This window comes from Amycolatopsis sp. NPDC006131 (assembly GCF_040614175.1).
In the GTDB taxonomy this organism is placed as follows: domain Bacteria; phylum Actinomycetota; class Actinomycetes; order Mycobacteriales; family Pseudonocardiaceae; genus Amycolatopsis_E; species Amycolatopsis_E tucumanensis.
Genome location: NZ_JBEXTX010000069.1, coordinates 1 through 44,797 on the forward strand (window position 1 = coordinate 1; position 44,797 = coordinate 44,797).

The following is a 44,797-nucleotide window of genomic DNA, read 5'->3' on the forward strand; positions in this document are numbered from 1 at the left end:
GGCAACGTGGACCGGCGCCCGCTGGCGCAGCTCCGCCGGCTGCCCGAACCCGCCCCGCTCGGCACGGACGCCAGGTACGCCCTCCGGCACCGGCTCGGGCAGTGGCTCGTAGATCGTGTCCGGGCCGCTGCCCCTCTGCCGCGGCGGCAACGCACCGGTAGAGGACACCAGCCCCACTGCGCCAGCCCCGCGGGCGGGCGCTCGCTAACGCCGCGCCTCGCGCAGCTCCGCCGGCTGCCCGAACCCGCCCCGCTCGGCACGGACGCCAGGTACGCCCTCCGGCACCGGCTCGGGCAGTGGCTCACAGACCGCGTCCGGGCCGTTGCCCTTCCGGCGCAGCGGCAGCGCCCCGGTGACGAGCACCAGCCGCACTACACCGGCCAAGCGGACCGGCGCTCACTAACGCAACGCGTCGCGCAGCTCGACCAGCTGCCCGAATCCGCCGCGACCCCCACGGGCGCCGGGCGCGCCTTCCGGCACCGGCTCGGGCAGTGGCTCGCGGACGGCGTCCGGGCCGTTGCGCCTCTGACGCGGCGGCAACGCCCCGGTGGCGAGCAGCAGCCGCACCACACCGGCCAAGCGGACCGGCGCTCGCTAACGCAACGCGTCGCGCAGCTCCGCCGGCTGCCCGGGCCCGCCCCGGTCCGCACGGGTGCCGGGCGCGCCCTCCGGCACCGGCTCAGGCAGTGGCTCACAGACCGCGTCCGGGCCGTTGCCCCTCTGCCGCGGCGGCAGCGCCCCGCTGGCGAGGTAGTCCGCGATCCGGTCGTCTACGCACGCGTTCCCGGACAGCGAACCGGCGTGGGTGGTGCCGCCCGGCTCCGCGATCAGGCTCGACTGCGGGAACCGGCGGCGCACCTCGAGGTTGCCCTCGAACGGGGTCGCCGCGTCCAGCTCCTCCCCGATCAGCAGTGCGCCCGCGACATCACGGCCGTCCACGTCGGCCGGCTTGCCCGCGGGCACCGGCCAGGTGCGGCACGGCGCGTTGTACCAGGCGTTGCCCCAGGTCTCGAACGGCGCCTTCGCGTGGGTGATCCAGTTGTCCACCTTCCAGGTGGTCCAGTTCCGCGGCCAGGGCGCGTCGGTGCACTGCACGGCGTTGTAGACGGCGAACCCGTTGTCGTCGCCGGGCGAGTTCGTCTTGTCGTAGCGGGTCTTGAGCGTCTGCCAGTCCCGCTGGTGCACCCAGCCCGCGAAGGCCTCGGCCAGTCCCGTCCAGGTCGACTGGTAGTAGCCGGCCTGCAGGAAGATGTCCGTCCACTCCGCCGGGCCGATCACGCCGCCCGCCGGCGCCTGGGTCAGCTCGCGTTGCTGGGCGTACCACAGGTCCTCGACGGCCTTGCCCGTCGTGCCCAGGTGGTAGACGTCGTCGTGGCGGGCGATCCAGTCGAAGTAGATCTTGATGTTGCGGTCGAAGGCCACGTCCTGGTCCAGGTTGGCCTGGTAGAACACCTTGCGTGGGTCGACATTGCTGTCCAGCACCATCCGCCGGACCCGCTGCGGGTACAGCGTGGCGTACACCTGGCCGAGGTAGGTGCCGTAGGAGAAGCCGTAGTAGTTGATCTGCTCGGCGCCCAGCGCCTTGCGCAGGCTGTCGAGATCCTGGGCGACGTCGGTGGTGCGCATGTGCCGCAGCAGCGGGCCGTTCTTCTCGCACGCCGCGGCGTAGTCGCGGGAGCGCTGCAGCCAGGTCCGCTCCAAGTCCGGTGTGGACGGCACATAGGCAGGGCGGTTGTACGCGAAGTGCTCCGGGTCGCAGGACAGCGCCGGCTTGCTGGTCCCGACGCCGCGCGGGTCGAAGCCGATCCAGTCGTAGGACGCACCCGCGTCCTTCGGCACGGCCCGGCCGATCGTCGACAGCGCCAGCCCGGAGCCACCGGGACCGCCGGGGTTGACGAGCATCACGCCCTGGTAGTCGGCGCTCGTGTGGCGGACGCGCGAGACGGCGAGCGAGATCTTCGCGCCGGCCGGATCCCGGTAGTCCATCGGCACCTCGAGGAAACCGCATTCGGCGCCGGCGCGAGCCAGGCCGGCCGCTCCGCACGGGCCCCAGCTGATCGGGGCGGGCGTGAACTCGGCGGGCGGTGGCGGTGCGGCGGCCGCGGGCACCGCCACCAGGCAACTCGCCAGCGCACCGGCCGCGAGGATCGCGGGCACGAGCTTGCTCACAGTGCTCCTTCTCGTCGACTGTGCGGTCAGAACCTCACGACAAGATCGTGGATCACGGCGCTTTCCGCCAGCCGACTCGCGGCGGGATCCTGGATGCCACCCGACGGGGAAGGAACTGCGGATGGACGACGCAGACGAACTGGTCCGAGCGGCGCGCTCGGGGCTGGCGGAGCTGGCCGATCCGGTGAAGGCGGCGCACATGCGCCGGTACCTGAAGTCCGAGATGGACTTCCGGGGCGTGTACAAACCAGAGCGGGCGAAGCTGGCGCGGCGCGTCTTCGCCGAACATCCGCTGCCGGACCGGGAATCGTTCGTCGCGGCGGTCCTGGCGCTGTGGCGCGAGGCCGCCTTCCGGGAGGAGCGCTACCTGGCGATCGACCTCACCGGGCACCGGGCCTACGCGCGGTTTCAGGACCACACGCTGATGCCGCTCTACGAGGAGATGATCGTCACGGGCGCGTGGTGGGACTACGTGGACGACGTCGCCATCCACCGTGTGGGGCCGATCCTGCGAGCCGACCGGGAGCGGATGACGCCGGTGCTGCGGCGCTGGGCCCACGACGAGGACAAGTGGCGGCGCCGGACGGCGGTGATCTGCCAGGTGACCGCCAAGGCGGACACCGACCGCGACCTGCTGGCATCGGCGATCGAGGCCAACCAGGACGACCGGGACTTCTTCCTGCGCAAGGGAATCGGCTGGGCGTTGCGCGACTACGCGCGCACCGAGCCGGACTGGGTGCGCGCCTTCGTCGAGGCGCATCCCGCACTGTCGCCGTTGTCAGTGCGGGAAGCGCTCAAACACCTCGGCGGTGGACGGCCCTAGGCGCGCAGCTCCGCGCCGTGGCGCGAGGCCGCTTCGGCCACGGCGGCGTCGCGCGCCTGCGTCGCCTCCTCCACGGTGAGCGTGCGGTCCGGGGCGCGGAAACGCAGCTTGTAGGCCAGCGACCGCTTGCCCTCGCCGACCTGGTCGCCGGTGTAGACGTCGAACAGCGAGGCGTCCTCGAGCAGATCGCCGCCGCCGGCCACCAGTGCCTCAGCGAGATCCGCGGCGGGCACCTTCGCGTCCACGACCAGCGCGACGTCGAGCAGCACCGGCGGGTACGGCGAGATCACCGGGGCCGGCCTGCGGTCCTGCAGCGGGATCGCGTCCAGGTCCAGTTCCATCGCCACGGTCCGCTTGGGCAGGCCGAGCGCCTCGATCACCTTGGGGTGCAGCTCACCGGCGTGCCCCACGGGCCAGTCGCCGACGAGCAGCTCGGCGCAGCGGCCGGGGTGCCACGGCGCGAGCTCGGCGTTGCGCACCCGCAGCTCGACACCGGCGGCCTGGCCGACCAGGCGCGCGGCCTGGACGGCGTCGGCCCACCCGGCCTGCTCGCCCTTGCCCCACCAGCCGGCCTGCTCGCGCTGGCCGGCGAGCACCACGGCCACGTGCTGCGGCTGGGCGGGCACCGCCGCCTCCAGCTGCGCCAGGTCCTCGTCCGTCGGGCGTCCGCCGACCCCGAGCTCCGGCATCGGCACGGGGCTCGCGCCGGGCAGGACGACCTGTCCGATGTGGAACAACGCGAGGTCCTTGAAGCCGCGGGAAGCGTTGCGCTGCAACGTCTCCAGCAGACCGGGCAGCAGGGTCGTCGCCAGGCGGTCCTTGTCCGCCTCCAGCGGGTTCCGCACCTGCACCGTCTTGCGGCGCACGTCGTCGGCAGGCAGGCCGAACGCGTCCCACACCGTCTCGCCGACGAACGGGAACGGCTGGACCTCGACGTAACCGGCCTCGGCCAGCGCCCGCGACACGGTGCGGCGGCGCCGCTGCGCAGCGCTCAGACCGGTGCCGGCCGGGGCGGTGGGCAGCACCGACGGGATGCTGTCGTAACCCTCGAGCCGCAGCACCTCCTCGACGAGGTCGGCAGGCTGCTTCAGGTCGCCACGCCAGCTCGGCGGCGTCGCGGTCACCGTCGCGACACCGTCGTCACCCGCGCCGACCGTGACCTTGCAGCCGACCTGGTTCAGCCGCCGGACGGTGACGCCACGCTCGTAGCGCACGCCGGCGATCTGGTCGGGCAGGCTGATCGGCATCGTGATGGGCGACGGCGGCTCGACGGAGCCGACGTCGGTGCGGCCGGGCTGGATGCTGCCGTCGCCGTAGGTGCGCAGCAGGCGGGAGGCCCGCTCCACCGCGGCCGCGCAGACCTGCGGGTCGGTGAACCGCTCGAACCGTTTCGCGGCCTCGGAGAACAGCTTGTGGCGCCGCGCGGTGCGGCTGATCGACGGCGGGTCCCAGTGGGCGCCCTCGATCAGCACGTCGGTGCTCTCGGTGCTGATCTCGGTGCTCGCGCCGCCCATCGTGCCCGCCAGCGACACCGGGCCGCGCTCGTCGGCGATCACGACGTCGTCGGCGTCGAGCGTGCGCTCCACGTCGTCGAGGGTGGTGAGCTTCTCCCCCGGCTTCGCGCGGCGGACGACCAGGCCCCCCTGCAGCGACGCGGTGTCCCACGCGTGCAGCGGCTGACCCAGCTCGAGCATGACGTAGTTGGTGACGTCCACGGCCAGCGAGATCGACCGGATCCCGGCGAGCAGCAGGCGGCGGCGCATCCACCACGGGGTCGGGGCTCCGGCGTCCAGGCTGGTCACCCGGCGCACCACGAACCGGTCACAGCCGGTGGGGTCCTCGATCTCGACCGGCCAGGCCTCGCCCTCGGCGGGCGGCAGGTCGAGCGCGGCCGGGTCGCCGAAGGGCACGTCGAGCGCGGCGGCCAGCTCGCGCGCCAGCCCGCGGACCGACAGGGCGTAGCCGCGGTCGGGGGTCGGCGTCAGCTCCAGGACGGTGTCGCCGAGGCCGAGCACCTCGTGGCCGGAGTCGCCGGGGCTGGCCGTCGACGGCGGGAGCACCAGGATGCCGGTGTGGTCGTCGCCGAGGCCGAGCTCGCGGGCGGAGCAGATCATGCCGTCGCTGACGCGGCCGTAGGTCTTGCGCGAGGTGATCTCGAACGGCCCGGGCAGCACCGTGCCGGGCAGCGCCACGACGACCAGATCGCCCTCGACGAAGTTGGTGGCGCCGCAGATGATGCCGCGGGTGCGGATGCCCGAGGGGCCCTCGTCGTCGGCGGGCTCGTCCTCGGAGGCCTCCTCGCCGACGTCGACCCGGCAGAACCGGATCGGCTTCTTGAAGCCGGTCAGCTCCTCGATCTCGGCGACGCGGCCGACCACCAGCGGCCCGGTGACCTGGTCCAGCGGCCGGACCTCGTCGACCTCGATGCCGATGCGGACGAAGGCCTCGGCCAGCTCCTGCGGTCCGACCTCGCCGGCATCCAGATGCTCGAGCAGCCAGCTGACGGGGACTCGCACTTAGGCCTCCGTTCCGAAGGGAAGGGTGAAGCGGACATCGCCCTCGACGATGTCGCGCATGTCGGGGATGCCGTTGCGGAACTGCAGGGTCCGCTCGATGCCCATGCCGAACGCGAAGCCGGAGTAGACGTCCGGGTCGACGCCACAGGCACGCAGCACGTTCGGGTGCACCATGCCGCAACCGCCCCACTCGACCCAGCCGGGGCCGCCCGCCTTCTCCTCGAACCAGACGTCGACCTCGGCGGAGGGCTCGGTGAAGGGGAAGAAGTGCGGGCGCAGCCGGGTCTTGGACTTCTCGCCGAACATCGCGCGGGCGAACGCGTCCAGGGTGCCCTTGAGGTGCGCCATCGTGATGCCCTTGTCCACCGCGAGGCCCTCGACCTGCGAGAACACCGGGGTGTGGGTGGCGTCCAGCTCGTCGGTGCGGTAGGTGCGGCCGGGGCAGACGACGTACACCGGCAGGTCGCGGTGCAGCAGCGTGCGGGCCTGCACCGGCGAGGTGTGCGTGCGCAGCACCAGGCCGGAGCCCGGCTCACCGGCGTAGAAGGTGTCCTGCATCTGCCGGGCGGGGTGGTCCTTGGCGAAGTTGAGGGCGTCGAAGTTGAACCACTCGGCTTCCAGCTCGGGGCCCTCGGCGACCTCCCAGCCCATGGCGACGAAGACGTCGGCGATCCGCTCGCTCACCGTGGTGAGCGGGTGCCGCGCGCCGCGCGGGATCCGGTCCCATGGCAGCGTGACGTCGACGGCCTCCTCGCGCAGGACGCGCTCGTCCCGCTCGGCCAGCAGCGTGGCCCGCCGGGCGTCGAACGCGGCCTGGATGGCCTGGCGCGCCTCGTTGACCCGCTTGCCGACCTCGGCCTTCTCCTGCTTGGACAGGGAGCCGATGGCGCGGCGGGCGAGCATCAGCGGCGAGTGGTCACCCAGGTGGGCCGGCTTCACCGCGGCCAGGGCGTCCAGGTCGCCTGCGGCCTGGAACTCGGCCTCGGCGTGCTTCACCGCCGCCCCCAGGGTCTCGGGCGAGGTTGCCTCGGCCGGGGTCAGGTCCTGCTTCTCGGTGGCTCCGGACATAACTCCTCGGTGTCCGCTGGACGGGATCCGCCGTGCGAGGTGCACACGTGACGATTACCGGTGGATTCTAGGCGATCGCGATCCGGGACCGGCGCGTCACCCGGCCGGACGACGGGCCGCCATCGCGCTGGTGTAGAGGCACACGGCGGCCGCCGTGGCCAGGTTGAGGCTTTCCGCCGCGCCGTAGAGCGGAATCCGCACCGGCAGGTCGACGGCGGCGAGGACCTCGGGCGAGAGCCCGTGGGCCTCGTTGCCGAAGACCCAAGCGGTGGGCGCGGCGGCGTCGACCGAACCCAGCTCGGTCTCGGCGTAGCCGTGGGCGGCGAGCAGGCGCAGCCCGGCCTCGCGGCAGGCGGCGAGCGCCGCGGCGGTGTCGCGCACACGCGCGAGAGGGAGGTGGAAGAGACTGCCCGCGGAGGCGCGGACGCACTTGCCGTTGTGCGGGTCGACGCTGTCGCCGGTGAGGATGACCGCGTCGGCGCCCGCCGCGTCGGCGACCCGGATGACGGTGCCCGCGTTGCCGGGGTCGGCCACGCCGTCGAGCACGGCGACCAGCGTGGCGGTGCTGCCGAGCAGCCCGTCGAGGGGACGGTCGAGCAGTGAGCAGACGGCCACGATCCCTTGCGGGGTCACGGTTTCCGACAGCCCGGCCGCGGCACGGTCGGTGATCGGCGAGACCCGCACGCCCGCTTCGCCCGCGGCGTCGACCAGGTCCGGATGAGCCTGGGCGGCGCGGTCGGTGACGAACAGCTCGTGCACCGCGCCGGGATCGCGGGCCAGTGCCGCGCCGACGGCGTTGGCGCCTTCGGCGAGGAACCGGCCGGTCTTGTCGCGCTCGGCGCGGCGCGTCAGGCGCCGCGCAGCAACGACCCGGGGGGTCCGTTCGGTGAACGGAGCCGCCCCGGGCCGGGTCAGATCGGTGTGCTCGCTCAGGCCGACTTCTTCTCGTCGCTCGGCCCGGTCGTCACGTTCTGCTTCGCCAGCTCGGCCAGCGCGGTGAACGCCGCGGGGTCGTTGACGGCGAGGTCGGCGAGGATCTTGCGGTCGACCTCGACACCAGCGGCCTTGAGGCCCTGGATGAAGCGGTTGTAGGTCACGCCGTTCTGGCGGGCGGCCGCGTTGATGCGGGTGATCCACAGCTGGCGGAAGTCACCCTTGCGGGCACGGCGGTCCCGATAGGCGTAGTTGAGCGAGTGGAGCATCTGCTCCTTCGCCTTGCGGTACAGCCGCGAGCGCTGGCCGCGGTAACCGCTGGCCAGTTCGAGAGTTGCGCGACGCTTCTTCTGGGCGTTGACCGCCCGCTTGACGCGTGCCACGGGTCCGTCCTGTCGATCTCAGGGGGCGCGGTCGGCGCCCCGGGGGGTTTACGGCGGAAGAGGAGAGGCGTCAGCGGCCGAGGAGCCGCTTGACCCGGCCGACGTCGTTCTTGGCGACCTCGCCGGTGCCCTCCAGGCGGCGGGTGACCCGGCTCGACTTCTTCTCCATCAGGTGGCGGCGGCCGGCCTTCTGGCGGCGAAGCTTGCCGCTGCCGGTGACCCGAATCCGCTTCGAGGTCCCGCTGTGCGTCTTCATCTTCGGCATTGAGTGCTCTCTTTCATGGTGCAGCACACCGGAGATCCCGGTGTGCTGCGAACTGCGTCGGTCGCGGCGCCCGTCAGGAGTCGACGGGTTCCTTGGCGGCCTTCTGCTTGGGCTTGGCGTTCTTGTGCGGCGCCAGCACCATGATCATGTTGCGGCCGTCCTGCTTCGGGGACGCCTCCACATAACCGAGCTCGGCCACGTCCTCGGAGAGCTTCTGCAGCAGCCGGAAACCCAGCTCCGGCCTCGACTGCTCACGACCGCGGAACATGATGGTCACCTTGACCTTGTTCCCCGCGGCGAGGAAGCGGGACACGTGCCCCTTCTTCGTCTCGTAGTCGTGCTGGTCGATCTTGGGGCGCAGCTTCTGCTCTTTGATGACGGTGAGCTGCTGGTTACGGCGTGACTCGCGGGCCTTCTGCGCGCTCTCGTACTTGAACTTGCCGAAGTCCATGAGCTTGCAGACCGGCGGGCGCGCCTGCGGGGCGACCTCGACGAGGTCGAGATCCGCTTCCTGGGCGAGCCTGAGCGCATCCTCGATCCGGACGATGCCGACCTGTTCGCCGTTCGGTCCGACGAGCCGGACCTCGGGAACGCGGATGCGTTCGTTGATGCGTGTCTCGGCGCTGATGTGGCCTCCTTGGTCCGAGGTGTGTTGTCTAGCCTGCTCGACCTGGTGCCCACATACCACGGGCCCCGTCCCAGGCCTGATGGCCAGGATGCGGGGCCCTGCTTTCCGATCACGTCCGACGGCTACGACGAACGTTCCGCCGCCACGGGCAACGCCCGTTGGCGGGACCGGACCCGGCTGCCTCGTGCGGCGGCTCGGGTGGGAGCGGGGCTCCACTTGCCGCCCCCGATTCCTCGGGGACTGGTCGCACGTGGAAGGGTACCAGACGTGCTTGACGATGGTTCCAACGCGCCCGACCCGGGCGATATTTCCCCGCCCGTCCGCGACCTGCAGGACATCCCCAGCGTCGAGGTCATCAGCAGGGCCGCGGTGATGCTGCTGTCCGCGGCGGCCGAGCGGCTCGGGCTCGCCGACGAGGACCCGGACACCAGCCCGCACCGCGACCTCGACGAGGCCCGCAGGCTGATCACCGCGCTCGCCGGCCTGGTCACCGCCTCGGCCGAGTACCTCGGCGTGCACGCCGCTCCCCTGCGGGACGGGCTGCAGTCGCTGCAGAAGGCGTTCCGGGAGGCCTCGGCCGTGCCGGACGCGCCGGGCGAGGGCCCGGGCGAGAAGTACACCGGCCCCGTCTACTGACGAGTCGGCCCGCAGAACGACAAGGTCCGGACAACGCCCGGCAGGGGACTCCCTGCCGGGCGTTGTCGCGTCGACCCGGAAGCATTCCGGCCGGGAATCAGTCCACCACGGCCAGCAGGTCGATCTCCACCAGCAGGCCCTTCGGCAGCCCGACGTACACGGTGGTGCGGGCCGGGTACGGCTCCGGGATGAGCTGGTTGTAGACCTCGTTGAACTCGGCGAAGTGGCCGGTGTCGGTGAGGTACGCGCGCACCATCACGACGTCCTCCCAGCCGGCGCCGGCCTCGGTGAGCACCGCCTCCAGGTTGCGGAACACCTGGCGCGTCTGCTCACCCACGGAGGCGCCGACGACCTCCCCGGTCTTCGGGTCGAACGCGACCTGCCCGGCCAGCTGGAGGATGTTGCCCTTGCGCACGGCCGGCGAGTAGTTCGCCGCGGCCTTGGGGGCGTTCTCCGTGGTGATCGCGACCTTCGCCATGTAGGAGTTCCTTCCTCATCGGGTCCACCCGTTGTGGGTGGACGCGTCCTCGGCGGCGGCCCGCAGGTCCGGCAGCAGCGCCAGCAGGCCGTCGTAGTCCAGCAGCACCTTCGGCACCGACAGGGACACCGCCGCGAGCACCGCCCCACCCGGTCCGCGCACCGGCGCGGCCACGCAGTGGATGAAGTCCTCGTGCTCGGCGTTGTCCACCGCGTACCCGCGCTCGGCGACGCGCGCGAGCTCGGCCAGGTACTCCTCGGCCGTGGTGATCGTGTTCGCGGTCAGCCGCGGGTAGTCCAGGTCGCGCGCGACCTTCTCCCGCTGGGCCTCGGGCAGCGCGGCCACCAGGACCTTGCCGACCGCCGTGCAGTGCAGCGGCGCGCGTTTGCCCACGCGGGAGTACATCCGCACGCTGTGCCTGCCCTCGTACTTGTCGACGTAGACGACCTCGCCGTCTTCGTAGGTGGCCAGGTGCACGGTGTGCCCGGTGCGGTCGTTGAGCGCGGCCAGGGCGGGCGCGGACTCGCGCCGCACGTCCCGGCCCTCCAGCGCGCGGTTGGCCAGGTCGAACAGGGCGCTGCCGAGCCGGTAGTGCCGCGCGCCCTCGCGCTGCACGAAGTGCTGCGCCTCCAGGGTGCGCAGCAGCCGCAGCACCGTCGACTTGTGCACGCCGAGCGCGTCGGCGAGCTCGTCCAGGGTGGTCGCGCCGCCGGCGAGCGCGGTCAGCAGGCTCAGCCCGCGATCAAGACTCTGGCTCACGTTCGCTCCATTGACCTGCCACGAACCGGATGCTACACCTATCGCATTCATTTTGCGCAACGTGCGTTGCACAACACGCAACGGAGTTCGAATGGCTTCCTCCGAGTGCACCCTCGACCCGGCCGCGCTGGCGGCGATCGCGGGCGAACGGCTCGACTGGCGGTTCAAATCCCTCCCCGCCGACCTGTGGGGGCTCACCCTCGCCGAGGCCGCCGCACGCCGGCCCGGCCTGTTCACCGGCGGTTTCGTCGGTCCCGTGGTGGTCCTGGAGGCGGACGCGCTGGAGCACAACCTGCGGACCATGGCGGAGTGGTGCACCCAGGTCGGCGTCCGGCTCGCGCCGCACGGCAAGACCACGATGGCGCCGCAGCTGTTCGCGCGGCAGGCGGAGCACGGCGCGTGGGGCATCACCGCGGCCAACGCGAGCCAGCTGCGGATCTACCGCGCCTTCGGCGTGTCCCGGGTCCTGCTGGCCAACCAGCTCGTCGACCCCGCCGCACTGCGCTGGCTGGGCGCGGAGCTGGACGCGCACCCGGAGTTCGAGTTCAGCTGCTGGGTGGACTCGGTCGCGTCGGTCGAGCTGATGACCGAGGCGCTGCGCGGGACAGGCCGCCAGGTCGACGTGCTGGTCGAACTGGGCGGCGACGGCGGGCGCACCGGCGCGCGCGACCTGGACACCGCGCTGTCGATCGCCGAAGCCGCGCACGCGAGCCCGGCCCTGCGACTGGCCGGCACCGGCGGCTACGAGGGCGCGCTGGCCCACGATCCGGGCCCGGAATCGCGGCGGACGGTCGACACCTACCTCGGTCGCCTGCGCGAGCTCACCGCCGCGATCGGGCGTCGCGGCCTGTTCGCCGGGCTGGACCAGGTGATCGTCACGGCAGGCGGCAGCGCCTACTTCGACCAGGTCGCCGCCGCGCTCACCGGGGACTGGGACGGCCTGCCGGTGGTGCCGGTCCTGCGCAGCGGCGCCTACCTGACCCACGACGACGGCTTCTACCGTGGCATCTCCCCGCTCGGCGAGCAGCCGCGCATCGCCGGGACCCCGCAGTTCCGCTCCGCGCTGCGCGCCTGGGCCCAGGTGACCTCGCGTCCGACCGGCGACCTCGCCCTGCTGACCCTGGGCAAGCGGGACGCCTCCTTCGACGAGGGCCTGCCCGAGCCGCAGTGGCACCGGCGTCCGGGTGAGCCACCGGCGAAGCTGACCGGCCACACCGTCACCGCGCTCAACGACCAGCACGCCTTCGTCGCGCTGCCACCGGATTCGCCGCTGCGGGTCGGCGACTGGGTCGGGCTCGGCCTGTCCCACCCGTGCACCGTGTTCGACAAGTGGCCGCTGCTGCCCGTGGTCGACGGCGACACCGTCGTGGACTTCGTCCGCACCTACTTCTAGGAGTCCACAATGGACCTCGTTCTGCGTGGCGCGCGGATCGTCGACGGCACCGGCGCTCCCCTGTTCCGGGCCGACGTCGGTGTCGAGCACGGCCGGATCGCGGACATCGGTCCCGGCCTGACGGGCACGCGGGTGATCGACGCGGACGGGCTGGTGCTCGCGCCCGGTTTTATCGACATGCACTCGCACTCCGACCTGCAGCTGCTCGCCGCGCCGGACCACCTGGCGAAGGTGTCCCAGGGCGTGACCACCGAGGTGCTCGGCCAGGACGGGCTGTCCTACGCCCCGGTCGACGACACCACGCTGGCCGCGCTGCGCGAGCAGCTCGCCGGCTGGAACGACGACCCGCCCGGGTTCGACTGGAACTGGCGCTCGGTCGGCGAGTACCTGGACCGGCTCGATCGCGGCGTCGCCGTCAACGCCGCCTACCTGGTCCCGCAGGGCACCGTCCGGATGCTCGCCGTCGGGTTCGACGACCGGCCTGCCACGGAGTCCGAACTGGACCGGATGCGCGAGCTGGTCGCGACGGGCCTGGACGAGGGCGCGATCGGCATGTCCTCGGGCCTGACCTACACCCCGGGCATGTACGCCGACGACGACGAACTGGTCGCGCTGTGCGAGGTCGTCGGCGCGCGCGGCGGCTACTACAGCCCGCACCACCGCAGCTACGGCGCGGGCGCGCTGGAGGCGTTCGCGGAGATGGTCGAGGTGTGCCGCCGCGCGAAGTGCCCGCTGCACTTGGCGCACGCCACCATGAACTTCTCGGTCAACAAGGGCCGGGCGCCGGATCTGCTGCGGCTGCTGGACGCCGCGCTCGACGACGGCGTGGACATCACCCTCGACACCTACCCGTACCTGCCCGGCGCGACGTACCTGTCCGCGTTGCTGCCGAGCTGGGCTGCCGAGGGCGGGATCGACGCGACACTGGAGCGGCTGGCCGATCCGGAGACGCGGGAGCGGATCCGCGCCGAAATCGAGGAAACCGGTTCCGACGGCGCGCACGGCGTGCCGATCGACTGGGAGTGCATCGAGATCAACGGCGTGCGCAAGGCCGAAAACGCCCACCTGGTCGGGCTTTCGGTGGCCGAGTCCGCCCGCCGCACCGGGGTGCCCGCCGCGCGGCTGTACTTCGACGTGCTGGTCTCCGAACGGCTCGGCACGTCGTGCCTGATGCACGTCGGGCACGAGGAGAACGTGCAGGCGATCATGCGCCACCGCACGCACACCGGCGGCAGCGACGGCCTGCTCGTCGGCGACCGGCCGCACCCGCGGGCCTGGGGCACCTTCCCCCGCTACCTCGCGCGGTACGTGCGGGAGCTGGGCGTGCTGGACCTCGCCGACTGCGTCGCGCACCTGACCGGGCGGGCCGCACGACGGCTGCGGCTGACCGACCGCGGGCTGGTGAAGCCGGGATACGCGGCCGATCTGGTGCTGTTCGACCCGGACACCGTGGCCGACACGGCCACCTTCGACGACCCGCGGCAGCAGGCCGCGGGCATCCCCTACGTCTTCGTCAACGGCGTCGCGGCCATCGACGACGGCAGGCCCACCGGCGCGCTCGCCGGCCGTTCACTCAGGAGGTCCGCTTGATCGACTGGCTGCAGCACTCCACCGGAGGGCTGCTCACGCTCGCGGCGGTGTCGATCGCCGTCCTGCTGGTCATGATCATCCGGTTCAAGACCGAACCGTTCATCGCCCTGATCATCGTCGGGCTGCTCACCGCGCTGGCGGCCGGGCTGCCGGTCGGCACGATCGTCGGCACCGCGCAGAAGACGTCGGACTCGTTGCTGGAAAAGGGTTTCGGCGGGATCCTGGGGCACATCGCCGCGATCATCGGTCTCGGCACGCTGCTCGGCGCGATCCTGGAGAAGTCCGGCGGGGCGCGGGTGCTGACCGGCGCGCTGCTGCGGGCCTTCGGCGAGAAGCGCGCGCCGCTGGCGATGGGCTTGGCCGGCCTGATCTTCGGCGTTCCGGTGTTCTTCGACATCGGCATCTTCGTGCTGGCGCCACTCGTGTACGTCGCCGCGCGGCAGGGCGGCCGGTCGCTGCTGCTGTACTGCCTGCCGCTGCTGGCCGGGCTGTCCATGACGCACGCGTTCATCCCGCCGCACCCTGGCCCGGTGGCCGCGGCCGGGCTGTTGCACGTCGACCTCGGCTGGATCATCCTGATGGGCGCGGTGTGCGGTCTGCCCGCGTGGTTCCTCGCCGGCGTGGTGTTCCCGTCGTGGATCGGCAAGCGGATGAACATCGAGGTTCCGGCGGAGATGATCGTCGACGAGGACGGCGAGGAGGGGCCCGGGCCGTCGCTGGGGCTGGTGTCGGCGATCATCGCGGTGCCGCTGGTGCTGATCCTGGCCGGCACGTTCGGCAGCATCTGGCTGCCGAAGAACTCCGCGGCCGCGGGGGTGGCGGCGTTCGTCGGCACGCCCGCGGTGGCGCTCACGATCGCCGTGCTGCTCGCGTCCTGGCTGCTGGGCACGCGCCGCGGGATGACCGGCAAGGAGCTGTCCGCGCTGTCGGCCGCCGCGCTGCGCCCGGTGGCGATGCTGCTGCTGGTGGTGGGCGCGGGCGCGTTCTTCGGCGCGGTGCTGTCGGCGACCGGGATCGGCAAGGCGGTGGCCGACTCGCTGCAGGCCGGTGGCCTGCCGGTGATCGCGGCCGCCTACGTGATCAGCTGCGGGCTGCGGCTCGCGCAGGGTTCGGCGACGGTCGCGATCGTGACCACCGGCGGCCTCATCGCGCCGAGCCTGGCCGATGCCGGGTACTCGCAGGCGCAGCTGGCGCTGATCGTGGTCGCGATCGCCGCCGGGTCGATCATCGCCTCGCACGTGAACGACGGCGGGTTCTGGATCGTGTCGCGGTACTTCGGGCTGACCGTCGGCGAAACGCTCAAGACCTGGACCGTCCTGGAAACCATCCTGTCCGTGTCGGGGTTCGCGATGTCCGCGATCCTGATGGCGATCGTGTAGGAGGAGTGCCGTGCCGGACATCCGCCGCCGCACGTTTCTCGGCGCCACCGGCCTGCTGGCCGTTCCGGTGACCGTCCCCTCGTCGCCGCCGCGGGTGGCTTTCGTGGGCAGTTACGCCGCAGGCCTGGACGTCGCCCTCGCCGGCGATGCGGGCCTGCGGCGCGGGTTCACCGTGCCGGGTGTGCCCGCCGCGTCGTGGTTCGCGTTGTCGGCCGACAGGAAGGTGCTGTACGCGACCAACGAGACCGAAGACGGCACGGTCACCGCGGTCGACGTGCGTGATCCGCTGAAGCCGGCGGTGCTCGGCAGCCGTTCGACGCTCGGGGCCGGTCCGACGCACCTGTCGGTGGCCGGGCTGCACCTGCTGACGGCGAACTACACGTCGGGATCGCTGGTGGTGCACCCGATCCGGCGCGACGGGACGCTCGGCGAGGCCACGGACCTGGTGCGGCACGCGGGCGCGCAGTCGCACGCGCACCAGGTCGTGCCCGATCCGTCCGGCCGGTGGGTGCTGGCCGTGGACCTGGGCACGGACTCGGTGTACGTCTACCGGCTCGACGCGGGGAGGCTGGTCGCCCACCAGCAGGTCTCGCTGCCCGCGGGGACCGGGCCGCGGCACCTCGCGTTCCACCCGGGCGGGCGCGCGTTGTACGTGGCATGCGAGCTGGACCCGGCGGTCGTGCCGGGCACGTGGGACCCGGTGCGCGGCGAGGTCCGGCTCGGCGACGCGGTGCCGGTGGGCGTGCGGGACCAGGACTACCCCGGCGAGATCGCGGTGTCCCCGGACGGCCGGTTCGCGTACGTCTCGGTGCGTGGCGCGAACACGATCGCGGCGCTGCGCACCGGTCGCGCGCTGACGCCGGTGCGGGCGGCGCCGACGGGCGGGAACTGGCCGCGCCACTTCACCTTCGACGCGTCCGCGCGCCGGCTGTACGTGTCGAACCAGCGTTCCGGGACGGTCACCTGGCTGCCCCGCGATCCGGCGACCGGACGGCTCGGCGCGGCCGAGGGCGAACTGTCGGCGCCCGAAGTCGCCACCGTGTTGTTCCGCTGAGGGAGTTACGCAGTGGTAATGGTCTAGACCTTGTGGCGAGGTGAACGTCCGATTTAGGCTCTGTTGCCAATAGCGAAACGCACATTGCGTGACACGCAACGGAGGCTGCGTTGAGAATCCGTCGTACCCTCGCCGCGCTCGCGGTCGTGGCCACCGCCGCGGCCTGCGCGCCGGCCCAGACCGGGCCTGCCGGGCCCGGTGGTGACGAGAAGACCGGAACCCTGCGGGTCTGGCTGTTCGACGAGGCGAACCGCGCGCCCAAGGAAGCGGTCGTGAAGGACGCGGTCGCGGAATTCGAAGCCGCGCACGCCGGAGTCAAGGTGGACGTCCAGTGGATCCCGGTGGAAGGCCGCGCGGACCGGTTCTCCGGCGCCTTCAACGATCCCGCCAGCGCGCCGGACGTCGCCGAGTTCGGCAACACCGACGTCGCGAGCTACGCCCAGACGGGCGCGCTCGCCGACCTCACCGAGGACATCCGCGCCTGGCCGGAAGGCGCCGGGCTGCAGGCGAGCGTCCTGGACACCGCGAAGGCGGACGGCAAGACCTACGGCATCCCCTGGTACACGGGCATCCGCGCGCTCTACTACCGCACCGACGTGTTCGCCGAGCTGGGCCTGCGGCCGCCGGCGACGCTGGCCGAGCTCACCGAGACCGCCCGCGCGATCCGCGCCGCGCGACCCGACCTGTACGGCATCTCGGTCGGCGGCAAGTACACCTACGCGCTGCTGCCGTTCGTGTGGGCCCACGGCGGCGAGGTCGCCCGGAACAGCGGCGGCGCCTGGCGCGGCGACCTCACCTCGCCCGCCACCGCGGCCGGGGTCAGCGCCTACGCGAGCCTGCTCAGCCCAGGCATCTGCCCGCCGGAGCAGTGCGCGAACTCCACCGGCACCCAGAGCGTGCAGGCGTTCGCCGGGGGCAAGGCCGCGATGACGATCGGCGGCGACTTCAACCGCAAGGCCGTGGAAGCCGGCGCGGTACGGGGCAAGTACGCGGTCGTGCCGCTGCCCGGCACGCAGCCGGGGTCGGTCGCGCCCGCGTTCGCCGGTGGCAACCTGCTCGGCGTGTTCCGCGCGACCAGCCACCGCAGCCTGGCCACCGAGTTCGCCGAACTGCTCGCCGGGGCGAAGTACCAGGCGCGGATGTACGAGGCGATGGGCAACCTGCCGACCCTGACCGCGGTGCAGAACCAGGTGGCGGCGAGCGACCCGTTCCTGGAGCCGTTCGTGGCGACGCTCAAGGCGGGCACGAAGTTCGTGCCGTCCAGCCCGGCCTGGTCGCGCATCGACGCGCAGGGCGTGCTGCCGACCGCGGTGCAGCAGATCGCGACCGGGGAGAAGAGCCCGGACGCCGCGCTCGCGGCCGCGAACGAGGCGATGAACCAGGCCTTCGGCGGCTGACGTGGCCACCCCGAACCTGCTGGCGCCCGAGGCGCCGACAGCGCCGCCCGCACCGTCCCCGCGCCGCCGCAGGCGCGGGGACGGCCCCGCCGCCGTCCGCTACCTCGCCCCCGCCGCGATCTTGCTGCTGGTGGTGCTGGCCTACCCGATCTACCAGCTCGTCGTCATCTCGTTCTACGACTACGGGCAGGCCGAGGCGGCGGGCAACGCGCCGCTGCGGTTCCTCGGGCTGGCGAACTACGTGGAACTGCTCGGCAGCGCCACGTTCTGGACCGTGCTCGCCAAGACCGTCGTGTTCGCGGCGGTGTGCGTGGTGGGCAGCCTGGTGGCGGGCACCGGGCTGGCGGTGCTGGCGAGCAAGGTCCGTGCGGTGCCCCGCACGCTGTTGTTCCTCGCCGCGCTCGGCGCGTGGGCGACACCCGCGGTGGCCGGGTCCTACATCTGGCTGTTCCTCTTCGACGCCGATTTCGGGCTGGTCAACGAGGCACTCGCGTCACTCGGCTTCGGCGGCATGGCCGGGCACTCCTGGACCTTCGGCACCACCAGCGCGTTCGGGCTGGTGGCGCTGGAGGTGATCTGGTGCTCGTTCCCGTTCGTTCTGGTGACCATGTACGCCGGGATCCGCGCGGTGCCCGCCGAAGTGGTCGAGGCGGCCACTTTGGACGGTGCGGGCGCGTGGCGGACGACGACCTCGGTGCTGCTGCCGATGGTGCGGCCGATGCTGCTGATCGCGACCGTGCAGTCGATCATCTGGGACTTCAAGGTGTTCACGCAGATCTACGTGATGACCAGCGGCGGTGGCGTCGCGGGACGGAACCTGGTGCTCAACGTCTACGCCTACCAGCAGGCCTTCGCCGGTTCGCGCTACGGCCTCGGCGCGGCGATCGGGGTGGTGATGACCGTGCTGCTGCTGTCCGTCACCGGGCTGTACGTCCGGTCCCAGCGGGCGGGGCTGGCATGACGACGCGGGTGCGGAAACCGGGCCGCACGCTCGCCGAGATCGTCACCGTGCTCGTCGCCGCCGTGGTCGCGTTCCCGCTGTACTGGATGGTGCTGACCGCGCTGAAACCACCGGGCGAGGTGCAGTCGGCCGCGCCGTGGACGTTCGCACCGTCGCTGGACTCCTTCCAGCGGGTGCTGACCGTGTCCGGGTTCGGCCGGTACTTCCTCAACAGCCTGGTGGTCGCGCTCGTCGTGGTGGCGCTGTCGCTGCTGTTCGCCTTCCTGTCGGCGGTGGCGCTGACCCGGTTCCGCTTCCGCGGCCGCACGGTGCTGCTCGTGATGCTCCTGGTCGCGCAGATGGTGCCGGTGGAGGCGCTGACGATCCCGCTGTTCTTCCTGATGCGCTCGGTGGGGCAGGTGGCGCCCGCGTTCGGGCTCAACGAGCTGGGCTCGCTGGTGCTGGTGCACCTGGCGTTCAGCCTGCCGTTCGCGATCTGGATGCTGCGCGGTTTCGTCGCCGCGGTGCCCGCCGAACTCGAGGAGGCGGCGAAGGTGGACGGGGCGAGCCGGTTCCGGTTCGTGTGGCAGATCCTGTTCCCGCTCGTGGCGCCCGGCCTCGTGGCGACGAGCGTGCTGTCGTTCATCCACGCGTGGAACGACTTCCTGTTCGCCAAGACGTTCATCATCTCCCGCTCGGAGAACCAGACGCTGCCGCAGGCGATCCTGGTGTTCTTCAAACCGGAGGAGAACGACTGGGGCGCGATCATGGCGTCCTCGACGCTGATGACCGTGCCGGTGCTGGTGTTCTTCGTGCTCGTGCAGCGCAGGCTGGTCGGCGGCATGGCCGGGGCGGTGAAGGGGTGATCCCGCTGACCGCGCTGCTCCCCCGGCCGGTGTCGGTCACCGCCGCGCCCGGGACGTGCCGGTGGCCGGCGCCGGTCGAGGTGCGGACGGCGGACCTGCCCGCGGAGGGCTACCGGCTCACGATCCGGCCGGACGGGGTGCTGATCGAGGCGCCGGACGCCGCGGGCGAGTTCTACGCGCGGCAGACGCTGCGGCAGCTGATCGGGCCGGACGCGTTCCGCGCCGTGCCGCTGCGCGGGACGGCGGAGCTGGCGTGCGGGACGGTGGTGGACCACCCGCGGTTCGCCTGGCGCGGCTGCCTGCTCGACGTGGCGCGGCACTTCCGCACCAAGGCCGAGGTGCTGCGGTTCACCGACCTGCTCGCCGCGCACAAGCTGAACGTGCTGCACCTGCACCTCACCGACGACCAGGGCTGGCGCGTGGAGATCCCGGCGTTCCCGCGACTGACCGAGGTGGGGTCGTGGCGGCGGGAGTCGATGGTCGGCCGCCACGACGGCCAGGAGCGCGACGGGCGGCCGCACGGCGGGTTCTACACCGGCGACGACCTGCGGGAGATCGTCGCCTACGCGGCAGCGCGGGCGATCACGGTGGTGCCCGAGATCGACGTGCCCGGCCACTCGCGCGCGGCGATCGCCGCGTACCCGGAGCTGGGCGGCGGGCGCGAGCTCGACGTGTGGACGTCGTGGGGCGTCAGCACCGACCTCCTGGACCCGTCGGAGTCCACTGTGGAGTTCTTCCGTGCGGTCTTCGACGAGGTGCTGGACATCTTTCCGTCCGAGGTGATCGGCGTCGGCGGGGACGAGGCGCCGGGCGCCACACCGGAGCACGGCAAGTTCACCGCGCGGATGATCGAGCACCTGCACGCGCGCGGCCGGCGGGCGCACGCCTGGGACGAGGTCCTGGACGCCGGGACCGCCTTGCCCGCCGGCACCGTGATCGGCGCGTGGCGGGACGAAACCCAGGTGGCACGGGCGATCGACGCCGGGTGCCAGGTCGTCGCGTGTCCCGAGCAGGCGGTGTACCTCGACCACCGGCAGGCCGACGGCGACGACGAACCCATCCCGGTCGGGTTCGTGCGGACCCTGGCCGACGTCCACCGCTGGGAACCGCCGTCCGGGGTGCTCGGGGCGCAGGCGCAGGTGTGGACCGAGCACCTGGACTCGGTGCGGCGGGTCGACTACGCGACGTTCCCGCGGTTGTGCGCCTTCGCCGAGGTCGTGTGGAGCCCGCCCGAACGCGATGGCGCGGAGTTCCACACGCGGCTGGCCGAGCACCACCTGCCGCGGCTGGACGCACTCGGCGTGGAGTACCGGCCCCTCGACGGGCCGCGACCGTGGCAGCGGCGGCCGGGCGTGCCGGGCCGGCCGCGATGACGGCCGGGCCGGCGCCCGCGGTCACTGCTGCGGCGCGAAGCCCTGCTGGAACTGGCCCTGTCCCTGCTGCCCCTGTGCCTGCTGAGTCTGGGGCTGCTGCTGGTACTGCTGCTGCGCGGCCTGCTGCTGCGCGCCTGCGTCCGTGCCGTCGGGCACCACGTACACGGCCGTGCCGTAGGCGGCGATCTCGCTCGCGGTCTGGGCGATCTCGTTGCAGTCGAAGCGCATGCTCAGCACCGCGTTCGCCCCGAAGGCCATCGCCTCCTGGCAGAGCCGCCCCAGCGCCTCGTACCGCGAATCGGACAGCAGCTTCGACAGGCCCTTCAGCTCGCCGCCCGCCATCGCCTTGAAGCCGGCGCCGAGGTTGGAGAACATGTTCCGGCTGCGCACCGTCAGCCCGAACACCTCGCCGTACACGCGCACGACCCGGTAGCCGGGCAAATCGTTCATAGTGGACAGCAGGATCGGGAACCGCGGCTGCTGCTGGTAAGGCTGGCTCATGCCGCGGATCGTAGCGTCCTTCACGTCACGGCCCGGTACCAAACCTCGGGCCGCCCGACCTGTCCGTATCGCGGCTCTCGTCGCGCGAGTCCGTTGTCCGCGAGGTATTCCAGGTACCGCCGCGCGGTCACCCGGGACACCCCCGTCGCGGTGGCGGCCGCGCCCGCGGACAGCCCGTCCGGTTCGTCCCGCAGCGCCGAGACCACCGCGTCCAGGGTCTGCCCGCTCATCCCCTTGGGCAGGGCCGTCGCCACCGGCGAGCGCAGCGCCGCGAACGCCCGGTCCACCTCGGACTGCCCGACCTCGCCGGTTTCCCCGAAACTTTCCCGGAACTTCGCGTACCGGTCGAGCTTGTCCCGCAGCGAGGCGAAGGTGAACGGTTTGATGAGGTACTGCACGATCCCGACCGACACGGCGGCCTTCACCACCGCCAGGTCCCGAGCCGAGGTCACCGCGATGACGTCCACCAGGTTGCCCGCGGCCCGCAACGCCCGGCACACCGCGAGGCCGTGCGTGTCGGGCAGGTAGAAGTCGAGCAGCACCAGGTCGGCGGTGTCGCGCTCGAAGAACCGCAGCGCCTCCGCGCCGGAGTGGACGACCGCGGCGACGGTGAACCCGGCGACCCGCTCCACGTAGGTCCGGTGCGCCTCGGCGGCGACCGGGTCGTCTTCGACCACGAGCACCCGGATCACCGCGGCACCTCCTGCCGCACCGGCAGCCGCACGGTGAACACCGCGCCCTCGCCGGAGGCCACGTCCACCCGTCCGCCGTTGCGCCGCACCACCTGCCCGACCAGCGCCAGGCCCAGTCCGTGACCGTCCGGTTTGGTCGTCCAGCCGCGCTCGAACACGCGCCGCCGCGCCTCGTCCGGCACGCCCCGGCCGTTGTCGGCGACCCGCAACAGCAGCTCCTCCCCCTCGATCTTCGCGGTCACCGTGACCCGCGGCCGCTCCGGCCGCTCACCCGCGGCCTCGATGGCGGCGTCGATCGCGTTGTCGATCAGGTTGCCCAGCACGGTGATCAGGTCGCGCGGCTCGATGCCGGTGTCGGTGTCCTCGATGGCGGTGTCCTCGGTCAGCACCAGTTCGGCGCCGCGCTCGCTGGCCTCGGCGGTCTTGCCGAGCAGCAGCGCGGCCAGCACCGGTTCGGACACCGCGCCGACGACCTGGTCGGTGAGCCGTTGCGCGATCTCCAGCTCCGCCGTGGCGAACTCGACCGCTTCCTGGGTGCGGCCCATCTCCACCAGGGACACCACCGTGTGCAGGCGGTTGGCCGCCTCGTGCGCCTGCGACCGCAGCGACTCGGCGAGCCCGCGCGCGGTGGTCAGCTCGCCGGTGAGCAGCTGCAGGTCGGTGTGGTCACGCAGGGTGACGACGGTGCCGTGGTCCTTCGCGCGGGCGCGGGACCGCACCGGCGCGGTGCTCACCACCAGCACCCGCACGTCGGTCAGGTGGATCTCGTCGCGCCGCGGCTCCTGGCCCCGCAGCGCTCCGACCAGGCTCGGCGGCAGCCCCAGCTCGGTGACCGGCTTGCCGGTCGGGTCCGCGCCGAGGCCGAGCAGCTCGCGGGCGGCGTCGTTGCACAGCACCACCCGCTCGTCCGCGCCGACCAGCACGAGCCCCTCGCGCACCGCGTGCAGGGTCGCCTCGTAGTAGGCGAAGATGCTGCTCAGCTCGGCCGGGGCGAGACCGCGGGTCTGCCGCCGCAGCCTGCTGCTGACCAGGTAGCTGCCCGCGATGCCCACCACCAGGGCCGCGCCGGCCACCGCGGCGAGCGTCCAGATCCGCTGCGCCAGCGCCGCCGAGATGGCGTCGACCTTGATGCCTGCCGACACCAGCGCGACCACGCGCCGCTCCGCGTCGAACACCGGCACCACCGCGCGCATCGACGGGCCGAGCGTGCCGGTGTAGGTCTCGGTGTAGACCCGGCCCTGCCGCGCGACGTCGATCGTGCCGAGGAACCGCTGCCCGATCAGCTCCGGGTTCGGGTGGGTGTAGCGGATGCCGTCCGGGTCCATGATCGTGATGAAGTCGACCCCGGTGTCGCGCCGCACCTGCTCGGCGAAGGGTTGCAGTTCGGTGCTCGGAGCGGGCAGTCTCAACGCGGAGAGCACCGTCGGCGAGTCGGCGAGGGTGCTCGAGATGGCGACCACCTTGTCCTGCGCGCGGGCCTCCACCGCGCGGGCGGCGTCGAAGTAGGCCAGCAGCGCCCCGACCGCGACCAGCACGGCCACTCCCGCCACCTGCAGCAGGAGCAGCTGCCGCGCGAGGCTCCAGCGCCTGCTCGTGATCCGCACCCCGCCATCCCAGCACACCGGCCGGGCCGGCCGCCCGGGGACGCCGGTCGCGCCGCGAACTCTATGAACACAACGGTGACCGCGGTCATACCCGTGGCCGATAGTTCCACGCGAACTGCGCCGGACTGGGCGCGTCACGTCCCCACAGGAGGCAACGTTGCCTACGGCACCACCGGCCGGCGCGAAGCCGCGCCGCGACCGGATGCACTACCTCTACCTCGCGGTCATCGCCGCGGTCGTCCTCGGTGTCGCGGTCGGGATCCTGTTCCCCGGCTTCGGCAAGAGCCTCGCCTGGCTCGGCACCGGGTTCGTGAACCTGATCAAGATGATGATCTCCCCCATCATCTTCTGCACGATCGTGCTCGGCATCGGGTCGGTCGCCAAGGCCGCGAAGGTCGGCAAGGTCGGCCTGATGGCCATCGGCTACTTCCTGGTGATGTCGACGTTCGCGCTGGCCATCGGCCTGATCGTGGGCAACCTGCTGCACCCGGGCAGCGGCCTGCACCTGGACCCGTCGTCGATCGCGAAGGCGCAGGAACAGGCCAGCAAGGGCAGCGAGGGCACCACCGACTTCGTGCTCGGCATCATCCCGACCTCGCTGGTGTCGTCGTTCACCGAGGGTTCGGTGCTGCAGACGCTGCTGGTCGCGCTGCTCGCCGGCTTCGCGCTGCAGAAGATGGGTGAGGCGGGCAAGCCGATCCTGCGCGGCATCGAGCACATCCAGAAGCTCGTGTTCCGCATCCTGTCGATGATCATGTGGGCGGCGCCGGTGGGCGCGTTCGGCGCGATCGCCGCGGTGGTGGGCGCGACCGGGTGGAACGCGCTGAAGAGCCTCGCGGTGGTGATGGTCGGGTTCTACGTCACGTGCGCGTTGTTCGTGGTGATCGTGCTCGGCGCGATCCTGTGGCTGGGCGCGCGGATCAACATCTTCAGCCTGCTGCGGTACCTCACCCGCGAGTTCATCCTGATCGTGTCGACGTCGTCGTCGGAGTCGGCGCTGCCGCGGCTGATCGCGAAGATGGAGCACCTGGGCGTGTCCAAGCCGGTCGTCGGCATCACGGTGCCGACCGGGTACTCGTTCAACCTGGACGGCACCGCGATCTACCTGACGATGGCGACGCTGTTCATCGCCACCGCGCAGGGCAGCCCGCTGTCCGTCGGCGAGCAGATCTCCCTGCTGGTGTTCATGATCATCGCGTCGAAGGGTGCGGCCGGCGTGAGCGGCGCGGGCCTGGCGACCCTGGCGGGCGGGCTGCAGTCGCACCGGCCGGATCTGGTCGGCGGCGTCGGGTTCATCCTCGGCATCGACCGGTTCATGTCCGAGGCGCGCGCGGTGACCAACTTCGCGGGCAACGCCGTGGCGACGGTCGTCATCGGGTCCTGGACCAAGGAGTTCGACCGGTCGCGGGCCCAGCGGGTGCTGTCCGGGCAGGACCCGTTCAACGAGACCACGCTGGTGGACGACCACCCCGCGGCCGAGCCGGCGCGGGAGCCCGTGAAGGCCGGCGTCTGATGCGCGCCCGGCGGCTGGTGATCGCGGTGGTCGCCGCGATCACCAGCACACTCCTGGCCGCTCCGGCCGCCACCGCGTCGGGGATCGTCGGATTTCCCGTGCCTTCCGCCGGCTGCGGCCACCCCGCACCGGTGCCGGCGGGACAGAGCGTGACCCGCACCGTCACCTCGGGCGGGCTCACGCGCAGCTATCTGCTGCACGTTCCGGCGGACTACCGGCCCGACCGGCCGGATCCGCTGGTCCTGTCCTTCCACGGGCACGGCCGCACCGCCGAGTACCAGGAGGAGCTGTCCGGCTTCTCCGGCCGGTCGGTGATCGCGGTCTACCCGCAGGGTCTGACCGGGACCGACGGGAAGAGCGCGTGGACGGGCGCGCCGTACTCGGCCGCCGCGGACGACGTGCTGTTCACCAGCGACCTGCTGAACCAGGTGCAGCGAGAGCTGTGCGTCGATCCGCGGCGCGTGTTCGCGGCGGGCAAGTCCAACGGCGGCGGGTTCACCGGGGTGCTGGCCTGCCGGCTGAGCGGGCGGATCGCGGCGTTCGCGCCGGTGTCCGGGGCGTTCTACCCGCAGGGCGGCGAGTGCCACCCGTCGCGGCCGGCGCCGGTGCTGGACTTCCACGGCACCGCGGACACGACAATTCCTTACGCTGGCGATCCGGCGCGCGGGCTGCCGTCCATTCCGGACTGGCTGGCGGGCTGGGCGTCGCGCGACGGGTGCGCCCCGGAACCCGTGGTGCGTGACCTCGGCGACGGGGTGCGGGTCGAGCGGTGGCGGTCCTGTGATGCGGACGTCGTGCACTACCGGGTCGAGGGCCTGGGCCACGACTGGCCGAGCACCGCGCCCAACCCGGATTCGGACGTCCCGTCGGTGATCGACGCGACGCCGGTGATCCTGCGGTTCTTCAGCGCGCACCCGCTGCGCTGAGGTGGTGCTGGAGTCCGCGCCGGCCACGCCGCATCATCAGGGCGTGGTTGGCGCGGAACACCGGTCGGGCCAGCGGGGAGAGGGTGCGCAGCAGCGGTTTCGTGGCGAGGACCCGCTGGGTGATCTCCAGCCGGGTGCCGCCCGGCCTGCCCAGGACGACCGCCGCGAGCGAGCCTTCGAGGTCGCCGGTCAGGTGGACGCGCAGGCGGCCGCGATCGGGATCCTGCTCGGCCCGGCGCATGCGAACGACGAGCGCGTACGGCAGCGCGGCGCGGCAGACGAGCTGAGCGGTGTCCTCGTCGACCCGGGTGACCTCCCGCACGTCCGGCCACCAGAGCGGATACCCGGCGACATCGGTGACCACCTCGAAGACGGCGCACGCGGGCGCGGAGAGCAGCCAGGTGTCCCGGAAGTGGTAGGCGTTGACCCGCATGCCATCGAGTATCCGCCAAGATCAATAGCCGGACCCGCCGTCGGCGGGGGTGGCGGTCACCTTCGCCCCGGACGGGGCGACCACGAACCAGGTGCCGTCGACGCCCTGGCCGTTGACCTGGCCGGGTGCGGTGTCGTTGGCGTAGCGGTACAGCGGCCGGCCCCCGAGCGTGAGCTGCCGCACGCCGTCCGGGCGGACGAGAACCCCGGCGAGCGCGCGGTCGATCCCGTCGGTGGTCGGCGCGGCGGCACCGGCGGCTGCCGGCGGCCACAGGGTCGCGCAGGCGCCGGCGCAGTTGCTCGCCGGTGGTGACGCGCTGTCCAGCTCGAAGCGGTAGAGCGTGCGGCCCTGGTCGTCGGCGACGACCTCCCCGAGCCCGCTGATGACGGCGACGCGCAGATCGGCGGGCGGGCGCTCCGGCGCAGCCGGGCCGCACGCGGACGCGAACACCGCCACGATCACGGCGACGAGCAGGCGGGTCATCGGGCACCTCCCGCGGTGCGAGCCCGGTGCACGGCGACCGGGTCATCCCATTGACACGAGAGGGCGTGCTCCGCAGTTCACCGGCCCGGCACGCTTGGCCGCGTGCCGGGAGCGCCGGCAGGCGGATGCGCGAGGCGCGACACCGTGCCGGACCGCGCCGCCGGGCTTTTCGGCAGCTCCGAACCGGCCCGCACCGCCTGGCGTACGGCGGTGTCCGGCGAGCCAGGAGCGGATCGCCGCCCACGACGGTCACCAGCCCGGCGCGGTGCCGGTGCGCCCGGCACCGCACTGTCCGGACGCGGCCGGGAACGCGCCGCACGGCTGGCCGGCCGCGCGGCGCGCCCGAATCAGTTCAGCAGTTCCTGCAGGAACTTGCCCGTGTAGCTGCCTTCGACCGTGGCGACGTGCTCCGGCGTGCCCTCGGCGACGACGGTGCCTCCGCCGGAGCCGCCTTCCGGGCCCAGGTCGATGACCCAGTCGGAGGTCTTGATCACGTCGAGGTTGTGCTCGATCACGATCACGCTGTTGCCCTTGTCCACCAGGCCGTTGATGACGCCGAGCAGCTTGCGGATGTCCTCGAAGTGCAGGCCGGTGGTCGGCTCGTCGAGGATGTACACCGTCTTGCCGGTCGAGCGCTTCTGCAGCTCGGACGCGAGCTTCACGCGCTGCGCCTCGCCGCCGGACAGCGTCGGCGCGGGCTGGCCCAGCCGCACGTAGCCGAGGCCGACGTCGACCAGCGTCTGCAGGTGCCGGTGGATCGCCTTGATCGGCTCGAAGAACTCGGCGGCCTCCTCGATCGGCATGTCGAGGACGTCGGAGACCGTCTTGCCCTTGTAGTGCACCTCGAGCGTCTCGCGGTTGTACCGGGCGCCCTTGCAGACCTCGCACGGCACGTACACGTCGGGCAGGAAGTTCATCTCGATCTTGATCGTGCCGTCGCCCGCGCACGCCTCGCAGCGGCCGCCCTTGACGTTGAACGAGAACCGGCCCGGCTGGTAGCCGCGCACCTTCGCCTCGGTGGTGGCCGCGAACAGCTTGCGCACGTGGTCCCACACACCCGTGTAGGTCGCCGGGTTGGACCGCGGCGTGCGGCCGATCGGCGACTGGTCGACGCGCACCAGCTTGTCCACGTGGTCCAGGCCGCGCACGCGGGTGTGCCGTCCCGGCACCTGGCGGGCGCCGTTGAGCTTGTTCGCCAGCACCGTCGCGAGGATGTCGTTGACCAGCGTCGACTTGCCCGACCCGGACACGCCGGTGACCGACACCAGGCAGCCCAGCGGGAACGACACGTCCACGCCACGCAGGTTGTGCTCACGCGCGCCGACCACGGTCAGCTGCCGCTTCTTGTTCGCCGGCCGCCGGATCGCCGGCACCGGGATGACCTCCTGCCCGGACAGGTACTGGCCGGTCAGCGACTTCTTGTTCTTGAGCAGCTTCGCGAACGGTCCGCTGTGGACGATGTGCCCGCCGTGCTCGCCCGCGCCGGGGCCGATGTCGACCACCCAGTCGCTGGCGCGGATGGTGTCCTCGTCGTGCTCGACTACGATCAGCGTGTTGCCCAGGTCGCGCAGCCTGGTCAGCGTGTCGATCAGACGGCGGTTGTCACGCTGGTGCAGGCCGATCGACGGCTCGTCCAGCACGTACAGCACGCCCACCAGCCCGGACCCGATCTGGGTGGCCAGCCGGATGCGCTGGGCCTCACCACCGGACAGCGTGGCCGACGCGCGGTCCAGCGACAGGTAGTTCAGGCCGACGTCGAGCAGGAAGCGCAGCCGCGCCTGGATCTCCTTCAGCACCGCGCCGGCGATCATCGCCTCGCGCTGCCCCAGCTTGAGGCCGTCGAGGAACTCCGAGGCCTCCTCGATGGACAGGGCGCACACCTCGGCGATCGACCGCTCGCCGCGCTCGGCGTGCTCCAGGGTGACCGCGAGGATCTCCGGCTTGAGCCTGCTGCCCTGGCACGCCGGGCACGGCACCTCGCGCATGTAGCCCTCGTACCGCTCGCGCATGTACTCGGACTCGGTCTGGTCCAGCCGCCGCTCCAGGAACGGGATGACGCCCTCGAAGCTCGCGTAGTAGCTGCGCTGGCGGCCGTAGCGGTTGCGGTAGCGGACGTGGACCTGCTCGTCGACGCCGTGCAGGACCGCCTTCTGCGCCTTCGCGGGCAGCTTGCGCCACGGCGTGTCCATGCGGAAGCCGATGGTCTCCGACAGCGACTCCAGCAGCCGCTGGAAGTACTCGGCGCTCTGCCCGCCCGACCAGGGCGCGATCGCGCCTTCGGCCAGCGACAGCTCGTCGTCGGGCACCACCAGCTCCGGGTCGACCTCCTTGCGGATGCCGATGCCGGTGCACTCCGGGCACGCGCCGTAGGGCGAGTTGAACGAGAACGAGCGCGGCTCGAGGTCCTCGATCGCCAGCGGGTGGCCGTTCGGGCAGGCGAGGTTCTCGGAGAACCCGCGGATGCGGTGCGGGTCGCCCTCCGGCAGGTCGACGAACTCCAGCTCGACCAGCCCGTCCGCCAGGCGCAGCGCGGTCTCGACCGAGTCGGTCAGCCGCTGCTTCGCCGAGGACTTGACCGTCAGCCGGTCGACCACGACGCCGATGTGGTGCTTCTCCTGCTTCTTCAGCTTCGGCGGGTCGGTGAGCTGGTACACCTGCCCGTCGATGCGCGCCCGCGAGTAGCCCTGCTGCTGGAGGTTGCTGAACAGGTCGAGGTACTCGCCCTTGCGGCCGCGCACGACCGGCGCGAGCACCTGGAACCGGGTGCCCTGCTCCATGGCCAGCACCTGGTCAACGATCTGCTGCGGGGTCTGATTGCTGATCGGCTCACCGCACTGCGGGCAGTGCGGCTTGCCCGCGCGCGCGTAGAGGAGCCGGAGGTAGTCGTAGACCTCGGTGATGGTGCCCACGGTGGAGCGCGGGTTGCGCGAGGTGGACTTCTGGTCGATCGACACCGCGGGCGACAGGCCCTCGATGAAGTCGACGTCCGGCTTGTCCATCTGCCCCAGGAACTGCCGGGCGTACGCCGACAGCGACTCCACGTACCGCCGCTGCCCCTCGGCGAAGATCGTGTCGAAGGCCAGGCTCGACTTGCCCGACCCGGACAGGCCGGTGAACACGATCAGGCTGTCCCGGGGCAGGTCGAGGTCGACGCCGCGGAGGTTGTGCTCGCGCGCACCGCGAACAACGAGGCGATCAGCCACGGATGAGGTCCCTTCCCTGGAATGTGACGGCCGGATCAGCCAGCCGCATCCATGCTAGGACGACCCACCGACAGAAACCGGAGCCGGACCGGTCGGCTCCTCGCGGACGAGGTCGTCCGGAGCCCTCCGGGGCGGCGGCGCGGTCGCGCCGCGCGGCGTGGTCAGCCAGCGGTGGGCCGGCCGTTCGACGAACTTCGTGAGCAGCCACCCGGCGCCGATCGCCGCCCCCAGCACGAGCGGCAGCCGCGCCCAGCCCGGCAGTCCCGCGAGTTGCAGCGCCTTGGCCAGGATGTAGCCCAGCTCCTGGTGCAACAGGTACACGCCGTAGGAAATTCCGGCGAACCAGCCGATGACCGGCGCCAGCGGGCGCAGGAACGTCCAGTCCGGGCCCTTCGCCGCGGCGCACACCAGGACGAGCACCAGCGCGAACCCGATGATGGAGGGCAGCCGCGACGGGTCCGTGGGCAACGCCACGTGGAACGGGTAGAGGTGCAGGTCCTGCGCGGCGACGACGGCGGCGAGCAGCAGCGCCAGGTGCGGCGTGGACAACCGGTCGCGCGACCAGAGCCACACCGCGACGCCGGCGGCGAACGCGTGCAGCCGGTGCAGCCCGAACCCGAAGACGACGGCGAACGCCCACGGTGAGGGGTTCGTGACGCCGAACACCCAGAACCGCAGGACGAGCGGGACGACGACCATCGCCCAGGCGAGCAGCTTCGCGTGCCGCGCCGCGTGCGGCGACCGGAACCAGGGGGTGCGCGACCACAGCAGCGCGGCGCCGGCGAAGACCATCAGCTGGACGGGCAGCGTCCAGTAGGAGCCGTCGAGCCAGATGAACCCCTGGTGCCAGCCCTGGATCATGGTCAGGTTGACGAGGAGGTCCCAGCCGACCGGCACGTACCAGGAACTCGCCCAGGCCACGCCGTCGGTGGTGGGGCCGAACAGCTTGTCCCACCAGTGGCTGCCGAACTCCTGGCCGTTGAACGAGGCGTCCGCCCAGCGCATCACGAAGTAGGTCAGCAGCACCGCGACCAGGTACGGCGGGACGAGCCGGGCGGCCTTCTTCCACATCCACCGCCCGCTGTCGCCGCGCCGGACGGTCTGGCACACGAAGAACGCGGAGACGACCATCAGGATCGCGGCGCCGAACTGGGCGGTGACCTTGACCGGGTAGTCGTTCAGCTCGGTGTGGGCCAGCGGGCCCTGGTGGGTGATGTGACCCAGCATCACGGCCAGGACCGCCAGGACGCGGACGGCGTCCCAGCTGATGCGGCGGGTGCTGGCGCGGGGGTTCTCGGGGAGGAAGCTCGGCACGTCTCGGGGCGTCTCGCAAGATCGGGTTCGGGGACGCTCGGAGCCTACGTTACCGATCCGAGACCAACCTGAACGGGTGGAACGCGATGTGGCGCGGCGACTACGGTTGGCGGCGTGAACGTCGTAGAGGACTACACCGGCCACGTGGAGCCGGGCGGGGACGCGGCCCGGCGCGTGCTGGACCGGCTGGCCATCACCAAGCTGTCGGTCGGCCCCATGGACAACAACGCCTACCTGCTGGTTTGTCGCAGGCAGAACGAGGCGCTGCTGATCGACGCCGCGGCGGACCCGGAGCGGATCTCGGACCTCATCGGTCACGGGCCCGACCGTCCCGCGCTGCGCACGATCGTGACCACCCACCAGCACGCCGACCACTGGCAAGCGCTGGGCGCGGTGGCGGGCGCGTACGGAGCGAACACGGCGGCTCACCCGTTGGACGCTTCGGTGCTGCCGGTCCCCCCGGACTTTCTGGTCGAGGACGGCGACACCCTCACGGTGGGTGACTGCACGCTCGAGGTGATTCACCTGAGGGGGCACACTCCGGGCTCGATCGCGTTGTTGTACCGCGACACGGACGGCAGCACGCACCTCTTCACGGGCGATTCGCTGTTCCCCGGCGGCGTCGGGAAGACGAACTCGCCGGAGGACTTCCAGTCCCTGCTGGGCGACGTGGAGACGCGGGTGTTCGGCCGGCTGCCGGACGAGACGTGGTTCTACCCGGGCCACGGGGACGACTCGACGCTCGGCGCGGAGCGGCCGAAGCTGGCGGAGTGGCGCGAGCGCGGTTGGTGATCGCCCGACCGCAATTCATCGGGCAGATGAGGGGCGCGTCCCCGTCGGCGCGCCCCTCATCCACCTGCGCCCTCCACTTGGGTACGTGTCCCCGCGGTGGGCCGCGCCCAGCCGGCAAGCGGCCGACTTCGCCCGCCCGGAACGTCCGCGCTCAACCCGGACATTCTCCTGCGCCATCCGAGTGAAGCCTCGAGATTCGAGCGCTGACCAGCGCGCAGCGTAATAGCGTGCATGCGGTAAGTGGCGACTTCGGGAGAACGCGTGAACCTGAGCAAGCACGCCGAACGCCGCGTGTATCAGGAATCGGTCCGGTTGCTGGAGTCGAGCTTCCCCCGGCTCGATTCCCTGCCACGCAGGGTCCTCGGCGCGCTACTGGCCCGCACGGTGGGAAACGCGCACCTCTTCGTCCGCGAAAACCTGCACGAACGCGCCGGGAACAGGCCCGACGCGTTCCTCATCAACGCCAACGGCATCTTTGCCCTGATCATCACTGAAGAGCGCGTGCGCGAGCAGACCGCGCGGACGGTGTTCCGCTACGCCGAAGAACGCTGCGCGGGCATTGCAGACCAACGTGGACGAGTCGTGCCGGTCAGCGCGATTCATCGCGTCATCGTCGGCCCTGGGACGGGCGCGGGGCGAACGGCCCGGGCGGCCGGGCCGCACTGGTCGCTGCCGGAGACCGACCTCGCGCGGTTGTTCCGCCGCGAAGACGCGCACCTCACCCGGCGTCAGGTGGGCGTCGTCGCACGGCAGGCGGGGGATCTCCTCTCCGGTTACGCACGCCTGGCGGTGGACCCGCCCGAGGCGCGGCCCGAGACCGCCGGTCTGCTCGATGCGGCGAGCCTCGCGGAGAACGAGGTCGAAGCGGCGCAAGCACGCCCCTTCGACAGCTGGCTGACGTTCCTGCACCCGCACCAGCACGCGATCGTGGCTCGCGACTACAACGGGCCGGCCAGAATCAGCGGTCCGGCCGGAACCGGGAAGACGGTGGTGGTGCTGCACAGGTTGCGCCGCCTCGCGCGGAACAGCACCGGGCCGCTCCTGTTCACCACGTTCGTCCGGAATCTTCCCACCGTGCACGCGGCGTCCTTCCGGCGGCTCGCGCCCGAAGTCGCCGAACGCGTCGAGTTCCTGCATCTGCACGCCTGGCTTCGACGCTTCCTCCAGTCCCGTGGACGTGCGGTCCGGGTCAGCACCCGCGGCATCAACACGGCCTTCGCCCGTGCCTGGACCGTGCACCGCGCGAGCCTGCGGGAGCTCGAACCGTCGATCGACTACTGGCGGGCAGAGGTCGATCGCGTCATCAAAGGCCGAGGGCTGACCACGTTCGAGGAATACCTCCACGCTCCCCGGCGAGGCCGGAAACTGCGGCTGGACGCGCGCCACAAGGAGCTCGTCTGGGAGCTCTACGAGACCTACCAGACCAAACTCGCCGAGCGCGACCTGCACGACTACAACGACATGATTCAGCTCGGGGACGTCGAACTCCGCCGGGAGCCCCTGGCCCAGGGCTACGCCGCGATCGCCGTCGACGAGGTGCAGGACATCACCCTGACCGGGCTCCGGCTGTTGCGACGTCTGGCCGGTGATGGACCGAACCGCTTGTTGCTCGTCGGCGACGGGCAACAGCAGGTCTACCCGGGCGGCTGGCGGCTCTCCGACGCCGGCATCCCGGTTCAAGGACGAGGTGAGGTCGTCCGGGTCAACTACCGCAACCGCAGGGGTGTGCTCGACTTCGCGCGGGGTCTGGACGCGACCAACGAGGTCGACGATCTCGACGGCGGGCCGGGAGTCGTTCTCGGCCAGGTCGAGGCGATCAACGGCGGAGGTGAGTGCCGGTCCTGGTCCGGCCCCGCCGCCGAGCTTCCCGCCGCGCTACTGGATCAGATCGCGACCATGCCGGCGCCGCTCGGGCAGACCGCCCTGATCGTGTTCCACCACCGGGACCTTGTTCGGTGCCGGAAACTCCTGCACGAGGCCGGAATCGCGACCCTGCCCCTCGAGGACTACACCGGCGCCCCCGACGACCGGCTGAAGATCGGCACCGTGCACCGCGCGAAAGGACTCGAGTTCCGCGCAGTCCTGGTGGTGCAGTTCGACGGCGGGGACAGGCCGAGCAGCGCTGCGCGAGAGGAATCCACCGAGTTGCGGAACAGGCAGCGTCTTGTGGCCGCCACGCGGGCACGGGATTTCGTGTGGTGGGGCAGCGTCTGCGAACGCACCGCCGGAACCGCCGGCTGAAACGTCAAGCCCAGCCGGCGGTCGCGCTCAGTAGAAGAACACGTCCTCCGTCAGGCCGGCGTGCAGTGTCCGGTACGAGCCGGTGTAGAAGAGCAGCGGTGCGCCGTCCCGGTAGGCCAGGTGCTCGACCTCCCCGAGGAACAGCGTGTGGTCCCCGGCGGGGTGGCGGTCCACGATCCGGCAGCCGATGAACGCCAGGCCGCCGGGGACGAAGTCGTACGCGCCCTCCGACGCGAACTCCACCGACAGGGACGGGCGCCCGCCGAAGTGGCGGGACACCTCCTCCTGCTCCGCGGACAGCACGGTCACCGCGTACCGGTCGCCCGCCTCGAGGTGCCGCGCCATCGTGCACGCGCCGAGCGACACCAGGATCAGCGGCGGGTCCAGCGACACCGACAGGAACCCGTTCGCGGTCATGCCGTGCACGTGCCCCTCGGCGGTCCGCGTCGTGATCACCGTGACCCCGGTGGCGAACCGGCCCATCGCCGTGCGGAACCGGCGCGGGTCGGTCGCCACGCCCACGGTCACGAGCCTTCGACGGGCGCGTAGTGCAGGATCTGCGCCCCGCCCGTCGCGTAGTTCGGCACGTCCCCGGCCACAGCCTGGCCCTGCTCCGAGGACATCGCCGCGGCCATCGCCTCCGCCGAGTCGAATTCGCCCTCCCAGATCGCGAAGTACGGGCTCTCCCCGCCCATCGCGGCCACGTCGAAGCTGTACCGCATGGCCCGCAGGCCGGGCAGCTGCGCCGCGAGCGGCAGGTGCGTGCTGACGTAGTACTGCTTGAAGTGCTCCGGGTCCGCCGGCGGCGGGTACAACACGGTCAGCCGGTACATGCGGAAAAACTCCCTTCCTCAGGCCTTCGCGTGGCGGGCCAGGAACTCGTTCGTGCGCTCGGCGGTGGCGAGGATGCGCCACTGCCGGTCCGGGTAGTCGAAGTTGTTGGTGAACTCGTCGGCGATCGCCTTGTCCGCGTGCATCGCGCCGAACAGGCGCAGCAGGTGCTCCGGCGGCGGGCCGATCATCAGGTTGGTCCAGTTCGCCGCGCCCAGCACGACGTCGGCGCGGCGCGCGGCCACGTCCTGGCAGAACAGCTCGTCGAACCCGTAGTCCTCCAGGATCGCGTGCCCGGTCACCCACGCGGAGTGCGACGCCGAGTTCGCGCCCTGCCCGACGACCGGGTCGACCACGGTGTGCACGTCGCCGATCGCCAGCGCGAACTTGCCGTTCGGCAGCTTCGCGTAGTCCTGCCGCACGGTCGGCGTCAGCGCGCCCTGCAGGATGTCCAGCGGGCCGGTCAGCGCGAAGCTCGCCGGGTCGACGCGTTCGAACGTCTGCGGGTGGTGCTTGGCGAGCTTGTCCAGCACGAGCCGCTCGTACGCCTTCGGGTCGGCGTCGTAGGACTGGCGGCCGAGGATCTCCAGGTCGCCGCCCGGCACGTTCTCGAACAGCAGCGCGGTGGTGAACCCGTCCTTGCCGTACATCGGGATCTCCAGCAGCTCGCCGTGCCCGGGCGAGGCGCTGATGGTGACGCCCTTCGGCTCCGAGTAGGTGATGCCCTGGTAAAGGCCGACGGACAGGATCCGCTGCGGCCCGTCATACGGGCTCAGCTCCGGGCGGCGCGGGAACAACGCGGCGAACGCACCCCGACCGGCGGCGACGACGAGCAGGTCGTGCCGGTCGGCGATCGGCTCGATGTCCTCGGCCTGCAGCGTCCGGACCTCCAGCCGCCCGCCGCGCTCCTCGAACGCCTCGGTGAGCTTGGGCAGGTAGAGGCGGTAGTCGACGGCGCTGGACCACTCGGCGAAGTCGCCGCGCCAGGACATCGGCTCGGGACCGCCGACGTAGTGGTGGTGGCAGGAGTAGCCGTACTCGTCCACCGGCCAGAAGTCGATGCCCAGCTCGCGCTCGCGCTTCAGCGTCGGCGCGTGGTGGGCGACGCTGTTGAGCAGCCGCCCGCCGGCCAGCTGGGCCGCGGTCTTGTCGGTGTAGATCGTCACCGGGACGTCGTGCTTGCGCAGCAGCAGTCCCAGCTGCAGGCCGGCGATCCCGGCGCCGATGATGCCGATGTTCGGCATGGTCGCTCCTCTCCTCACAGGTGGGTCCAGACGCTCTTGATCTCGGTGTACAGCTCGATGGCGTGCCTGCCCATCTCGCGGCCCCACCCGCTGGACTTGAACCCGCCCCACGGCGCCGCCGCGTCGACGGGGTTGGGCATGTTGATGAAGACGGTGCCGGCGCGGATGGCGTCGGCGAGCCGGTGCGCGGCGCTGACGTCGCGGGTCCACACGGACGCGGCGAGGCCGTATTCGGTGTCGTTGGCGCGGTGCACCACTTCGTCGGTGTCGTCGAACGGCAGCACCGCGAGCACCGGGCCGAAGATCTCGTCGCGGGCGACGGCCATGTCGTCGGTGACTCCGGTGAGGACGGTCGGGCGGTAGAAGTAGCCGTCGCTGCCGGTGGTTTCGCCGCCGGTGGCGATGCGGGCGCCCTCGGCGGCGGCCTTGCGCACGGCCGTGTCCACAGCGGACAGGTGGTCGGCCGAGACGAGCGGGCCCAGCTGGGTCGTGGGGTCCAGGCCGGGGCCGATGACCATCTTCTCGGCGGCCCGCGCGAGCCGGTCGCCGAACTCGTCCACCAGGGAGCTGTGCACGTAGAACCGCGTGTAGGCGGCGCACACCTGGCCGGAGTTGAGCAGCGCGCCCTGCAAGCAGCCCTGGACCGCGGCGGGCAGGTCGGCGTCGGGCAGGACGACGGCGGGCGCCTTGCCGCCCAGTTCCAGCGACACCCGCTTGAGGTTGCCCGCGCTGCCGCGGACGATCTCGCGGCCGACGTCGGTGGAGCCGGTGAACGACACCTTGTCCACGTCCGGGTGGTCCACCAGTGCGCGGCCGGCCTCCGGGCCGCCGGTGAGCACGTTGAGCACGCCGGCCGGGACACCGGCGTCGACCATCAGCCGCGCCAGGCGCAACGTGGTGAGCGGGGTCTGCTCGGCGGGCTTGACGACGACGGTGTTGCCGCAGGCGAGCGCCGGGGCGAGCTTCCAGGACGCGATCATCAGCGGGAAGTTCCACGGCGTGATGAGCGCGCACACGCCGACCGGCTCGCGGCGGGTGTACTGGAGGACGTCCGGGACGGACACCGGCGAGGTCTCGCCCTCGATCTTGGTGACCCAGCCCGCGTAGTAGCGGAAGTGCTCGGCGGCCGCGGCGACCGACACGTTCCGCGCGATGCCGATCGGCTGCCCCTGGTCGCGGGTCTCCAGCGCGGCCAGTTCGTCGGCGTGCTCGTCGATCAGGTCGCCGACGCGCCACAGGATGCGCGCGCGGGCGGCGGGGCTGAGGCGGCGCCACGGTTCGAACGCGGCGCGGGCGGCGGCGACGGCACTGTCCACATCGGCCTGTCGCGCGTCGGCGACCGTGCCGATGGGCCGCGCGGTGGCCGGGTCGACGGTCTCGAATACGCCTCCGCCCGCTGCGGCCGTCCACTCGCCGCCGATGAGCAGTTGCCCGGTCAGGTTCATGGGACCATCCTGCGCGGCGCGGCCCTGCCGGTCTTTCCCTCAGGCGAACGCTTCTTGACGATTCGCGAACGGCCGGGCGTCAGGACAGCGCCTGGGCGCGGAACTCCCGAGGGCTGAGCCCATAAGCGGCCTTGAAGGCGCGGCTGAAGTGTGCCGCGTCCGGCAGGCCCCACGCGGCGCCCACCGCGCTCACCGGGCGGGTCAGCTCCGGCCGGGACAGGTCGCGGCGGCACTGCTCCAGCCGCCGGGTGCGGATCCAGCTCGCGACACCGGTGCCCTGCTCGGCGAACAGCTTTTGCAGGTACCGGGTGGAGATGTGCAGCGCGGCGGCGACCGAATCCGGGCACAGGTCCGGATCGGACAGGTGCGTGTCGATGTAGGACTGGGCCTGCAGGACGAGCGAATCCGGCGCCGCGCCCGCTTGTTCGGTCAGCAGCGCGGCCAGCAGGTCCAGCACGGCGTCGGCCAGCGGGATCGGCGACGCGGCGCCGCCCAGCTGGCGCACCAGCCGGCGGAACAGCGGCGACAGCAGTGAACCCGGCTCGTCGTCGCCGCGGATCGGCTGCCCCAGTACCTGCCGCGCTCCCCCGGCGCCGAGGCGCAGCCGCTCGCGCGGGAACATGAACACCGCCATCGAGGTCGGCTCGCCGAAGGCCAGCGTGTAGGGCCGGTCGGTGTCGTACAACGCGAAGTCGCCTGGCCCGAGCAGCGCCTCCCGGTCGTCCTGCACGAGCAGGCAGCTGCCCCGCACCTGCAGGCCCAGCTTGTAGTAGCCGCGTTCGCTCGCGCCGATCATCGCCTTCGTGCGGCGGACGCGGTGCGGACCGGCGTCCACTCTGGACACCAAGGTCGAGCCGAGGCGGTCGATGCGCACCTCGCCGCGGAACGACGGCTCCGGCGCGGCCGCCTCCAGCGGCACGAACGCGTCGGAGATGACGTGCCGCCAGTAGTCGACGCTCTCGCCGCCGGGCGCCGCCCGCGTGCTCAGCATCTTCGTCGCTGTGTGGACCACGTTGTCCTCCGCTCTCCCGGTCAGCTTCCGTCGAGGAACGCCCGCACCCGGCGCCGGGTGGCCAGCGCGCGCCACTGCCGGTCCGGGTGGTCGAAGTTGTCGGTGAACTCGTCCGCGCGGCGCGGGTCGTCCGCCAGGCCCCGCCACAGCTCGCCGAGCCACGGCGGCGGGTCCAGCACCAGGTTCGTCCACGCCGACGCGCCCAGCAGAACCTCCTCGCGCGCCCGCGCGACCCGGCGGCAGAACACCTCGTCGTAGACGGTTTCGGCGGCGATCTCCGCGGCGACCACGGCCGCGCTGTAGGCGGCGATGTTCGCGCCCTGCCCCATCACCGGGTCGACGACGACGTGGGCGTCGCCGAGCGCGAGGGCGAACCTGTCGTCGCCCAGCGACAGGAAGTCCTCCCGCACCGCGGGCGTGACCGCGCCCTGCAGCAGGTCGCGCGGGTCGGTGAGGGCGAAGTCGCCGAGCAGGCGCTCGGCCGTCGCCGGGTGGTGCTCGTGCAGCTTCTCCACCACGGTCTTGCGGAACAGCGCCGGATCGTCCGCCGGGGACAGCTCGTTCAGCACCGCGAGGTCGCCGCCCGGCACGTTCTCGAACAGCAGCGCGGTGACCGGGCCGTGCCGGGACACCAGCGGGATCTCCAGCAGCTCGCCCTGGCCCGGCGCGACGCCGATGGTGACCGCGGCCGGTTCGGCAGGCGCGATGCCGGTGTACAGACCGGCGCACACCAGCCGGCGTGGCGCGTCATGCGGGCTGTGCTCGGGGCGGCGCGGGAACAGGCCGCTCAGCGCGCCCCGCCCGGACGCGACGACGAGCAGCTCGTGCCGCCGGGCCAGCGCGCCCAGGTCGCGCGGGCCGGCCTCGCGCACCTCGACGTGCCCACCGCGCGCGGCCAGGTCCTCGGCCAGCCGCGGCAGGTAGAGGCGGTGGTCGACGGCGCACGACGGGTGGGTGAACCGGCCGGTGAAGCGGAGGCCGCCGATCCAGTGGTGGTGCGCCCGGTATCCGAACTCCGCCGCGGGCCAGTGGTGCACGCCGAGCGCCCGCTCGCGTTCCAGCAATGGGTGGTGGTGGGCGACCGTGTTGAGCAGCGGACCGGCGGCCAGCTCGTCGAAGGGCCGGTCGGCGTACAGCGTGACCGGGACGTCGGCGGCACGCAGGGCCAGGCCGAGGTGCAGCCCGGCGATGCCCGCCCCGACGATGCCGACCGTGGTCACGACGCTGTCCTTACTCTATTATCGAGCAGAGAGTTCTATTTCTGAGAGAACAGTACGAGGGCGGCATGGCAGAAGGCAAGGTCGTCGGCGGCGCGGGGCTGCAAACACTCGAACGGGGACTGGCCGTGCTCGAGGCCGTCGCCGAGCACGCCCCGTGCACGACGGCGACGATCGCCGAGGTCACCGGCCTGCACCGGTCGATCGCCTACCGCGTCCTGTGCACGCTGGAGGCGCACGGCTACCTGCAGCGCGACGCGGCGGGCCGCTACGAGGTGGGCCTGGCCGTGCTCACCGTCGCCTCGGCCGTGCGCTCGGACCTGCAGTCGCTGGCGCACTCCGCGCTCACGCCGGTCGCCGAGGCCACCGGGACCGTCGCGTTCCTCGCCGTCCCCCACGGCGAGGAGGCGCTCACGCTGGTCACCGTCGAACCGCCGGCCGCGGCAGGCCCGGTGTCCTACCGGCCGGGTGTGCGCCACCCGATCACGCGCGGCGCGCCCGGTCTCGCCCTGCTCGCCGCGCTCCCGCCGCGCCCGAACGAACGGCCCGAGGTCACCCTGGCCCGCGAGCTGGGCCACGTGCGCACCACCGGCGAGGTGCTGGCCGGCATCGGCGCGCTCGCGGTGCCCGTCTCGCTGCGGGCCGGCCGCGTGGCGAGCGCGTGCGTGCTGTTCGTGCCCGGCCGCCTCGACGAGGAGGCCGCGCTGACCGGCCTGCACGCCGCGGCCGCCCAGCTCGCCGGCCGCTGACCTGGGCGCCTCGCAGAAGTGGTGCCGCGGGGGTAGCATCGGGCCTGCGGTTGAGCAGGTAGCCGTCTTGACGTATCCGACAGGCGCTCGCCGCGCAGTGTGGAGGCCGTGCTCATGGCTTCTCCGGAAACCCGCTCCGCCCCCGTCACGCAGGGGGCCATTCCGGTTCCCCGATCGACCCAGGCCCCGGACGCCGGCGCGTTCACGGTCGACGTGTCCCAGCCCGCGCCGCACACCCTGCTCGTCGAGGTCGGCGGCGACGTCGACCTGGCCACCGCGCCTGAACTGTCGGCGGTCATCGGGCACCGCTTGCGCGGGCCGGTGACGCTGCTCGTGCTGGACCTGTCCGAGGTCACCTTCCTCGGCACGGCCGGGCTGACGGTGCTCGTCGAGACCCAGCAGGCCGCCGCGCGCCGCGGCGCCGCCCTGCGGGTCACCGGCACCGGCGCCCGCCCGGTCGAACGCGCGCTGCGCGCGGCGGGGATGCTGCACAGCCTGCCCGCCGCCGACGAGCCCGCCGAGGACATCGTGCTGCGGCACGTCGCGGAGCAGAACGTCGGGCGGGCGCCCTGGTGACGCCGCGGGCGTGACGCCCTAGAGGACCAGGTCCGCGGGCCCGCCGACCTCCTTCGCGGTCGTCGCCGATTCCTGCTGCCCCAGCGGATCCGCGTCGCGGAGCGGGCCGAACGACAGCCCGGTCAGGTCCTCGATGCGCCGGACCGGCACCTGGAACGTGCGGTAGGCGCCGTAGGAGAACTCGGCCGCGGCCTCCAGGCCCTGCAACAGCTGTTCCTGGCTGAGCAGGTAGCCGGTGGCCGACAGGCTGCCGTCCTGCCGGACCATCGCCACCACCTTGAAGAACTGCCGCGGCAGTTGCACGCCCCGGTACTGGTCGTCGTCGGCGGCGAACACCGGGCCGGTGACGACGCTGACCCGCAGGTCCCGGTTGTCGGCGTTCTCCAGGACGTAGTCCTCCAGCCCCGCCCACGTCGTGCGGTTCTGGTTGAAGTCCTCGTGCTGCGGCGTGCAGTTGGTGAAGTGGAAGGTGTCGTCGTTGGCCGACTTCGCCGCTTCCCGCGACGGCCCCCACGCCGGGTCGAGCCGGCGCACGAGGTGCCCGCGGTCGAGCGGGTTGTCCGCGTAGACCGGCTCACCGGTCTGCTCCTCCTCCGGCACCCGCGGATCCAGCGACCACTTGTCCTTCTCCCGGCGCAACCGGACGCTCGTGGCGCCGTCGATGTTGACCGCGGTGAAGAACGCGAGCCGGCGCTGCTTGTTCAGCACCACGCTGAAGTGGTGGTAGGGCAGCACGTGCTTCGGCTCGCTCGTGGCCTGCCGGTTCACCGCGGCCAGCGGCGCCAGGTCCGGGGACAGCTCGGGCAGCGGAACCCGGTGCCCGGCCAGGAAATCCGGGTCGTAACCGGACCGGTTGCCGTAGTCCGGGTCGATGCGGATGGCCTCGGTGACGGGCGCGGCGACCACCGGCGACGGCTCGCCGAACACGCCGGCCAGCAGGGCCTGCTGCGCGGGCGGGAACGTGCGGGCGCGCAGGGCGGCCAGCAGGCGGCTGACGCGCACCCCCTCGTTGACAACGCCGCCCAGTTCGCCCTGCCGCGGCGCGGCGACGCTGGCGTGGTGCAGCGCCACGATCTCCCACTGGTCGTTGAAGACCGGCGAGCCCGACGAGCCCGGTTCGGTGTCCGTCTCGTAGTGCAGGAAACGCTCCAGCACGTCGACGATCCGGTTCTCCCGCAACGCGATCTGCTTCCGCTCGCCGTTCGGGTGCTGCACGATCGTCACGTAGTCGCCGACGATCGCCTTGCCCTCGGCCTCGACGAGCCGGTTGAACCCGAACGCGGCGAGTTCCGCGGCGGTGGCCCGGACCGCGACGAGCGCGAAGTCCAGGCCCTGGTCGGCCGCGAAGAACCGCTTCGGGTCCAGCGCGAACAGCCGCACCGGCAACGGCAGGCCGTCGGCGCCGTCCTGGTAGTCGAACTCGACGACGCTGCACGCGGCGGTCGCGGCGTCGGCGAGCACGTGGTGGTTGGTGAGCAGCAGCTCCGGCGACACCAGCGATCCGGTGCCGTAGCCGCGCAGGCGGCCGCGGTCGTCGCGGATGGAGATGCGGCCCACCGCCTTCGCCGCGCGCACCCCGCCTTCGAGGTAGCCGACACCGAGCAGGTCGTCGGTGCGGATGATCCGCTCCAGCACGGTGCCCGCGTCGCGCAGCGCGCCCTCCTCCCCCTCCGCGATCGCAACCGGGTCGACCGGGCGGACGTCCGGGCGGGACCGGCTCAGCCGGTCGATGCGGGTGGCGACCCGGCCGGGGTCGTCGGCCTTCGCGAGCCCGAACGGCTCGGCCAGGATGGCGATCTTGCGCAGGCGTTCGTCCTCGCGCTCGTGCACGCGCTTCTCGACCGCGTCGCGGTCCGGGTAGGCGGTCATGTCAGCGGTCCGTCGGGATCGCGACTTCGCCGTCTTCGCCGATGAGCCGGTCGAGGACTTCGTCGGGCATCCACACCCGGTGCGGGTAGTTGCCGCCCCAGGAGTTGAGGATCGGCACGGCGTTCAGCTCGTCGGCGCGCGAGTTGGCGAGCACCTGGTGCACCTCCGCGGCGGAGGTCGCCCAGCGGAACGCGAGGATTCCGTCGGCCACGTCCGGCTCGTAGCCGGCGCGCTCGCCCGAGTCGTCCCTGGCGAAGTCCTCCTGCCAGTCCACATGACCGGCGGCGACGAGCACTTCGGCGGCGGCGCGGACGGAGGTGCCCTCGTCGTCGCCGGGGTTGGTCTGCGGCCACTCGTCGCGTTCCTTGGCGCGGTCCCACAGCCAGCGCGCGGCATACAGGCCCTTGTTCAGCAGGGTCATGCAGCGCGACCAGCCGAAACCGACGCACGCGCCCTCGCTGCCCTGGTCGTAGAAGCGGTACCAGTCGTCGGTGTCGGGGCTGCCGCCCGGTTCCAGGCAGACGCAGTGCCCGCCCCGGATGGCGCCGAGGTCGCGGCGGTGGCCGATGAAGATCTCGCCGGACCGCTCGTCGCGTTCCGGCTCGTCGAACGCCTCGTACCAGTTGACGCCGATCACCACGGGCACGGCGCTGGGGCGGTCCACCTCCGGCAGCGCGGTGATCGGGTAGTTCTCCAGGTGGCGCCAGTCGTCCGGGATGTAGCGGCCGAGCCGCCCGTCCAGGGGATCGCTGCCGATGGGCCGGTAACGCATGATCCACTCCCGCGGGTGAGTCCGGAGGGCCTCCTCCTGGAGTCGCGGCCGGGGCGCGGAAGTTACTTGATCGGGTGTGGCCGTGGGGTGAACGATTCGTTGCCGCTGCTACGCTTCCGCGCGTGCAGGAGGACGGGCCGGTCGTGGACATCTACACCGACGGCGCGTGCAGCGGGAACCCCGGGCCGGGCGGCTGGGGCGCGGTGCTGCGCTACGGACGGCACGAGAAGGAGCTCTACGGCGGCGAGCCCGGCACGACGACGAACAACCGCATGGAGCTGATGGCGCCGATCCGCGCGCTGGAGGCGCTGACGCGGCCCTCGGTGGTGCGGGTGTACACGGACTCGAGCTACGTCCGCAACGGCGTCACGCAGTGGATGCCGCGCTGGAAGACGAACGGCTGGCAGACGGCGAGCCGCGAGCCGGTGAAGAACGCGGACCTGTGGCAACGCCTGGACGCGGCGATCGGCGCGCACGAGGTGCAGTGGCACTGGGTCAAGGGGCACGCCGGACACCCCGAGAACGAACGCGCGGACAAGCTCGCCGTGCGCGGCGCGAAGGAAGCCGCCGGGCGCGGGTGATTTCCCCCGCGAAGTGATCCCCCGGCGGAGGGGTGACTCTCCCGGCGCGGGTGATCTCCCGGCGCGGGTGATCTCCCGGCGCGGGTGATCTCCCGGCGCGGGTGATCTCCCGGCGCGGGTGATCTCCCGGCGCGGGTGATCTCCCGGCG

At 72.1% G+C, this 44,797-nt stretch carries 43 protein-coding genes; 17 read left to right on the forward strand and 26 right to left on the reverse strand.

What is annotated here, in order from left to right; all coding sequences use genetic code 11:
* Nucleotides 1-204: 204 nt before the first annotated feature.
* Genes ABZ215_RS28900 through ABZ215_RS28910 form a run of 3 tightly spaced genes read right to left on the reverse strand, consistent with a single transcriptional unit; the run spans nucleotide 205 to nucleotide 2,169 of the window.
* The gene (locus ABZ215_RS28900) at nucleotides 205-384 is read right to left on the reverse strand and encodes a hypothetical protein (RefSeq protein ID WP_354953053.1); all 180 of its coding nucleotides are present in this window, start codon (nucleotides 382-384) and stop codon (nucleotides 205-207) included.
* A gap of 15 nt (nucleotides 385-399) precedes the next feature.
* A complete protein-coding gene (locus ABZ215_RS28905; protein WP_354953055.1) occupies nucleotides 400-579 on the reverse strand; it encodes a hypothetical protein in 180 nt (59 codons plus the stop codon).
* A 15-nt stretch (nucleotides 580-594) separates the two neighbouring features.
* Nucleotides 595-2,169 (reverse strand): alpha/beta hydrolase, encoded by a 1,575-nt coding sequence (locus ABZ215_RS28910; protein ID WP_354953057.1) that lies wholly within the window; start codon nucleotides 2,167-2,169, stop codon nucleotides 595-597.
* 121 nt (nucleotides 2,170-2,290) lie between these two features.
* On the opposite strand from ABZ215_RS28910, the gene ABZ215_RS28915 reads away from it, so the two are divergent.
* Entirely contained in the window at nucleotides 2,291-2,992 is a 702-nt protein-coding gene (locus ABZ215_RS28915) for a DNA alkylation repair protein (RefSeq protein ID WP_020420419.1), read from the forward strand.
* On the opposite strand, the gene pheT is transcribed toward ABZ215_RS28915, so the two are convergent.
* The 6 genes from pheT to infC form a co-directional block, all read right to left on the reverse strand.
* Complete coding sequence (pheT, locus tag ABZ215_RS28920; protein ID WP_354710838.1) at nucleotides 2,989-5,508, reverse strand: phenylalanine--tRNA ligase subunit beta; 2,520 nt, start codon at nucleotides 5,506-5,508, stop codon at nucleotides 2,989-2,991. The genes ABZ215_RS28915 and pheT overlap by 4 nt on opposite strands.
* Nucleotides 5,509-6,576, reverse strand: a complete 1,068-nt coding sequence (gene pheS, locus ABZ215_RS28925) for a phenylalanine--tRNA ligase subunit alpha (protein WP_354710836.1) — start codon at nucleotides 6,574-6,576, stop codon at nucleotides 5,509-5,511. It abuts the gene before it with no gap.
* A gap of 96 nt (nucleotides 6,577-6,672) precedes the next feature.
* On the reverse strand, nucleotides 6,673-7,491 hold the full coding sequence (locus ABZ215_RS28930) for an RNA methyltransferase (protein WP_272883473.1): 819 nt from the start codon (nucleotides 7,489-7,491) through the stop codon (nucleotides 6,673-6,675).
* Between the two features lie 14 nt (nucleotides 7,492-7,505).
* Nucleotides 7,506-7,892, reverse strand: coding sequence for a 50S ribosomal protein L20 (gene rplT, locus ABZ215_RS28935; RefSeq protein ID WP_017981981.1), 387 nt, complete (start codon nucleotides 7,890-7,892; stop codon nucleotides 7,506-7,508).
* A 70-nt stretch (nucleotides 7,893-7,962) separates the two neighbouring features.
* Nucleotides 7,963-8,157, reverse strand: a complete 195-nt coding sequence (rpmI, locus tag ABZ215_RS28940; RefSeq protein WP_020420415.1) for a 50S ribosomal protein L35 — start codon at nucleotides 8,155-8,157, stop codon at nucleotides 7,963-7,965.
* A 73-nt stretch (nucleotides 8,158-8,230) separates the two neighbouring features.
* Complete coding sequence (gene infC / locus ABZ215_RS28945) at nucleotides 8,231-8,845, reverse strand: translation initiation factor IF-3 (protein WP_017981979.1); 615 nt, start codon at nucleotides 8,843-8,845, stop codon at nucleotides 8,231-8,233.
* 207 nt (nucleotides 8,846-9,052) lie between these two features.
* Here infC and ABZ215_RS28950 point away from each other — a divergent pair, with 207 nt between their 5' ends.
* Nucleotides 9,053-9,421, forward strand: a complete 369-nt coding sequence (locus ABZ215_RS28950) for a DUF1844 domain-containing protein (RefSeq protein ID WP_027930669.1) — start codon at nucleotides 9,053-9,055, stop codon at nucleotides 9,419-9,421.
* 97 nt (nucleotides 9,422-9,518) lie between these two features.
* Here the strand turns inward: ABZ215_RS28950 and ABZ215_RS28955 are convergent, their stop codons facing one another.
* Both ABZ215_RS28955 and ABZ215_RS28960 read right to left on the reverse strand, forming a co-directional pair.
* On the reverse strand, nucleotides 9,519-9,899 hold the full coding sequence (locus tag ABZ215_RS28955) for a Rid family detoxifying hydrolase (protein WP_020420413.1): 381 nt from the start codon (nucleotides 9,897-9,899) through the stop codon (nucleotides 9,519-9,521).
* Nucleotides 9,900-9,914: 15 nt separating this feature from the next.
* On the reverse strand, nucleotides 9,915-10,658 hold the full coding sequence (locus ABZ215_RS28960) for an IclR family transcriptional regulator (protein ID WP_354953060.1): 744 nt from the start codon (nucleotides 10,656-10,658) through the stop codon (nucleotides 9,915-9,917).
* A gap of 91 nt (nucleotides 10,659-10,749) precedes the next feature.
* Here ABZ215_RS28960 and ABZ215_RS28965 point away from each other — a divergent pair, with 91 nt between their 5' ends.
* From ABZ215_RS28965 to ABZ215_RS29000, 8 genes are all read left to right on the forward strand, one after another.
* Nucleotides 10,750-12,051: an amino acid deaminase gene (locus ABZ215_RS28965; RefSeq protein ID WP_354953062.1), complete on the forward strand. Its 1,302-nt coding sequence runs from the start codon at nucleotides 10,750-10,752 to the stop codon at nucleotides 12,049-12,051.
* Between the two features lie 9 nt (nucleotides 12,052-12,060).
* Nucleotides 12,061-13,641, forward strand: a complete 1,581-nt coding sequence (locus ABZ215_RS28970; protein ID WP_354953064.1) for a D-aminoacylase — start codon at nucleotides 12,061-12,063, stop codon at nucleotides 13,639-13,641.
* A complete protein-coding gene (locus ABZ215_RS28975; protein ID WP_354953066.1) occupies nucleotides 13,638-15,020 on the forward strand; it encodes a gluconate:H+ symporter in 1,383 nt (460 codons plus the stop codon). The genes ABZ215_RS28970 and ABZ215_RS28975 overlap by 4 nt, the downstream gene beginning before the upstream one ends.
* A gap of 10 nt (nucleotides 15,021-15,030) precedes the next feature.
* The gene (locus ABZ215_RS28980; protein ID WP_354953068.1) at nucleotides 15,031-16,074 is read left to right on the forward strand and encodes a lactonase family protein; all 1,044 of its coding nucleotides are present in this window, start codon (nucleotides 15,031-15,033) and stop codon (nucleotides 16,072-16,074) included.
* 110 nt (nucleotides 16,075-16,184) lie between these two features.
* Nucleotides 16,185-17,471 carry an extracellular solute-binding protein gene (locus ABZ215_RS28985; protein WP_354953070.1) on the forward strand — a complete coding sequence of 429 codons (1,287 nt, stop codon included), beginning with the start codon at nucleotides 16,185-16,187 and terminating at the stop codon, nucleotides 17,469-17,471.
* Between the two features lies 1 nt (nucleotide 17,472).
* Nucleotides 17,473-18,432 (forward strand): sugar ABC transporter permease, encoded by a 960-nt coding sequence (locus ABZ215_RS28990; protein ID WP_020420406.1) that lies wholly within the window; start codon nucleotides 17,473-17,475, stop codon nucleotides 18,430-18,432.
* Nucleotides 18,429-19,277: a carbohydrate ABC transporter permease gene (locus tag ABZ215_RS28995; RefSeq protein WP_354953072.1), complete on the forward strand. Its 849-nt coding sequence runs from the start codon at nucleotides 18,429-18,431 to the stop codon at nucleotides 19,275-19,277. Before ABZ215_RS28990 ends, ABZ215_RS28995 begins: the two co-directional genes overlap by 4 nt.
* A complete protein-coding gene (locus ABZ215_RS29000) occupies nucleotides 19,274-20,650 on the forward strand; it encodes a beta-N-acetylhexosaminidase (RefSeq protein ID WP_354953074.1) in 1,377 nt (458 codons plus the stop codon). Before ABZ215_RS28995 ends, ABZ215_RS29000 begins: the two co-directional genes overlap by 4 nt.
* Before the next feature lie 21 nt (nucleotides 20,651-20,671).
* Here the strand turns inward: ABZ215_RS29000 and ABZ215_RS29005 are convergent, their stop codons facing one another.
* Genes ABZ215_RS29005 through ABZ215_RS29015 form a run of 3 tightly spaced genes read right to left on the reverse strand, consistent with a single transcriptional unit; the run spans nucleotide 20,672 to nucleotide 23,447 of the window.
* On the reverse strand, nucleotides 20,672-21,151 hold the full coding sequence (locus ABZ215_RS29005; RefSeq protein ID WP_354953076.1) for a YbjQ family protein: 480 nt from the start codon (nucleotides 21,149-21,151) through the stop codon (nucleotides 20,672-20,674).
* 20 nt (nucleotides 21,152-21,171) lie between these two features.
* A complete protein-coding gene (locus ABZ215_RS29010; protein ID WP_020420402.1) occupies nucleotides 21,172-21,843 on the reverse strand; it encodes a response regulator in 672 nt (223 codons plus the stop codon).
* Nucleotides 21,840-23,447: a sensor histidine kinase gene (locus ABZ215_RS29015; protein ID WP_354953078.1), complete on the reverse strand. Its 1,608-nt coding sequence runs from the start codon at nucleotides 23,445-23,447 to the stop codon at nucleotides 21,840-21,842. The genes ABZ215_RS29010 and ABZ215_RS29015 overlap by 4 nt, the downstream gene beginning before the upstream one ends.
* Before the next feature lie 202 nt (nucleotides 23,448-23,649).
* Between ABZ215_RS29015 and ABZ215_RS29020 the strand changes: the two genes are divergently transcribed.
* Entirely contained in the window at nucleotides 23,650-24,960 is a 1,311-nt protein-coding gene (locus tag ABZ215_RS29020; protein WP_020420400.1) for a C4-dicarboxylate transporter DctA, read from the forward strand.
* Entirely contained in the window at nucleotides 24,960-25,886 is a 927-nt protein-coding gene (locus ABZ215_RS29025; RefSeq protein ID WP_354953080.1) for a ferulic acid esterase, read from the forward strand. Before ABZ215_RS29020 ends, ABZ215_RS29025 begins: the two co-directional genes overlap by 1 nt.
* Here ABZ215_RS29025 and ABZ215_RS29030 read toward each other — a convergent pair.
* The 4 genes from ABZ215_RS29030 to ABZ215_RS29045 form a co-directional block, all read right to left on the reverse strand.
* The gene (locus ABZ215_RS29030; protein ID WP_354953082.1) at nucleotides 25,864-26,319 is read right to left on the reverse strand and encodes an SRPBCC family protein; all 456 of its coding nucleotides are present in this window, start codon (nucleotides 26,317-26,319) and stop codon (nucleotides 25,864-25,866) included. The two genes, ABZ215_RS29025 and ABZ215_RS29030, sit on opposite strands and share 23 nt — an antisense overlap.
* Nucleotides 26,320-26,340: 21 nt before the next feature.
* Nucleotides 26,341-26,802, reverse strand: a complete 462-nt coding sequence (locus tag ABZ215_RS29035; protein WP_354710822.1) for a hypothetical protein — start codon at nucleotides 26,800-26,802, stop codon at nucleotides 26,341-26,343.
* 347 nt (nucleotides 26,803-27,149) lie between these two features.
* Nucleotides 27,150-30,005 carry an excinuclease ABC subunit UvrA gene (uvrA, locus tag ABZ215_RS29040; RefSeq protein WP_354953084.1) on the reverse strand — a complete coding sequence of 952 codons (2,856 nt, stop codon included), beginning with the start codon at nucleotides 30,003-30,005 and terminating at the stop codon, nucleotides 27,150-27,152.
* A 54-nt stretch (nucleotides 30,006-30,059) separates the two neighbouring features.
* A complete protein-coding gene (locus ABZ215_RS29045; RefSeq protein ID WP_354953086.1) occupies nucleotides 30,060-31,319 on the reverse strand; it encodes an acyltransferase in 1,260 nt (419 codons plus the stop codon).
* A 114-nt stretch (nucleotides 31,320-31,433) separates the two neighbouring features.
* Here ABZ215_RS29045 and ABZ215_RS29050 point away from each other — a divergent pair, with 114 nt between their 5' ends.
* Nucleotides 31,434-32,111 (forward strand): MBL fold metallo-hydrolase, encoded by a 678-nt coding sequence (locus tag ABZ215_RS29050; RefSeq protein ID WP_237338654.1) that lies wholly within the window; start codon nucleotides 31,434-31,436, stop codon nucleotides 32,109-32,111.
* A gap of 261 nt (nucleotides 32,112-32,372) precedes the next feature.
* The gene (locus tag ABZ215_RS29055) at nucleotides 32,373-34,352 is read left to right on the forward strand and encodes a UvrD-helicase domain-containing protein (protein ID WP_354953088.1); all 1,980 of its coding nucleotides are present in this window, start codon (nucleotides 32,373-32,375) and stop codon (nucleotides 34,350-34,352) included.
* A 27-nt stretch (nucleotides 34,353-34,379) separates the two neighbouring features.
* Here the strand turns inward: ABZ215_RS29055 and ABZ215_RS29060 are convergent, their stop codons facing one another.
* From ABZ215_RS29060 to ABZ215_RS29085, 6 genes are all read right to left on the reverse strand, one after another.
* Nucleotides 34,380-34,874, reverse strand: coding sequence for a flavin reductase family protein (locus ABZ215_RS29060; protein ID WP_354953090.1), 495 nt, complete (start codon nucleotides 34,872-34,874; stop codon nucleotides 34,380-34,382).
* Between the two features lie 2 nt (nucleotides 34,875-34,876).
* The gene (locus ABZ215_RS29065) at nucleotides 34,877-35,185 is read right to left on the reverse strand and encodes an EthD family reductase (protein ID WP_020420392.1); all 309 of its coding nucleotides are present in this window, start codon (nucleotides 35,183-35,185) and stop codon (nucleotides 34,877-34,879) included.
* Between the two features lie 18 nt (nucleotides 35,186-35,203).
* Nucleotides 35,204-36,427: a styrene monooxygenase/indole monooxygenase family protein gene (locus tag ABZ215_RS29070; protein WP_354953092.1), complete on the reverse strand. Its 1,224-nt coding sequence runs from the start codon at nucleotides 36,425-36,427 to the stop codon at nucleotides 35,204-35,206.
* 14 nt (nucleotides 36,428-36,441) lie between these two features.
* Entirely contained in the window at nucleotides 36,442-37,872 is a 1,431-nt protein-coding gene (locus tag ABZ215_RS29075; RefSeq protein ID WP_354953095.1) for an aldehyde dehydrogenase family protein, read from the reverse strand.
* Nucleotides 37,873-37,951: 79 nt separating this feature from the next.
* Nucleotides 37,952-38,884 carry a helix-turn-helix domain-containing protein gene (locus tag ABZ215_RS29080; RefSeq protein ID WP_354953097.1) on the reverse strand — a complete coding sequence of 311 codons (933 nt, stop codon included), beginning with the start codon at nucleotides 38,882-38,884 and terminating at the stop codon, nucleotides 37,952-37,954.
* A 20-nt stretch (nucleotides 38,885-38,904) separates the two neighbouring features.
* On the reverse strand, nucleotides 38,905-40,104 hold the full coding sequence (locus ABZ215_RS29085; protein ID WP_354953099.1) for a styrene monooxygenase/indole monooxygenase family protein: 1,200 nt from the start codon (nucleotides 40,102-40,104) through the stop codon (nucleotides 38,905-38,907).
* A 65-nt stretch (nucleotides 40,105-40,169) separates the two neighbouring features.
* On the opposite strand from ABZ215_RS29085, the gene ABZ215_RS29090 reads away from it, so the two are divergent.
* Nucleotides 40,170-40,850: a helix-turn-helix domain-containing protein gene (locus ABZ215_RS29090; RefSeq protein WP_354953101.1), complete on the forward strand. Its 681-nt coding sequence runs from the start codon at nucleotides 40,170-40,172 to the stop codon at nucleotides 40,848-40,850.
* A 114-nt stretch (nucleotides 40,851-40,964) separates the two neighbouring features.
* Nucleotides 40,965-41,426, forward strand: a complete 462-nt coding sequence (locus tag ABZ215_RS29095) for an STAS domain-containing protein (RefSeq protein ID WP_235716219.1) — start codon at nucleotides 40,965-40,967, stop codon at nucleotides 41,424-41,426.
* Nucleotides 41,427-41,444: 18 nt separating this feature from the next.
* Here ABZ215_RS29095 and ABZ215_RS29100 read toward each other — a convergent pair whose 3' ends face one another.
* Together ABZ215_RS29100 and ABZ215_RS29105 are read right to left on the reverse strand one after the other, a co-directional pair.
* Complete coding sequence (locus tag ABZ215_RS29100; protein WP_354953103.1) at nucleotides 41,445-43,295, reverse strand: DNA/RNA non-specific endonuclease; 1,851 nt, start codon at nucleotides 43,293-43,295, stop codon at nucleotides 41,445-41,447.
* Between the two features lies 1 nt (nucleotide 43,296).
* Nucleotides 43,297-44,067 (reverse strand): hypothetical protein, encoded by a 771-nt coding sequence (locus ABZ215_RS29105; protein ID WP_237338647.1) that lies wholly within the window; start codon nucleotides 44,065-44,067, stop codon nucleotides 43,297-43,299.
* Between the two features lie 122 nt (nucleotides 44,068-44,189).
* On the opposite strand from ABZ215_RS29105, the gene rnhA reads away from it, so the two are divergent.
* Nucleotides 44,190-44,648, forward strand: a complete 459-nt coding sequence (gene rnhA, locus ABZ215_RS29110) for a ribonuclease HI (protein ID WP_026153069.1) — start codon at nucleotides 44,190-44,192, stop codon at nucleotides 44,646-44,648.
* Nucleotides 44,649-44,797: the final 149 nt, after the last annotated feature.

Bases quoted from the DNA above. Each gene is read 5' to 3' on its own strand.
- ABZ215_RS28915 (WP_020420419.1), top strand. From the start codon at position 2,291: ATGGACGACGCAGACGAACTGGTCCGAGCGGCGCGCTCGGGGCTGGCG.
- pheS (WP_354710836.1), bottom strand. From the start codon at position 6,576: ATGTCCGGAGCCACCGAGAAGCAGGACCTGACCCCGGCCGAGGCAACC.
- rpmI (WP_020420415.1), bottom strand. From the start codon at position 8,157: ATGCCGAAGATGAAGACGCACAGCGGGACCTCGAAGCGGATTCGGGTC.
- ABZ215_RS28955 (WP_020420413.1), bottom strand. From the start codon at position 9,899: ATGGCGAAGGTCGCGATCACCACGGAGAACGCCCCCAAGGCCGCGGCG.
- ABZ215_RS28965 (WP_354953062.1), top strand. From the start codon at position 10,750: ATGGCTTCCTCCGAGTGCACCCTCGACCCGGCCGCGCTGGCGGCGATC.
- ABZ215_RS28970 (WP_354953064.1), top strand. From the start codon at position 12,061: ATGGACCTCGTTCTGCGTGGCGCGCGGATCGTCGACGGCACCGGCGCT.
- ABZ215_RS28995 (WP_354953072.1), top strand. From the start codon at position 18,429: ATGACGACGCGGGTGCGGAAACCGGGCCGCACGCTCGCCGAGATCGTC.
- ABZ215_RS29005 (WP_354953076.1), bottom strand. From the start codon at position 21,151: ATGAGCCAGCCTTACCAGCAGCAGCCGCGGTTCCCGATCCTGCTGTCC.
- ABZ215_RS29020 (WP_020420400.1), top strand. From the start codon at position 23,650: ATGCACTACCTCTACCTCGCGGTCATCGCCGCGGTCGTCCTCGGTGTC.
- ABZ215_RS29025 (WP_354953080.1), top strand. From the start codon at position 24,960: ATGCGCGCCCGGCGGCTGGTGATCGCGGTGGTCGCCGCGATCACCAGC.
- ABZ215_RS29030 (WP_354953082.1), bottom strand. From the start codon at position 26,319: ATGCGGGTCAACGCCTACCACTTCCGGGACACCTGGCTGCTCTCCGCG.
- ABZ215_RS29035 (WP_354710822.1), bottom strand. From the start codon at position 26,802: ATGACCCGCCTGCTCGTCGCCGTGATCGTGGCGGTGTTCGCGTCCGCG.
- ABZ215_RS29065 (WP_020420392.1), bottom strand. From the start codon at position 35,185: ATGTACCGGCTGACCGTGTTGTACCCGCCGCCGGCGGACCCGGAGCAC.
- ABZ215_RS29070 (WP_354953092.1), bottom strand. From the start codon at position 36,427: ATGCCGAACATCGGCATCATCGGCGCCGGGATCGCCGGCCTGCAGCTG.
- ABZ215_RS29075 (WP_354953095.1), bottom strand. From the start codon at position 37,872: ATGAACCTGACCGGGCAACTGCTCATCGGCGGCGAGTGGACGGCCGCA.
- ABZ215_RS29090 (WP_354953101.1), top strand. From the start codon at position 40,170: ATGGCAGAAGGCAAGGTCGTCGGCGGCGCGGGGCTGCAAACACTCGAA.
- ABZ215_RS29095 (WP_235716219.1), top strand. From the start codon at position 40,965: ATGGCTTCTCCGGAAACCCGCTCCGCCCCCGTCACGCAGGGGGCCATT.
- ABZ215_RS29100 (WP_354953103.1), bottom strand. From the start codon at position 43,295: ATGACCGCCTACCCGGACCGCGACGCGGTCGAGAAGCGCGTGCACGAG.
- ABZ215_RS29105 (WP_237338647.1), bottom strand. From the start codon at position 44,067: ATGCGTTACCGGCCCATCGGCAGCGATCCCCTGGACGGGCGGCTCGGC.